44 protein-coding genes (2 of these 44 cut by a window edge) are annotated in these 57,671 nt (G+C 45.5%); 19 read left to right on the top strand and 25 right to left on the bottom strand.

Annotation, left to right across the window (positions count from 1 at the left end; translation table 11 throughout):
* A protein-coding gene (locus GA520_RS06400) for a response regulator (RefSeq protein ID WP_163339029.1) crosses the window boundary here: on the top strand, positions 1-3,250 show its 3' portion. It extends 458 nt beyond the left edge of the window; only the last 3,250 of its 3,708 coding nucleotides appear in the window; its start codon lies off the left edge, out of view; it ends in the stop codon at positions 3,248-3,250.
* Positions 3,251-3,330: 80 nt separating this feature from the next.
* Here the strand turns inward: GA520_RS06400 and GA520_RS06395 are convergent, their stop codons facing one another.
* From GA520_RS06395 to GA520_RS06385, 3 genes are all read right to left on the bottom strand, one after another.
* A complete protein-coding gene (locus GA520_RS06395; protein WP_163339030.1) occupies positions 3,331-3,744 on the bottom strand; it encodes a MarR family winged helix-turn-helix transcriptional regulator in 414 nt (137 codons plus the stop codon).
* Between the two features lie 25 nt (positions 3,745-3,769).
* Positions 3,770-4,537 carry a sulfite exporter TauE/SafE family protein gene (locus GA520_RS06390; protein ID WP_163339031.1) on the bottom strand — a complete coding sequence of 256 codons (768 nt, stop codon included), beginning with the start codon at positions 4,535-4,537 and terminating at the stop codon, positions 3,770-3,772.
* Positions 4,538-4,813: 276 nt separating this feature from the next.
* On the bottom strand, positions 4,814-6,931 hold the full coding sequence (locus GA520_RS06385) for a methyl-accepting chemotaxis protein (RefSeq protein WP_240910193.1): 2,118 nt from the start codon (positions 6,929-6,931) through the stop codon (positions 4,814-4,816).
* A gap of 588 nt (positions 6,932-7,519) precedes the next feature.
* Between GA520_RS06385 and GA520_RS06380 the strand changes: the two genes are divergently transcribed.
* Genes GA520_RS06380 through GA520_RS06370 form a run of 3 tightly spaced genes read left to right on the top strand, consistent with a single transcriptional unit; the run spans position 7,520 to position 11,258 of the window.
* Complete coding sequence (locus tag GA520_RS06380; RefSeq protein WP_163339032.1) at positions 7,520-8,524, top strand: extracellular solute-binding protein; 1,005 nt, start codon at positions 7,520-7,522, stop codon at positions 8,522-8,524.
* 10 nt (positions 8,525-8,534) lie between these two features.
* A complete protein-coding gene (locus tag GA520_RS06375; RefSeq protein ID WP_163339033.1) occupies positions 8,535-10,163 on the top strand; it encodes an iron ABC transporter permease in 1,629 nt (542 codons plus the stop codon).
* A gap of 3 nt (positions 10,164-10,166) precedes the next feature.
* The gene (locus GA520_RS06370) at positions 10,167-11,258 is read left to right on the top strand and encodes an ABC transporter ATP-binding protein (RefSeq protein ID WP_163339034.1); all 1,092 of its coding nucleotides are present in this window, start codon (positions 10,167-10,169) and stop codon (positions 11,256-11,258) included.
* A 271-nt stretch (positions 11,259-11,529) separates the two neighbouring features.
* On the opposite strand, the gene GA520_RS06365 is transcribed toward GA520_RS06370, so the two are convergent.
* Positions 11,530-11,664 (bottom strand): hypothetical protein, encoded by a 135-nt coding sequence (locus tag GA520_RS06365; protein ID WP_255494367.1) that lies wholly within the window; start codon positions 11,662-11,664, stop codon positions 11,530-11,532.
* A 470-nt stretch (positions 11,665-12,134) separates the two neighbouring features.
* Between GA520_RS06365 and GA520_RS06360 the strand changes: the two genes are divergently transcribed.
* Positions 12,135-13,502 carry a diguanylate cyclase gene (locus tag GA520_RS06360; protein WP_163339035.1) on the top strand — a complete coding sequence of 456 codons (1,368 nt, stop codon included), beginning with the start codon at positions 12,135-12,137 and terminating at the stop codon, positions 13,500-13,502.
* Positions 13,503-13,579: 77 nt separating this feature from the next.
* Here GA520_RS06360 and GA520_RS06355 read toward each other — a convergent pair whose 3' ends face one another.
* Positions 13,580-15,139, bottom strand: coding sequence for a sigma-54-dependent Fis family transcriptional regulator (locus GA520_RS06355; RefSeq protein WP_163339036.1), 1,560 nt, complete (start codon positions 15,137-15,139; stop codon positions 13,580-13,582).
* 506 nt (positions 15,140-15,645) lie between these two features.
* Here GA520_RS06355 and GA520_RS06350 point away from each other — a divergent pair.
* The 5 genes from GA520_RS06350 (at position 15,646) to GA520_RS06330 (ending at position 22,817) form a co-directional block, all read left to right on the top strand.
* Positions 15,646-17,379, top strand: coding sequence for an acyl-CoA dehydrogenase family protein (locus tag GA520_RS06350; protein WP_163339037.1), 1,734 nt, complete (start codon positions 15,646-15,648; stop codon positions 17,377-17,379).
* A 26-nt stretch (positions 17,380-17,405) separates the two neighbouring features.
* Complete coding sequence (locus GA520_RS06345; RefSeq protein WP_163339038.1) at positions 17,406-18,656, top strand: acetyl-CoA C-acyltransferase; 1,251 nt, start codon at positions 17,406-17,408, stop codon at positions 18,654-18,656.
* 46 nt (positions 18,657-18,702) lie between these two features.
* Complete coding sequence (locus GA520_RS06340) at positions 18,703-20,421, top strand: long-chain fatty acid--CoA ligase (protein WP_240910194.1); 1,719 nt, start codon at positions 18,703-18,705, stop codon at positions 20,419-20,421.
* Between the two features lie 248 nt (positions 20,422-20,669).
* Positions 20,670-21,761, top strand: coding sequence for an App1 family protein (locus GA520_RS06335; protein ID WP_163339039.1), 1,092 nt, complete (start codon positions 20,670-20,672; stop codon positions 21,759-21,761).
* 474 nt (positions 21,762-22,235) lie between these two features.
* The gene (locus GA520_RS06330; RefSeq protein ID WP_163339040.1) at positions 22,236-22,817 is read left to right on the top strand and encodes an HD domain-containing protein; all 582 of its coding nucleotides are present in this window, start codon (positions 22,236-22,238) and stop codon (positions 22,815-22,817) included.
* 25 nt (positions 22,818-22,842) lie between these two features.
* On the opposite strand, the gene GA520_RS06325 is transcribed toward GA520_RS06330, so the two are convergent.
* The 3 genes from GA520_RS06325 to GA520_RS06315 form a co-directional block, all read right to left on the bottom strand.
* Positions 22,843-23,208: a cupin domain-containing protein gene (locus GA520_RS06325; protein ID WP_163339041.1), complete on the bottom strand. Its 366-nt coding sequence runs from the start codon at positions 23,206-23,208 to the stop codon at positions 22,843-22,845.
* 112 nt (positions 23,209-23,320) lie between these two features.
* Positions 23,321-24,319, bottom strand: a complete 999-nt coding sequence (locus GA520_RS06320) for a GGGtGRT protein (protein ID WP_163339042.1) — start codon at positions 24,317-24,319, stop codon at positions 23,321-23,323.
* An 8-nt stretch (positions 24,320-24,327) separates the two neighbouring features.
* Positions 24,328-25,020, bottom strand: a complete 693-nt coding sequence (locus GA520_RS06315) for an iron-sulfur cluster assembly scaffold protein (RefSeq protein ID WP_163339043.1) — start codon at positions 25,018-25,020, stop codon at positions 24,328-24,330.
* A gap of 1,088 nt (positions 25,021-26,108) precedes the next feature.
* Between GA520_RS06315 and GA520_RS06310 the strand changes: the two genes are divergently transcribed.
* From GA520_RS06310 to GA520_RS06305, 3 genes are all read left to right on the top strand, one after another.
* The gene (locus GA520_RS06310; RefSeq protein ID WP_163339044.1) at positions 26,109-27,656 is read left to right on the top strand and encodes a mechanosensitive ion channel family protein; all 1,548 of its coding nucleotides are present in this window, start codon (positions 26,109-26,111) and stop codon (positions 27,654-27,656) included.
* Positions 27,657-28,069: 413 nt separating this feature from the next.
* The gene (locus GA520_RS27105; RefSeq protein WP_205749318.1) at positions 28,070-28,471 is read left to right on the top strand and encodes a DUF1566 domain-containing protein; all 402 of its coding nucleotides are present in this window, start codon (positions 28,070-28,072) and stop codon (positions 28,469-28,471) included.
* Positions 28,396-28,800 carry a DUF1566 domain-containing protein gene (locus tag GA520_RS06305; protein WP_205749319.1) on the top strand — a complete coding sequence of 135 codons (405 nt, stop codon included), beginning with the start codon at positions 28,396-28,398 and terminating at the stop codon, positions 28,798-28,800. Before GA520_RS27105 ends, GA520_RS06305 begins: the two co-directional genes overlap by 76 nt.
* Before the next feature lie 15 nt (positions 28,801-28,815).
* Here the strand turns inward: GA520_RS06305 and GA520_RS06300 are convergent, their stop codons facing one another.
* From GA520_RS06300 to GA520_RS06265, 8 genes are all read right to left on the bottom strand, one after another.
* Positions 28,816-29,103: a hypothetical protein gene (locus tag GA520_RS06300; protein ID WP_163339045.1), complete on the bottom strand. Its 288-nt coding sequence runs from the start codon at positions 29,101-29,103 to the stop codon at positions 28,816-28,818.
* 30 nt (positions 29,104-29,133) lie between these two features.
* A complete protein-coding gene (locus GA520_RS06295; RefSeq protein ID WP_163339046.1) occupies positions 29,134-30,786 on the bottom strand; it encodes an AarF/ABC1/UbiB kinase family protein in 1,653 nt (550 codons plus the stop codon).
* Positions 30,787-30,941: 155 nt separating this feature from the next.
* A complete protein-coding gene (locus GA520_RS06290) occupies positions 30,942-32,123 on the bottom strand; it encodes a cation:proton antiporter (RefSeq protein ID WP_240910195.1) in 1,182 nt (393 codons plus the stop codon).
* Between the two features lie 226 nt (positions 32,124-32,349).
* Positions 32,350-33,243: a DNA integrity scanning protein DisA nucleotide-binding domain protein gene (locus GA520_RS06285; RefSeq protein WP_163339048.1), complete on the bottom strand. Its 894-nt coding sequence runs from the start codon at positions 33,241-33,243 to the stop codon at positions 32,350-32,352.
* Between the two features lie 157 nt (positions 33,244-33,400).
* On the bottom strand, positions 33,401-33,802 hold the full coding sequence (locus tag GA520_RS06280) for a DUF2391 family protein (protein ID WP_163339049.1): 402 nt from the start codon (positions 33,800-33,802) through the stop codon (positions 33,401-33,403).
* A gap of 331 nt (positions 33,803-34,133) precedes the next feature.
* Complete coding sequence (locus tag GA520_RS06275) at positions 34,134-35,264, bottom strand: osmoprotectant NAGGN system M42 family peptidase (protein ID WP_163339050.1); 1,131 nt, start codon at positions 35,262-35,264, stop codon at positions 34,134-34,136.
* Between the two features lie 3 nt (positions 35,265-35,267).
* Positions 35,268-37,034, bottom strand: coding sequence for an N-acetylglutaminylglutamine synthetase (gene ngg / locus GA520_RS06270; protein ID WP_163339051.1), 1,767 nt, complete (start codon positions 37,032-37,034; stop codon positions 35,268-35,270).
* Positions 37,034-38,809 carry an N-acetylglutaminylglutamine amidotransferase gene (locus GA520_RS06265; protein WP_163339052.1) on the bottom strand — a complete coding sequence of 592 codons (1,776 nt, stop codon included), beginning with the start codon at positions 38,807-38,809 and terminating at the stop codon, positions 37,034-37,036. The genes ngg and GA520_RS06265 overlap by 1 nt, the downstream gene beginning before the upstream one ends.
* 468 nt (positions 38,810-39,277) lie before the next feature.
* On the opposite strand from GA520_RS06265, the gene GA520_RS06260 reads away from it, so the two are divergent.
* The 5 genes from GA520_RS06260 (at position 39,278) to GA520_RS06240 (ending at position 46,365) form a co-directional block, all read left to right on the top strand.
* On the top strand, positions 39,278-39,769 hold the full coding sequence (locus tag GA520_RS06260; RefSeq protein WP_163339053.1) for a MarR family winged helix-turn-helix transcriptional regulator: 492 nt from the start codon (positions 39,278-39,280) through the stop codon (positions 39,767-39,769).
* A gap of 157 nt (positions 39,770-39,926) precedes the next feature.
* Entirely contained in the window at positions 39,927-42,107 is a 2,181-nt protein-coding gene (locus tag GA520_RS06255) for an HAD family hydrolase (RefSeq protein ID WP_163339054.1), read from the top strand.
* 229 nt (positions 42,108-42,336) lie between these two features.
* On the top strand, positions 42,337-44,289 hold the full coding sequence (locus GA520_RS06250; RefSeq protein ID WP_163339055.1) for an alpha-amylase family glycosyl hydrolase: 1,953 nt from the start codon (positions 42,337-42,339) through the stop codon (positions 44,287-44,289).
* Between the two features lie 630 nt (positions 44,290-44,919).
* The gene (locus GA520_RS06245; RefSeq protein ID WP_163339056.1) at positions 44,920-45,219 is read left to right on the top strand and encodes a helix-turn-helix transcriptional regulator; all 300 of its coding nucleotides are present in this window, start codon (positions 44,920-44,922) and stop codon (positions 45,217-45,219) included.
* A gap of 117 nt (positions 45,220-45,336) precedes the next feature.
* Complete coding sequence (locus GA520_RS06240; RefSeq protein ID WP_163339057.1) at positions 45,337-46,365, top strand: permease; 1,029 nt, start codon at positions 45,337-45,339, stop codon at positions 46,363-46,365.
* A 698-nt stretch (positions 46,366-47,063) separates the two neighbouring features.
* Here the strand turns inward: GA520_RS06240 and GA520_RS27100 are convergent.
* The 9 genes from GA520_RS27100 to GA520_RS06200 all read right to left on the bottom strand — a co-directional run bounded on the left by GA520_RS27100 (position 47,064) and on the right by GA520_RS06200 (position 56,750).
* Positions 47,064-47,294 carry a GFA family protein gene (locus GA520_RS27100; protein ID WP_205749320.1) on the bottom strand — a complete coding sequence of 77 codons (231 nt, stop codon included), beginning with the start codon at positions 47,292-47,294 and terminating at the stop codon, positions 47,064-47,066.
* Positions 47,295-47,539: 245 nt separating this feature from the next.
* Entirely contained in the window at positions 47,540-48,055 is a 516-nt protein-coding gene (locus GA520_RS06235; RefSeq protein ID WP_163339058.1) for a gamma carbonic anhydrase family protein, read from the bottom strand.
* Positions 48,056-48,143: 88 nt separating this feature from the next.
* Positions 48,144-50,114 carry a pyruvate carboxylase subunit B gene (locus tag GA520_RS06230; RefSeq protein WP_163339059.1) on the bottom strand — a complete coding sequence of 657 codons (1,971 nt, stop codon included), beginning with the start codon at positions 50,112-50,114 and terminating at the stop codon, positions 48,144-48,146.
* Between the two features lie 37 nt (positions 50,115-50,151).
* Positions 50,152-50,367: a hypothetical protein gene (locus GA520_RS06225; protein ID WP_163339060.1), complete on the bottom strand. Its 216-nt coding sequence runs from the start codon at positions 50,365-50,367 to the stop codon at positions 50,152-50,154.
* A 57-nt stretch (positions 50,368-50,424) separates the two neighbouring features.
* Positions 50,425-50,703, bottom strand: a complete 279-nt coding sequence (locus GA520_RS06220) for an antibiotic biosynthesis monooxygenase (protein ID WP_163339061.1) — start codon at positions 50,701-50,703, stop codon at positions 50,425-50,427.
* 93 nt (positions 50,704-50,796) lie between these two features.
* Positions 50,797-52,347, bottom strand: a complete 1,551-nt coding sequence (locus GA520_RS06215; protein ID WP_163339062.1) for an acyl-CoA carboxylase subunit beta — start codon at positions 52,345-52,347, stop codon at positions 50,797-50,799.
* Between the two features lie 255 nt (positions 52,348-52,602).
* Complete coding sequence (gene sucD, locus GA520_RS06210) at positions 52,603-53,478, bottom strand: succinate--CoA ligase subunit alpha (protein ID WP_163339063.1); 876 nt, start codon at positions 53,476-53,478, stop codon at positions 52,603-52,605.
* A gap of 110 nt (positions 53,479-53,588) precedes the next feature.
* Positions 53,589-54,746, bottom strand: a complete 1,158-nt coding sequence (gene sucC / locus GA520_RS06205) for an ADP-forming succinate--CoA ligase subunit beta (RefSeq protein ID WP_163339064.1) — start codon at positions 54,744-54,746, stop codon at positions 53,589-53,591.
* Positions 54,747-54,857: 111 nt separating this feature from the next.
* Complete coding sequence (locus GA520_RS06200; protein WP_163339065.1) at positions 54,858-56,750, bottom strand: propionyl-CoA synthetase; 1,893 nt, start codon at positions 56,748-56,750, stop codon at positions 54,858-54,860.
* A 582-nt stretch (positions 56,751-57,332) separates the two neighbouring features.
* Between GA520_RS06200 and GA520_RS06195 the strand changes: the two genes are divergently transcribed.
* Positions 57,333-57,671: the beginning of a cache domain-containing protein gene (locus GA520_RS06195; RefSeq protein WP_163339066.1), read on the top strand. It continues 1,617 nt past the right edge of the window; only the first 339 of its 1,956 coding nucleotides appear in the window; the start codon lies at positions 57,333-57,335; its stop codon lies off the right edge, out of view.

The raw sequence follows: 57,671 nt of genomic DNA, 5'->3' as shown, positions 1-57,671 counted from the left end.
TGCTATTACAGCCACTAATAAAGATAACAGCAAGGATTTTCATTATCGAGCCCCTGATCGTGACAGCATACTGCAAAATCGACCACTCTACCTGGAAATGACCTTTATTGACCTTTCCGGCAACGAGATCATAAAGGCAGGTACCTCTGCAACACTTCCATCTGCCAAACAAAATGTGGCGGATCCAGCCAATACATATTGTCGGTCAGAAACATATTTTGAGGCCCTGCAGAAACTATCCCCCGGAGAAATCTACGTATCAGAAGTGATCGGGCCCTATATTGAAGGGCATATGATAGGCACTTACAGTAAAATACGAGCAAAAGAAAAGGGAATTGAATTTAAGCCGGAGTTATCCGGGTATGCAGGAAAGGAAAATCCGGTTGGTAGACGATTTCAGGGGCTGGTGCGATGGGGGACCCCGGTTGTAGAAGGAGACCGTATAGTCGGATACGTTACCCTGGCTCTTGACCACACCCATATCATGGAGTTTACGGACCATCTTGTACCGACCGCAGAGCGATATTCAGCAATTTCCGACGCAGGAAGCGGAAACTACGGTTTTATGTGGGACAACAAGGGGCGAAATATTTCGCACCCAAGAGACTATTTCATTGTTGGCTATGACCCTGCCACAGGAGGGCAGGCGGTGCCCTGGTTAGATGAAGAAATGTACGACTTATGGCAGGAAACCGGCATGTCCATGACTGAATTCGAAACACAGGCCCCCACATTCAAGGAGCAGAGTCTTGACAAAAAACCGGCTTCGTCTCTGACTCAAGCCGGCATGCTGGGACTTGATTGCCGTTATCTGAACTTTGCGCCTCAATGCACCGGGTGGCTCAATCTTACCCAAAAAGGCGGGTCGGGCTCTTTCCTCATCTTTTGGAGCGGGCTTTGGAAACTAACCACTGCCGCTGCTATCCCATATCACACAGGTCTGTATCGGCATTCTCCAGTCGGATTCGGCTTTGTCACTATCGGGGCCAATGTCGATGAATTTCATCACAGCGCCATGGAAACTGCTGAAATAATACGCGATATCGAATCCGATTTTGCCCATAAACTTGAACAGGAAAAGACAGACCACATAACACAGTTGCATCAAACATTACAGAAAACCTTTCACAATCTGTCCATCTATACCTTGATGATGATCGCCGCTGTCATCTTCATAGCAGTTATTATGGCAGGCGTTCTCACCTCCCGTATCATTTCAATCGTTTCAGGTATTCGCCGCTTTCAGCAGGGAGAAAGGAGCCACCGGCTGGAAATGCAATCAAATGACGAGATGGGACAGCTGGCTCGCGCGTACAATGAAATGGCTGATACCGTCCAGGCGTATATCAGCGATGTGGAGAAATCCAAAACGGAGTTGGAAAATGTTAACAAGGACCTGGAAGGGGAAATCGGGCGGAGACAGAAAATCCAGGAGGAACTTTCACAACACCGTGACAACCTGGAAGAAACAGTTAAGAACCGCACTCAGGATCTTGAAAAGGAAATAGTTGAGCGAAAAAGGATTCAGACACTCCAGCAGGAAATCGAGGAACGTTTGCGAAATCAGAACAATTCCTTGCTTCATCTCGCTGGCAATCAATCCCTATATAGCGGAAACCTGGAAACATCATTTGATACAATTGTGTCTTTGGCTTCAAAAACCCTCCATGCCGATCGGTGTGGCGTCTGGTTGTTGAACGAGGAAGGTTTATCCTGTACGTGCAGGATGTTGGTCATCGACGGTAAAAGCGTTGCACCTGATAAACAGCCTTTCCTGATGGCTGATTACCCGCGTTTCATGACAACCCTGATCAACAGCAAAACAATTGTAGCCCGGGACGTCAACAGTGATGAGTGGTTGACGGAACTCGTTTCTCAGAATTATCTCTCCTCCCGCAATATTCAATCGCTCCTGATAGCAGGCATCAAGGAACATGGGGAGTTTGCCGGCTGGGTGAGTTTCTCCCAGATAAGCAGTGAGAGAAAGTGGCATCTGGACGAAATCAATTTTGCTGCCTCTATCGCAGATATCATTGGGTTGGCAATCGGTACAGCCAATCAAAAGAAAGCTGTTGAGGAAAAAGAAGAGTTGACCTCCCGGTTGCGTCGTGCAGAAAAAATGGAAGCCCTGGGAACCCTGGCCGGTGGTGTTGCACATGACTTAAACAACATCCTGTCAGGTATCGTAACCTACCCGGAACTCCTGCTGATGCAACTTCCGAAAGAGAGCAAACTTCGTGAGCCTATTCATACCATCCTTTCTTCAGGAAAACGTGCTGCTGCGGTTGTTCAGGATTTGTTGACTATGGCTCGCCGGGGAGTTGCCACCATGAACGTGGTTAACCTGAACCATGTAGTGGAAGATTATTTTAACAGTCCGGAGTACCATGAACTGGCTTCCCATCATACACATGTCACCATCGACCGCCGGCTGGAACCGGGCCTGTTGAATATTTTAGGTTCGCCGGTACATCTCTCCAAAACATTGATGAACCTTGTTGCCAACGGCTTGGAGGCAATTCCGTCAGCCGGCCGCGTGACCATATCAACAGAAAACTGCTATATTGATCGTCCTGTTAAAGGATACGATGTCGTGAATGAAGGCGACTATGTCTCCCTAACCGTCAAGGACACAGGGCTGGGGATATCTCCTGATGATTTCAATAGAATTTTCGAGCCATTCTATACCAAAAAGAAAATGGGCCGTAGTGGGACCGGGTTGGGCATGGCCGTTGTCTGGGGAACAGTCAAAGACCATCAGGGGTATATCGATTTTGAGAGTCATGAAAACAAAGGAAGCCGCTTCACCCTCTATTTCCCGGTGACCCGCAAGATATCTGATGATAGCAAAGCTCAAAAACTGGAGACCTACCTAGGAAATGGTGAATCGATCCTTGTCGTGGATGATGTTGAAGAACAACGTGAAATTGCCTCAGCTATCCTGACTGCATTGGGGTATAGAGTCGATAGCGTTGAATCAGGTGAAGCAGCTATCAAATATCTCCACAATAATAAGGTCGATTTGATGATCCTGGACATGATCATGGACCCAGGCATAGATGGGCTGGACACCTATAAAGAGGTCATCAACCACTGGCCGGATCAAAAAGTGATCATAACCAGCGGTTTTTCTGAAACAGACCGAACCCGTGAGGTATTGCACCTTGGAGCGTCTGTATATTTGAAAAAACCCTACACAATAGAGAAGTTCGGCACTTCTGTTGATGCTGTACTCCACTCGAAAGAATAGGGCTGCCAGTTCAACCTGAAAAGATGCGGATGTAATACGATTGGTAAAAAGTTGTTATGAAAACTGTTGAAACCTCAGGGCTATAATCTCTTGAGAATAATACTGAGGTGTTCTGTAAGATCATTAATCTGCTCCATGGTAAGGTCACGCGAAATCTCGTTTGTGAACTCCAGGTGATATTTATGATGTTGCTCATACATTTCTTTACCCACATCGGTTAAAACGATAAGCCAGGACCGGCGATCTCTTTCATGGGGTTTGCGTTCCACAAGTCCAAGCTTTTCCAGCTTATCTACCCCTACAGTCAGGGTTCCTGTCGTTACTCCCAACCGTTCAGCCAATTCCTTCATCCTCATATTCTGGTTATGACCAATAATCTCTACAGTATGCATCTGAGCTGGAGACAACCCACTCTCTTTAACAATAGAGTGCTCCCAGGATGCCATTTTGTCATAAAACTCAGCAAGTTGATGCGAAAGAATCTCTAAGCTCATCTCATTCATGCCTCTGGAAAATTGTTCAAACTGATATTTGATACATTCCATATACAGAAAAGAATACAATAATTACGCCCGATAATCTCATAACGACTGGTTCTACCCATTCCTTCTGCAGCGAATTTGCCATACTGGTAGCTTTAAATATTACATATATCACTCCCCCGACAGCTATTGCAGTGGAGAATGCATACGTCCCAAACACTAACGTTGCTGAAAAAGCACTGCCAGCATTGAGTGCATAACCATACATAATCGCTGCTGTCGGACACGGTATTATCATATTTACAAAACCGATACCAAAGAGTGCAAAGGGTAACAGGTGGGTCTTTTTCGTTAACCTGTGAAGGTTGGCCACAATATTCTGATTACTGTGATCATCATGGCTATGTGCGTGATGGGTACAACCATGATTATCATGCTCTTCACCGTGTCCATGGCAATGGTCATGGTGATCATCGTGATGGTGATTGTGCAACAGGTGCGGATTGTAAACCAGTAATATGCCCAGAATAACCAGGATAACGGATGTTCCAATTTCTACCCAGATACCCATATGGAGAGGTACAAAGCGGGAAATTGCCCCGATACTGGCCCCCAGGGCTAAACACGCCAAAGCGGTACCACTCAGGAAAGCACCCGTAAGAAGTGCTACTCTGCCACCATTCTTTTCTCCGGTTACAAACGGAGCCAGTACAAGCCATGAGTGCCCACATGGATTTATTCCATGAAGAAGACCCAGTAAAAAACTCGACTGAATTGCTGCAAAAAGTATTGTTTCGAATTCCATGTAATATTCCTCCTGTAAAAAACAGGAGGAATATTACAAACAATAATTGCACTGTCAAGTATTTTGAAGACAAAGATATTTGACTATCAAGATTTACTACTTACGTCACCTGCCAAAGCACAAGTAAGCAGTACTACTCCATAGACACAGCACCAGATAGTACCTGTTGTAACTCACCACAGCTTGTCGCAACCCGAATACTTTTGATGCAATTAATAAGTCGGATTCCTCTCAGGGAATCCGACTTATATTGATTCGAGTCCAAGCTCTTTGCTTTTATACTTTAAACCTCATTACCAGGGCGGAAAGATTCTCAGCCAATTTGGATAACTCGTCCGCTGCGGTTTGAACATGTTCGCTATTTTTTTTAACATCGACCGAGCGTTCTTTCACCTGTCCTACTCCCTCAGAAACATCACTGGTCATCTGACTGCTGCTTGCGATATTCTCGTTCACTTCAGCGATACCAGAGGAGGCCTGACTGACATTCTGAACAATCTCATTGGTCGTGATGGATTGTTCTTCAACAGCAGTAACGATACCCTGGACGATTTCATTGACACTTGAAATAACCTCTGAGATACCGCCAATGTCAGTAATAGTAGCACCTGTTTGCGCCTGAATCTGATCGATTGCTTCACGGATGCTTCCTGTGGCATTTGCGGTCTCCCTGGCAAGTTCCTTGATTTCATTTGCCACCACCGCAAAGCCTTTACCGGCGTCCCCAGCCCGCGCTGCTTCAATTGTTGCATTAAGCGCCAGCAGGTTGGTTTGTTCTGATATCTCGGTAATAGTCTCTGTGACTTTGCCGATTGAATCAGCGGCAGTCCCCAAAGATTCAACAGCCTGTTGTGATTTCTTCGTAGTTTCAACAGCTTCTGTAGTCGTTGAACTTGCCCTTGCACTGTTTTCGGCAATTTCTCTGATAGTATTACCCATCTCCTCAGTTGCAGCTGCGATCATATTGAGGTTTGTAGCGGATTGCTCGGATGCAGCGGCCACAGAATCCATATTGGCAGATACTTCAGTGGCATTACCTGCAGATTGCTCGGCAACCAATGATGTTTCATCGGCATTGGTGACCAACTGCTCAGCAATAGCAGCCAGTTCTGTCGCTGCTGAGGCCAATGATTCGGATGATGCATTGATTTCACTCAAAACATTATTTGAGCTCGAAACCATTTCGTTCAATGAATTGGAAAGATCACCCAGGGCGTCCTTTGAACTGATGTTAAACCTTACCCTATAGTCTCCCTCACCGACTTTTGCAGCAGTATCAGCTATAGACTGAACACGTCCGTTCACCACTTTTACTAAAATAAAATTTAAGAATATTCCTATAGCCAGGACAAAGGCACCAATTAAAGCAGCTTGCTTAATGAGCTGCTTATCAAGACCTCCTATTATGTCGACATGATTCATGCCAATACCTACCCAAACATCCCATTCGTCAAATTTCTCTATATACGCAATTTTTTCGAGATCTTGCCATACATATTCAATAAACCCACCCTGGTGTTCCTTGAACTGTGGCAGAAAGTCGAATATACTTTTATCCGGCCCGAGTGTAGGATGAACAAGATACTCCCCTTTCAGGCCGTAGACAAAAAAGTAACCCGGACCCATTTTTGTACTACTGATCAGATCCCGCACCTGTTTGTTGAGCATATAATCACCAACAAACAAAGCCCCGATGATGTTTTTATCCATATCATAAAGGGGCGAGTAGGCTGTAAGATACCATTCATCTACGACAAAGGCTTTTCCCAGAAAGGTTTCACCACGCATAATAGCTTGAAACACTGGACTGTCTGGAGAAATAAATGTTCCAACAGCACGTTTGCCATCTTTCTTGATGACAGAAGTTGATATCCTTAACAATTTATTATCAACCAGTTGAAATATTGTGGCTTTGGCACCAGTTTCTTCTGTTATTGCGTCAACAAAATGATTGTCTAAATAGATCTCTTGGGTGCCCTTCATCATTATCGGAACATCAAAATCAGCTATTTGGGCTGAACTGTTATCGAGATATAATGCCTCTCCTTTCGTCATCTCATATTCAAAAAAACGCAGGTTGCTTTCAAGCTTTCTCTTTATTTCATAGTTCAAGGCTTTTAACGAATTCATCATGGACTTATGGATGGTGCTTAATGCTTCTTCGCCGAGCCCATACATGCCTGTTGCTGAAGACTTGATAGACGTATAAGACAAAATTGAGATAGTGAATAGTGAGATGAAAAGTATGACTACAAACATCATTGTGGTAAATCTCATTTCCTTTAGCTTTGAAAACATACACACCTCTCGATTGATTGCGATTCTTTCAAATTTCAAGTTACCTTTATCCTCACTGGCTGCAATGACGTAGATTTCAGCAACTCTTACTTCCACTTCCTTATAGCCTATCACTTTCAAAAGTTATTGTGAAGCAAGCGATATTACATGTAGTTCATGCGCCACACTTTTCGGATACTATTACTGGCTAGGGATTCTGAGACGTACCTGGAATGGATTGGGACGGGATTGTGCTCTGGCAACACTGACAGCTTTGTTTATTGTTGGTCAAGCTGTATTCGGCGGAACTTTTTCCTCGTAAGTTTTCCACTTGGAAATGTTTTCCTCCGCTATCTTTTTTGCATTTATAATGAATTTTCATCACATTATATGCTTGCTTGTATTATCATTGCGCGCGAACATTCCTCTCAAGGCAACCTGATAAAAGGCTGGACTGGATTACTGTAAAGAGTGTCGCTTCATCTTCCCACTTGCACTATCAAGTCTTTTGACAGTTACGATATGTAATTCTTGAGACATATCCCAAGACGCATTGACAATGCCATAAAACAATACGACATTGTGGTAGTATTTAATTGACAGTTGCCACTCAATAGATTAGGTTCCCCAAAATTTTAAATGGTGCCCTAATAAAGGACGTTGTCTTGAATATTGTAGAGTAACATCAACTAAAGGAGTAAAGAAATGTTTTCACGCGCTATTTTATTTGTCTTATCCGTACTCTTCGTTTTTCCCGCCTATGCTTCATCGGGAACCGATAAAATCGTAGTCTATTCAGCTCGTAAGGAACACCTTATCAAACCTCTTTTTGACTTATATACAGCCAACACCGGGGTGAAAATTGAATACATAACAGGCAAGGAAGGTGTACTGCTCGAACGTTTGAAAGCGGAAGGGAAGAATACACCGGCAGATATGCTCATCACTGTAGATGCGGGAAATCTTTGGCATGCAGCCCAGGAAGGTGTGCTGCAACCTACGAAATCAGAAGTACTTGATGCTGCTGTTCCTGCGAACCTGCGTGACCCCGCTGGTAACTGGTTTGGCTTGTCAGTACGTGCGCGAACAATTGTGTACAACACAGAAAAGGTACAACCATCTCAACTGAGCGGTTATGAAGCGCTTGCCGGTGAAGAATGGAAAAAGAAGCTTGTGTTGCGAACATCTAAAAAAGTGTACAACCAATCCCTGGTTGCTTCACTCCTGGCAGAGCATGGTGAAGAACAAACATCGAAGATTGTTCAAGGATGGGTTAGTAATCTCGCTGCGGCACCTTTCAGCAACGACACCAAAGCGCTCGAAGCTGTTGCAGCAGGCATCGGCCACGTAACCATAGTCAATACCTACTATTTCGGAAGACTCCTGAAGAAAAAACCTGAAATCCCCCTGGCTATTTTCTGGCCGACTCAGGAATCGGGAGGAGTTCACATGAATGTTTCCGGCGCAGGTATAACAAAACATGCAGACAACAGGGACGGTGCAGTTAAACTCCTCGAATGGCTTGCTGGAGAAGAAGCCCAGGCCCAGTTTGCAGCCTTGAATATGGAATTCCCCGTTAATAGCGCTGTCAAGCCCGACCCGGTTGTTGCATCTTGGGGAACCTTTCATGGGAGCCCTTTAAATGTATCTGTCTACGGTACGTTTCAAACTGATGCAATCAAATTGATGGACAAAGCTGGCTACAAGTAATTTCCAGTACATGAAAAGCACTATACATCAACATAAGTCAAAGGACCCATGGCGATATGTCGTCTGGGTCCTTGCTGCGTTCGTCGTCATTCCAATTGCAATTATCTTCAGTTCTCTCCTGACTCCGGAAAAAGAAATATGGGAACATCTCTCGAGTACCCTTCTTCCTGAACTTATCACCAATACTCTCATTCTTGTCATTGGTGTTGCATGTTTTACCGCTCTAATCGGTGTTTCACTTGGGTGGTTTACGGGCGCCTGCGATTTCCCTGGTCGTAAACTGTTTTCGTGGTCACTGGCATTACCCATGGCACTACCGGCTTACGTCATGGCCTTCATTTTTCTTGGCCTAATGGATTTTTCAGGCCCGGTACAAAAACTGCTGAGGACTCTCCCGGGATTTGAAGGAAGAATGATTGAAGTCAGAACGCCCCTGTTTGTAATCCTCGTCATAGGTCTGACACTTTATCCATATGTTTATCTCCTGAGTCGTGCTTCTTTTATGAATCAGGGGAGATCAATCATCGAAGCCTCCCGAACCTTAGGTTATACTCCTGTACGTGCTTTTTTTAAGGTTGCATTACCAATATCAAGACCGTGGATTGTCAGTGGACTTGCCCTGGTACTGATGGAGACGCTGGCTGATTTTGGTGCAGTGTCTATTTTCAATTTCAATACTTTTACTACAGCAATTTACAAATCCTGGTTTGGATTTTTTTCGTTAAACGCTGCAAAACAACTGTCCTCTCTCCTGGTCTTCTTTGCCCTGGCCCTGGTAATGGTTGAGGGTCTTTATAGATCACGTATGAGGTATTTTGATTCGTCCCGTGGAGGGTCAGTTCATTCCCGTTTGAAATTAACAGGTTGGAAAGGTTGGTCGGTTACCGCGTACTGTACGACAATATTGATTATCGCTTTTATTGCTCCGATCATTCAGCTTGTAGTATGGACCCTGGAAGTCTTGGTGTCAGGTGAAGGGGCTAATTACTCTTCGTATGTAATAAATACCCTCATCCTCGGTGCGCTGGCAGCACTGCTTATCTGTTCAGTCTCTTTATTGCTTGCTTATGCCAGAAGAAGGGACTCTTCCGGAATGAATCGTTTTCTTTGTCGGATTGCAACAATAGGGTATGCCCTCCCAGGTACGGTTCTCGCAGTTGGTATAGTAGTGCCGGTTGTCTGGACTGATAATCTTCTCCAGGATGTGCTCTCGGCACTCTTCAGCATTGCGCCGGGCCCTATTATTCAAGGCACGGTTCTGGTTATGCTGGTCGCCTATTTAGTGAGGTTTCTGGCTGTCGGGTTTGGGTCGGTTGACAGTGCGATGCAGAACATAAAACCAAGCTTGGATGAAGCAGCTGCAATTCTAGGGAAAAAAAGTAGAGAAACCTTGATCAGGATTCACTTTCCCCTATTACAGAAAGGGTTACTCACGGCCATGGTTCTCTCCTTGGTCGATGTTATAAAAGAGATGCCCATCACGCTCATGACCCGGCCTTTCGGCTGGGATACTCTTGCCGTAAAAATTTACGAACTCACCAGCGAAGGGGAATGGGTACGAGCAGCGTTGCCGGGTCTCTACCTGGTGATTGCCGGAATGATACCTGTTTTTATTTTGATTCGGAAGATGGAGAAGTAAGAAATGAAAAATGAAAACCCGTTACTCGTTATCAAAGAGGTACATAAAGCTTATGACAAAGTAGATGTCGTAAATGGTGTCTCGCTTGAACTTCAGGAGGGGGAAATCGGCTGCCTCCTTGGCCCTAGCGGTTGCGGTAAAACGAGCCTGTTAAGGGTCATTGCCGGTTTTGAGGATATTCATCATGGAGAAGTGATTATTGCCGGTCAGCAGGTGTCCTCAAGTTCCATCATGGTTCCACCGGAAAAAAGGAATATCGGCATGGTCTTCCAGGACTACGCGCTTTTTCCACACCTTTCTGTATATGAAAATATCGCCTTTGGCATCAGTAAAGGCAATCGACATGAAAAACGTAAAACTGTTGAGCATCTTCTGGATCTTGTAGGACTGCAAGATACCGGGAAAGCCTATCCTCACGAACTGTCGGGGGGCCAACAGCAACGGGTTGCCCTCGCCAGGGCATTAGCCCCGGCGCCAGCTCTGTTACTACTTGATGAGCCATTTTCAAATCTTGATGTCACTTTGCGGGAAAAACTTACCGTTGAAGTACGAGATATATTAAAGGAGTCAGGAACAACCGCCCTGATGGTAACACATAATCAATTTGAGGCCTTCTCGGTTTCAGATTCAGTAGGAGTTATCTTTGATGGTTCAATCTGTCAATGGGACAGCGCCTATAACATCTACCATAGCCCTGAAACACTTGATGTAGCAACATTTGTGGGGGATGGAGCTATAATACGGGGCAAAGTTACAGGCAGCGATAGTGTTGCCTGCGGCTTAGGCGAATTGACAGGTAACCTTTCCCTTCCATGTGAATCAGGCTGCAATGTGGATCTTCTGGTAAGACCTGAAGATATTCTGCATGATGACCACGCCCAGGTAAAAGCAAAGATCATTCATAAATCCTTCAGGGGACCCAATATACTGTATAAGCTTGAACTCTCCACCCGGGAACCTTGTTTGGCACTGGTATCAAGCCATCATAACCATATGATTGGCGAAATGATTGGTATTGTTCCGGAGGTAGAAAATCTTGTGGTATTCCCATCTGCTCCAACATTATTCAATAAAGGTAATGGATTCGAGGTGTAAAGACGTATATCCAACCCTGCTCTTTAATTCATTGTATTGCCAATGGAGTTGCAGCAAGGCAGAAAGTACTTTGCAGCAGAGGTCTCCTCCGCAACATGGTTTTTTCTAAAAAAATGATGCAGGATGCTAAACAGCAATGGACGATTCCAAAGCAGATAACCCCGACACAGAGAAGTTTAATAAGAGAATTTTTTCTAATCAGCTACGAATTTGATCAACTGGCCTCCCTTTTCAGATCAGTTTTGTCCGCCATGTTATACTTGTCGATAAGCTATTGATACTCGGCTGCAGCCTTGAATGTTTGGACTGTCTGAGCATACTTTTCCGCCAGGTCGGCATTATTCACCTTTCTGATAAAACCGATATAAAGTGCTTCTTTCGTAATGGGCGGATCGAGAAACTTCAATGTATCCTGAATACCAGTCAGGTGAGCATAATATAATAGTTCACCACAGACCTCTTCCCCACACCGATACGAAATGAAGAAATGTTATCCGGTGTGCCGCCATATAATGCTTAAGAATCCTTGGAAATGCACAGATGGTTTGTTTCATCGGTCAGAACACCACTTTTCTTGAAGAAAAAGGATATCCATTGCTAATTCCTACAACCAAAACAGAGGCCATTGCCGGTACATAAAAGGTAAACACGCAGAAGAACACGGGTAAAACGCGAAGGAAAGATTTCATAATAGATCTTCCATAGTGTACCATTGAATTAATACCGTAAGATCAGCAGGTATGATAGTACAGGAAAGGAAAACCACCTGGTACAGACATATCTCTTCAAAGATCATCGTTTGGGGAGAGAGATTAGATCAGGAGCTGAAACCATATTGAACTGGTTTCTTTAACAAAAAAGGATAGGATAATTGCCTTGAATACAATCGACAACCTCTGTTCCCTGCCTCAGGATGAACAACTTTTTTACATTGCGTTTCACTATGCCGCTATTGGCATGGCTTTGGTGGCACCCGACGGAAAATGGTTGATGGTAAATAGTTCTCTCTGCAATATCGTTGGCTACCAGGAAAAAGAACTGCTTTCCCTGACCTTTCAGGATATTACTCATCCGGACGACTTAAACCAAGACCTGCAATATGTAGAAAGAGTGCTCTCCGGTGACCTGGATACCTACCAAATGGAGAAACGCTATTTACACAAAGATGGGAGTCTTATTTACATTCTCCTCAGTGTCTCCCTGGCCAGAAATGAAGACGGCACACCCCGATTCTTAATTTCTCAAATAATTGATATCACAGAAAGAAAACTCCTTGAACTTGAACTTGTCAAACAAGCAACGGAGGATATGTTAACAGGAGTCAACAACCGTAGACGTTTCTATGACCTGGCAGGCAGAGAGATATTACGTGGTGGTCGATATGGAGATCCCATGATCTTGCTAATGATTGATATAGATCATTTTAAAGCAATCAATGACACGTATGGCCATGCCATTGGCGATGAAGCATTGAAAAGACTGGCTACTGCCTGTAAAAGTGTTTTAAGGGAAGTTGACATTTTCGGCAGGGTCGGTGGAGAAGAGTTTTGCGTTCTGCTCTTCAGGACTGACGCCGCCATAGGCAGACAAGTCGCGGAAAGACTACGAAAAACTGTTGAAAAGATTATTCAACCAACAGATCAAGGCATTGTACGTTTTACCATAAGCCTGGGGGGGGTAGCATTCTCGGGGAATGAGCAGTCTCTCGAATACCGCATAAAACAAGCCGATAATTGTCTCTATAAAGCCAAATCGCGTGGTCGAAACAGAGTTGAACTCATTGATGAGATAACCGACCAGTCGATGACTATGGAAAACTTGCAGGCCGGTTTTGTTCGGCTGCAATGGAGCAAGGCGTATGAATGCGGAAATCAGGTCATCGATAGTCAACACCGCAATTTATTCAGTCAGGCCAATGCACTACTGTCCGCCTTGATTGCTCAGCAAGACACATCCTTGTGTCAGGAGTTAATTGATAATCTCATTGCAGAGGTGACAACCCATTTCGCTGTTGAGGAAAGAATTATCAAGTCGGCAGGATATCAACTCGTTACGGAACACCAGAAATTGCATAAAGAACTGTTGGCCAAGTCAAAACTGCTTGCCCGTAGATACCAGAAAGGAACGGTTGAACCTGCTGAAGTTTTTCATTTTATGGCAATTGAAGTCATCAGCCGGCATCTGTTACGGGAAGATAGGAAATTTTTCACCTGCCTCCATGATACCGACAGCGATATGGATTAAAAGATTCACAGCTCAGAAAGAAAACATTCATATCTCTGCGACACTTTTTCGTGGTAGCCGTAACATTTTCCCCTCATTCATTGGTAATATATCATTGCCTTCCTGCCAAATGGCACTCCTAACTTTCGCATACGATTCCTCAAGGTGCGAGGATTTATGCCAAGCAACTCCGCAGCGCCGTCTTTGCCTTCAACTTTTCCTTGAGCCTGTAACATTGCCTTTTTGATATGTCGAGCCATTGCCAGGCCCAGGTCAAGGGACTCAGGTTGAGAGCTGTCGGCCAAATGGTTCTTTACCGAATGAATCTGAGTCTCCGGACTGAGACGAGTGAATTCTGCAAACGACAGTGGTTGGTTGTTGGCTAGAATAAGGGCTCGTTCAACAGCATTTTCAAGTTCCCTGACATTTCCCGGCCAATCATAAACAACCAGTCGATCCATCCCCTCGGCGGTGATTTTGGGAGTGTTGAGAAGCTTCATCTGCATCGCCTTCTTCTCGACAAAATGATGTGCCAGAGATGGGATATCGGATTTCCGTTGACTGAGAGTCGGAATATGTATCGGAAAAACCTTTAAACGATAGTAGAGGTCTTCCCTGAAGAGTCCCTGTTGCATCATCTGTTCAAGATTTCTGTGAGTTGCCGCAATAACTCGTATATCAAGATCTATTGTTTCAGTCCCTCCTACTCTGCTAATGGTCTTTTCCTGCAAGACCCTGAGAAGCCGGACTTGCGCTTCCGGCGTTAATTCGCCAATTTCATCAAGGAAAATTGTTCCCCCATGGGCACGTTCAAAACGGCCTCTCCTGAGGGCTGCCGCACCGGTAAACGAACCTTTCTCGTGCCCGAATAATTCACTATCCATCAGTGAATTGGGTATTGCACCACAGTTCACATCAATAAACGGCCCACTGAATCGAGAAGATAGATTATGGATGGTGCTGGCTAATAACTCCTTCCCTACCCCGGTTGGCCCCAATAGCAGAACAGGGCTTTCTGTCGGCGCGACCTGACGCACCAGGGACATAACATCTTTCAGGCCGCCTTCTGCGCCTATCACCTTGCCCCCCCATACACGTCGCAGCTCTCCCTGAAGGAACTGGTTGTCATCTTCCAGCAGTTCCTTGTAGCGCTGGACCTCGCGGAACTGGAGGCTGTTGGAGACAGCGATTGCAAAGGGTTCGTTGAGTTGGGCAATGAGCTTTTCATGTTCGAGAGTAAATTCCTCACCCGATTGTCCGAAAAATGCTACCACGCCCAGGAAATTATGCTCAATAACAAGGTCAAGGATCATACAGGATCGTTCTAAACAACCAAAATCCTTGCAAAATGGTTCCGCAATGGGGTCGAGGCTGGTGTTTTTTATCCGCCGCACCCGTAAGAATCGCTGATCCTCAACCTGCTTTCGTCCTCTAAGTGGGATCTGAATTTTTATAGAGGCAGCCCGGTAATAGTCAGATGTAGCATGGGCGACCGTCTCGACGACCCCGGCATCCCTGTCGTAATGCGCGATAAACATCTGCCATACCGGAATAACATCCTGCACGTAAAGCAGAAATTGCCAGAGGGCCTTTTCAATCTCAAGGCTGCCACTGATCCTCAACGTCGATTCTCGAAAAAATTCGTTATTATCAACCACGGTTTTCCTCAAACATATTGAACTCCCTCAAGGCCGCTCGTTTGCACAAATATACAGAAATATAGAGGATACCCCTGCCTATCTACCATATATGGTAGAAATGAGATATGCACCTTCGCCTCAATATCTTTTTCTGAAATATCCACTCCCATTATCTGATTACAAGATTACTACATATTATCTATTAGATACACTAATTCTAACAACTATCAGCTTTGCTCTTGTATGTAACAGCCTCCCCCTTCCTCTCATCTATCCCTGCAAATCTTGGTCATATTAACCAACTTCTATCGCTATAGATAGATATATCTATCATATTAGCTAGATTAGCATATGTCCAGCCACTCGTTTCCTGCTATCCTTCCCCAATCCACCTGTCTTCTTTACATTCCCCTGTAACCTTCTTCCTGGCATAAATATTGCCATATCTCATACATGGATCATTACAAAAAACGAAACAGAACCGGAACAAAAAGCAGAAAGTCTACCCCGAAAGGACCTGAATCATGCCAAAGAGAATTTTTAACAGCGGTGAATTCCTGATAAAAAGCATTGCCTGTGATGATGTTTTTATCCCGGAAGACTTCACAGACGAACAGAAGCAAATAGCCGAAACATCCATGCAGTTTATTGTGAATGAAATCTGGCCGATCAACGATCAAATCGAGGCCAAGAATTTTGAGCTTGTTCGTTTAAATCTGAGAAAATGTGGCGAACTTGGACTGATGATGATTGATACGCCGGAGGAACTCGGTGGGCTTGAGCTCGACAAGGTCACCAGCATGCTGGTAAGTGAGACATTTGCCTTCGCCAAGAGTTTTGGCCTGACATACATGTGCCACACCGGTATCGGCATGTTGCCGCTGCTCTATTACGGAACCCGTGAGCAAAAAGAGAGGTATTTGGGGGATCTCATGTCTGGTGCGTGGGTTGCTGCTTATTGTCTCACAGAACCGGGATCCGGCTCCGATGCACTTGGGGCGAAATCAACTGCGGTGCTCTCTGACGACGGTTCTCACTATATCCTGAACGGCACCAAACAATTCATCACCAACAGCGGTTTTTCCGATTTATACACCGTCTTTGCCCAAGTGGATAAAAAATATTTTACAGGGTTCCTGGTCGAACGCAGCTTTGAAGGCCTGGAAATTGGACCTGAAGAGAAAAAAATGGGAAACCACGGTACATCAACCTGCCAGGTCATCATGAATAATGTGAAGGTGCCGGTCGAGAACCTTCTGGGTGAGGTGGGAAAAGGTCACAAGATTGCTTTTAATGTATTAAATATCGGTCGCTTCAAACTCGGGGCGACCTGTACCGGGCAGATAAAATACGCCCTCGCGGAAGGTGCCCGGTACGCTAATGAACGTAAGCAGTTCAATACTTATATCTCGAACTTTGGCGCAATCAGGGAAAAACTTGCCGATGTGACAGCCATGGCCTTTGCCAGTGAGGCCGTTGTCTACCGGTTAGCCGGGATGATTGATGACCGACATGCCATAATTTCCAACAACACCGATGACTATTATGCCGAATATCAGCGAGGTATAGAAGAATACGCAGCGGAATGCGCTATTGTAAAGGTACTCTGCACCGAATATGGGGCAAAATCAATCGATACAATGCTCCAGGTCCACGGCGGCTATGGTTATATCGCCGAGTATGCAATCGAGCAATTGTATCGGGACGAACGGGTCCAGCGCATATGGGAAGGAACCAACGAGGTCAATCGACTATTGATCCCGGGAACGTATCTCAGAAAAGGATTGAACAACAACCTGTTATCTCTCGACCCTGAAGCGGATAGTGAAGGCTATTTTATAGCTGAGAAGAAACTCTTAAACGGACTGAAAACCATCTATTCAGAACTCATTGATAGTGCCCTGACAACATTTGGTACTAAAATATCGGTTGAACAGGAAGTGTTGCTCACCCTGGCGGATATGATGATTCAGGTATTTGCACTTGAGAGTGTACTTCTCCGTGCTGGAAAAGCCCTGAAAACAACAAGCGATACCAAGGCCACGTTGTACCTGGCTGTCGCCAAGGTGTGTACTTTTAAAATGAGGCAGGATTTCATGGGTGCTGCAGAGCAATGTGCTGCCTTTATAAGCCGGGATGCTACTGAATTGTTCAGCATCCATACACGCTACCCATCATCTGGATTGTTACAGGCCAAGCAACAGCTGGCCGAAGCGACCAGCCTCGCAGAAAAATATATCTTCCCAACTGCACAGTAACCGTATACACGTAAAAGGAGACATCCATGAGAGAAGTTGTCATTGCCTCTGCCTGCCGAACGGCTATCGGGACTTTTGGAGGCACCCTGCGGAATATGAATACCGCAAATCTGGCGAGTATCACCATGAAAGAAGCCATTGTACGTGCCGGCATCTCACCGGAGATGATTGACGATGTCCGTTATGGCTGCTGCATGGAACCGGCAGATACCTTAAATGTTGCACGGGTTGCCTCATTAATGGCTGGAATCCCCCACTCTTCTACCGCGACGACAATCAACAGGGTCTGCATCTCGGGGATGGAGGCGGTTATCTCAGGCATGGCGATGATTCAGGCTGAGATGGCAGATATCATCCTGGCCGGCGGAGCCGAACATATGTCCGGTGTTCCCTACATAGTCCCAGCTGCCAGATGGGGCTGCCGCCTGCAGGACCAAACCTTTGTCGACGCCCTGACCAGAGCCTTGCATTGTGGTTCATATGTTATGCCCGATGCAGCAGAAGGGCCCGTTGACCCTGAGCAGGCACCCCTTTGCTATTTTAAAGGAAAACCATACATAATGGGCCACACAGCCGAATTCGTTGCTCAACACCTCAAGATCAGCAGGGAGGAAATGGATGAGGTAGCACTCCGGAGCCACAATGCAACCGAACGTGCAACAGAGGACGGCTCATTTGTCGAAGAAATTGTCCCGATCAAGGTACCAAGACGAAAAAAAGAGCCCCTTCTATTTGACAAAGACGAGCATTTTAAACCAGGATTAACACGAGAGGACCTCACTAAACTTCCCCCGGCATTTGTCCCGGAAACCGGGAAAGTCACCGCCGGTAATTCAAGTGGATTAAACGACGGGTCCACCGGTTTACTAATCATGTCCGCAGAAAAAGCCAAGGAACTCAATATTTCACCTTTGGCAAAAATAAAAGGTATCGGTCGAGGTGGCTGTCACCCATCCGTGATGGGCCTATCCCCTGTCCCAGCAGTCCATGACCTGGAAAAAAGAAGTGGTTATAAGGTAAACGATTTCGAATTGGTAGAGTTAAACGAGGCGTTTGCGGCCCAATACATAGGTTGCGAACGGGAACTTGGATTAAACAGGGAAATCACCAATGTAAATGGCTCGGGAATCGGTCTCGGCCATCCGGTCGGCTCAACCGGAGCGCGACTCATTGTGACCCTTATTCACGCCCTTAAAAACAGGAACAAATCACTCGGTTTGGCCACACTCTGCGGCGGAGGTGGCGTTTCAATGGCGTGCGCAATTGAGATGATATGACTGATAATCAACCTACAAGACAGTTCAACGAATACAGGAGGCCCTTGTGACAAAACCGGTGACATTTCAGGAAAAACCTTGGTTACAGCATTATCAGAAAGGTGTGCCGGAAGAGGTCCCCTTTCGGGACATCTCCCTGCCGGATATGCTGAAACAATCAGCCACCCGCTTCCCCGACAAAATGGCCTTAAATTTCCAGGGGTATGAAACGACTTTTGGACAACTGATGGAGATGGTAGACCACTTCGCCTCCCATTTACAGCGCTTCGGTATTGGCAAGGGAGATACTGTTGCTATCCTGTTGCCGAATGTCATCCCCTGTGTCGTTGCCTATTATGCCAGCCTGAAGCTGGGCGCCATTGTGGTGATGAATAACCCGCTGTATTCCGACCGGGAGCTGCTCCATCAGTTCAACGACTCTGAGGCAACACTTCTCATCACCCTTGACCTGTTAACCAACAGGATGGTTGACCTGCGCCCCCGAACAAAGATCAGGCAAATAATCTATACCAGTATCGGGGACTATCTTCCCTTCCCCAAGAGCCTGCTTTTTCGTCTGTTTGCCAAGAAAAAGGGATTAAAAGCGGAAGTCTCTCCCGCCGAGGACCTGTACCCCTGGAAAGAGCTCCTTTCAGGAGGTTCTTCCCCTCTACTAAAGGCCGACATTCATTTTGACGATATCGCCCAATATCAGTATACGGGAGGGACAACCGGGACCAGCAAGGGCGTTATCCTTACCCATGGCAACCTGAGCAAGCAGGTACAACAGTTGGCTGCTTGGTTCCCCGGCTGGGATGAGAACAATGTAATGCTGGGCGCCTTGCCATTTTTCCATGTCTTCGGGCTCACAACTTCAATGAACCTGGCCATCTATTTTGGCGTGGGCAACGTGTTGGTCCCCAAACCCCAACCTGCACAGCTGCTTCAGGCCATTAAAAAATATAAGGTAACATTTGCCCCCCTTGTGCCAACGATGTTTATCGGCATGTTGCAACACCCGAACATCGACAAGGTAAATCTCACCTCGATCCGGGGATGTTTTTCCGGCAGTGCACCTCTGCCGGTAGAAGTAATCAGGGAATTTGAATCCCGAACCGGGGCGATAATTGTAGAAGGCTACGGTCTGACAGAAACAAGCCCGGTAACCCACATCAACCCATTTGGGGAAGGAAGCAAGAGAAAAGTTGGCAGCATAGGGGTACCCATCAGTGGCACATTGTGTAAAGTTGTTGACATTACAGATAGATCCATTGAAATGCCGACTGGTGAACCCGGTGAACTGCTCATTAAGGGGCCGCAGGTTATGAAAGGATACCTGAAAAGGCCTGATGAAACGGCGAATACACTATCTGAGGGCTGGGTTCAGACCGGTGACATCGCAATAATGGACGAAGAAGGCTATTTCCAGATCGTTGACAGGAAAAAAGATATGATTATTTCCGGCGGCTACAATATTTATCCGCGGGATATTGAAGAAATCTATTTCGAGCACCCGGATATCCAGGAAGCTGCGGCAGTAGGTATTCCGCACGAAAAACGTGGAGAGGCCGTCAAGGTTTTCATCGTCATGAAAGAGGGCACAAGTGCGACGGAAGAAGAGATGATTCTGTTCTGCAAAGACAAGATTGCAAAATACAAATGGCCGACAGAAATCGAATTCCGTGAAGAGTTACCCAAGAGCAATGTGGGGAAAGTGCTGAAAAAAATACTGAAGGAGGAACTGCTTCATGAACCGCCTTCCTGCTCCGCCTCTATTGCAAACTGACAGGGATAAACCAAAGCATGAAGTAAGGTTGGCACCGAAAAGGAATCACTTCTGAAAGTGGTTCCTTTTTTTCTCTGATTACCCCTGAATTTCAGCTCCCAACCCAATCACGCACAACGAAAAAAATACTACCATTTATACTTGTTTTCTCACAGCTAAAGCGGCTACATTTGACATAACTGATATTTTGACATTTTTATACATTTTTTCAATTAGTTCTATTGATCGAAATCAGGCAGGTACAGGTCATGGCCATTGCTAAGGAGCTCCTTCTCTTCCTGGAAAGTATATTTGACGGGGTCAAAAGAACGATCCAAACCCGACGGGGGTTGGCCCGCCCTGTGCAGGTCCTTGCCTTTCACGGGTATGGTACCCTTGATCGCCTGGAAGTTCACGGCCGGATAGTAAAAAACAAGGGTATCCGGAAGGCTGGAACAAACGACTCCTTTTGGGCTAACATTGTCAACATTTATAAGCGTATGGAGAGTGACGAACTCCCCGGTATCAAGGTTACGGCAAGATATCGAGGGTCGGAATACACTACGATCTCTGATGAAGAAGGATATTTCAGTATCGCATTACCTTCGGTTGCCTCTCATGATAAACTACAACCGTGGCATGAGATTGCACTCAGCGTTTCAGAGCCCACTATGGAAATGGTGCAGGCTTCAGGGCGTGTTCTGGTACCGCCTGCAGAAAGTTCGTTTGGTGTAATAAGCGATATTGACGATACTATTATCCAGACGGGTATCACAAACCTGTTTGACACCCTCGGCAATACATTGTTGAAAAACGCCAAAACCCGCATTCCGTTTGCAGGAGTCAGGGAATTCTATACAGCCCTGCAAAAAGGTTCTACTGATACAACATTCAATCCGATATTTTATATATCCAACGGCCCATGGAATCTTTTCGATTTTCTGGATGAATTCATGAAAGTGAATGAGATACCGCCTGGCCCCATCCTACTCAGGGACTTTGGTCTGGATAGAGATAAAATAATCGCTGACGGTCATCACAAAATAAAAAAGATCTCCGACATTCTAAACAAGTATCCTGAAATTCCTTTCGTTTTACTGGGTGATAGTGGAGAAAAAGATCCCGAAATTTACCAGCAGATATGCCAATTATTTCCCAATAGGATTAAAGCAGTCTACATCCGGGATGTTACCTCGGAACCACGAGACTCCAGGGTTAGAAAAATCGCCGCGGACATGGCTGCCCAGGGAGTAGACATGCTCATTATAGAACACACTTGTGAGGCTGCTGAACATGCAGCAGGCATCGGTCTCATCGACAACGATTCTCTGACCATGGTACAAACAGCAAATTATCGATAATTAGGAATTGCTTCAAATGTCATCACAAGCCCCCCTTGCCGAACAAAAACAAAAGAAAACTCATTTCAGTAATCCATCCCTGAAGGATCTTGGCTCGTTTTATTCTTTACAAGCATTCCGGAATCTTGCATGCTTCGCCAAAAGGCTGTCTGAGAATGCCCTTTCTCCCAAGCTCTTCGTTATTTTTGAAAAACAATGCTCGCAATATCAGTCACATGCCTGCGTATATATTTCTAAAACGCCTCGATCTGAGATAAAGATGACTCTTCTCGAACAACCTCCAGTGGAGTTTTCAGCCTGAAACTCAGCAATCGGTCACAATTCGAGGTGCAACTCAAATTTTGTACCTAAAGTAACAAATTGATGTTCTGAGGATCAAAATCTGAATCGCAACGGTGAGGCTGGACTGAAGAGTTGTTTTAGGACGGGAACCAGTGTAGTCAGCACTTTTAATTTCTACCAGAGGACACGACAATGTCGCAAACACCTACAAGAGATGAGGCTTTTGCCCTTTTGACAAAGTATAACAAGTCAGAAAGTCTAATAAAACATGCCCTTGCTGTAGAAGGGGTGATGCGGTTTTGTGCAAGAAAAAGAGGAGGTAACGAGGAGAAGTGGGGCATTATCGGTTTAATCCACGACCTGGATTACGAACAGTTCCCCGACCAGCACTGCATTAAAACTGAAGCCATCTTAAGGGAAAACGACTGGCCGGAGGAATATATACGGGCAGTGGTGAGTCATGGGTGGGGCATCTGCACAGATATTGAACCTGAAAGCGAAATGGAAAAGGTTCTTTTCGCCATTGATGAACTGACCGGCCTGGTGGCGACGACAGCGCTCGTGCGGCCCTCAAAAAGTGTATTGGACCTCAAACCCAAGTCGGTAAAGAAAAAGTGGAAAGATAAACGTTTTGCAGCAGGAGTGGATCGTTCAATCATCGAGAAGGGAGCGGCTAAACTCGACGTACAGGTAGCCGACTTAATCCTCGACACTATTATGGGCATGCAGGAAGTGGCAGAAGAGATCGGCCTGAAAGGGAACATCTCTGAGTAGATCTCGCCCGTTTTGATAGGTAACGTTATATCCAGATGTCGTTTTCTGCCTTGAGTGCACTTTCCGATTCCCCGGTATTTACAACACCCCGGGGTTCGATAATAAGGATTTCACATTCCTGTTTTGCGTAGGGTTTGTGTTCAAGGCCCTTTTTGACTACGAACATCTCACCTTCTGTAAGTTGCACTGACCCGTCCCTGAACTCAATTTCCATACTGCCTGATAAAACCATAAAGACCTCATCTGTACCCTTATGATCGTGCCAGGTAAAATCACCCTCAATTTTAACCAGTTTGAACTGGTAGTCATTCATTTCAGCTATAACCCTTGGTGACCAATGCTCGGAGAATTTTCCTAATTTATCCTCAAAGTTGATTGACTGATATTTCATCTGATATCTACGGTAGAGTCTTTGTGTTTGCCAGGCAGCAACTGTGTTTTGTGCCATCCGGCTCAAACGATACCCAGTCAGCAGGAGTTGACTGGGTATCAGCCCAATATGCTCAGCTCATGCTCTTCTCGACAGCCACGGCCACGGCAACAGAAGCACCGACCATCGGGTTATTTCCCATGCCGACCAGCCCCATCATCTCAACGTGAGCAGGCACGGAAGACGATCCGGCAAACTGCGCGTCGCAATGCATGCGTCCCATAGTATCGGTCATCCCGTAGGAAGCTGGCCCGGCAGCCATGTTATCCGGATGGAGTGTCCGTCCTGTACCTCCTCCTGAAGCTACAGAAAAATAGGGGCGACCTGCTTGAACACACTCTTTTTTATAGGTACCCGCAACCGGATGCTGAAACCTGGTTGGGTTCGTTGAATTACCTGTGATCGAGATATCCACAGCCTCGTGTGCCAGTATCGCAACACCCTCCCGGACATCGTCGGCCCCATACGAGCGGACCCTCGCTCGTTCGCCACTGGAGAAGGCTGTTTCTTTGACAATATACAGAGTATCCGTGGCATAATCGAATTGGGTCTGTACGTGGGTGAAACCGTTAATTCGGGCAATCAGGTAGGAGGCATCCTTACCAAGTCCGTTCAGGATAACCTTTAACGCCACCTCTCGCGCCTTGTTCGCTGACGTGGCAAGACCAATAGCACCTTCTGCGGCGGCAAAAGATTCATGCCCGGCCAGAAAGGCAAAACATTTGGTTTCATCCTTTAAAAGCCTGGAGGCGAGATTCCCGTGCCCAAGGCCTACTTTCCTGCTATCGGCGACAGATCCCGGAATGCAAAAAGCCTGCAATCCCTCACCCAGGGTCACCGCGATATCAGAGGCTTTTGATTGCTCTTTCCTCATGGCGATTGCAGCCCCGAGAATATATGCCCAGCAGGCATTCTCAAAAACAATGGGCTGGATCTCCTTGACGATGCTATAGACATCAACCCCTTTTTGTTCGCAAAATACCCGTGCCTCTTCAATGTTTTTAAAATCATATGCTGAGCAAAGGGCATTAACCTGTTTGATTCTTCTATCATATCCTTCAAAAAGTGCCATTTGCCTTGTTACTCCTCTCTTGGATTGATGTATGTTTCTGCATCATGATATCGGCCGTATGTGCCACTTGCCTCAGCCAGTGCGTCGTCTGCAGAGTAGCCCTTATGAATCAGATCCATCATTTTTCCAAGATGGACAAAAGAGTATCCGATTATCTCACTGTTTGCATCCAGGGCCAGTTTGGTAATATATCCTTCTGTTGTTTCGAGGTACCTGGCACCCTTCTGTCGTGTACCGTAGACAGTACCTGTAACCGACCGAAGCCCTTTCCCCAAATCCTCCAGGCCGGCACCAATCGGTAAACCACCCTCACTAAAAGCAGACTGACTCCTGCCATAGACAATTTGCAGGAACAGCTCACGCATCGCTGTGTTGATGGCGTCGCAGACCAGATCTGTATTCATCGCTTCAAGAAGTGTTTTGCCGGGCAGAATCTCGCCAGCCATGGCACCTGAGTGTGTCATACCTGTGCAGCCCAGTGTCTCTATCAGGGCTTCCTCGATGATTCCCCCCTTGATATTGAGCGTGAGTTTACAGGCCCCCTGTTGCGGGGCACACCAGCCGACACCATGAGTAAACCCTGAGATATCCTTTATCTCCCTTGCCTTCACCCATTTTCCTTCCTCCGGGATTGGCGCAGGACCGTTATCACAACCCTTTTTCACACAAACCATGTTTTCTACTTCCTGCGTACATTTCATCGTGTAGACTCCTTGTGCATCAACCCCGCACTGACATACCACTGCTGAATGAAATTTTGCTATTCTATATAACTCATATACAGGTGTTTTTCCTTACTCTCACCTTTTCAATGAACGCTCTCACTATTGCCGGTTTATCGACAAATGTAAATGCAATTGAAGGTGAGAACAAACTTAGAGAATCTACCGAAATGTCACGTTTTCTTTTTACTTCCACCTCCAACACTGCTCGGTGAAGTGACATTTCAATGGGAATTTTATACGAAAGGCCATCCTGGCAGTGTAGTATAGTGGACGATATACACTGTCAAAACACTGAAGAAAACGGTACCAACAGAGTGGACCGCTTGTGAATATTGCGTATACTATTGTAATAAAACAAAACTGGTGAATGGTATGCGACAAGCTGGATCAGAACAAAATCGACAGATTGCTCATGAGAAGTTCGGGCTAACGGGAAACATCCACAGTTGCCCCTCTGATTAGATAGTTCCCACCCTAAAACTGCCCTTTGGGGCAATATCTTCGTTATGCTCAAAACTTTATCATCCGGTAAGTGAGAAACGAGACTCCGAGATATCAATTATATGCCTGTGGTAACATTTTTCACATGCCTCGATCTGGACCAGATAAGCGTAGACTTCGAAATTCCTGATTTCAGGAAGGACACTAAATAGACAAAATTGTTATTGATAATGTTCTCCTCAACAACATTTTTTGTTTATCTGAAAAATAGCCTGCAGCTTTTCCATTGTCTGCCACATTAGTGAGATAGGATTCAGTTCATATAAGAGCTGACTTGCCATTTTTATTTTCCTTCCTTACGAAAACATTAAGGAATAGACTTTTGATGGGCTCTCATGCATCATGAAAAATGGACAATGAGCTTTAACAACCGGCCTTCGAACCTTTTTTCAATTGCCCTGATTTTTTGTCAAGAAAGAATGGATAAATGTTTTTCCAAATGGTAAGTAAAAAAGAAGTTTGCCCAGGAAAAAACGACATCTCCTGGTTTCCTGGAGCAGCGTGGAGCATCGAACAAAAACGCAGATTACATAATTCCATCCCTGTTAAAGCGATTTCGTCCCATGCTTGAAAACACCGTATTAATTCTTCTACATTTTTACGAATCTTTTCCAACTACCACAATTTTCATTATTTCCCTAACATTAGGTTGTGTTCTAATTAACCAAGTTTCACACCTGCATCCCATTAAACAGTCACTTCCTCTCCTTTTCGTTATCACCAAATCAATCTGCATACTTCTGGTTTTTATCATATTCCATACGATTTTCTTTCATTTATTGACGACGAACTATTGGATAGATCGTGATATATGGCCGTTTACATGTTTTACTTTTATCTTTTTCCTGGTTATCGGCGTACAACTCGCCAATGTTATCTATGCTTTTGCTTTAAAGAAATATATGAGCAGCCCAGAAGAAACAACGAGTACAGTCTCAGGATTGCTGCGCGGCGTCATCTACGGTACTTCGATCTTTCTTGCTCTAGGGGCCTTCTTTTGGCAACAGGGGTACTCATTCACCGGTGTTTGGATTTCTACAGGTTTGGCTACAGCCTTAGTGGGAATTGCTCTTCAACAGACCTTAGGGGATTTATTCTCCGGAATTGCATTGGGAGTTGAGGGGGCCTTTCATATAGGAGACTGGATTCAACTAAAAGATGATGGTACAGAAGGGACTGTTATTGATATTAACTGGAGAGCCACCTGGCTTCAGGATTGGGATAACACCAGGCACATCATTCCAAATTCAAAACTTGCCAAACAAGGGTTTACCAACTGTGGGAACGAATTTCAACATTACCAACCTTGGTATATTATCAAATTACCTGCGGAGCTTGACCCCCGATTTGCCAAACAACTTCTCCTCGAAGGGATTTATCGCTGTAAACATGTGTTAAAGCATCCGACTCCCGTCGTGCGACTCACGGACGCTTCAACTGTTCCTTATACCTACATCTGTTGGGTGGCGTTTCCTAACTACCCGGCTATGTTCCGGGGACGAGAAGAACTGTACAGGGAAATTCATTATGTCCTCCAACAGGCAGGAATTTCTCCCGCAGCAGTTACCAGCGAATGGAGGATCAGAAAATCTGTCATTCCGGTTGCTGAGCCTCCAACTATCCAGCTAGCTCTAAAAAGTCAGCCGATTTTCTCTCACCTTGCAGATGAGGAAATAGAGCAATTAGCAATGTTGAGCCAGCAAAAACACTATGATACTAAATCGGTTATACAATATGAGGATGGCGAGATCGATGCCTTAGATGTTCTTATAAGTGGTGTTGTTGAAGTCTCCACCAAACTGGCAAACGGCAAAAAAGTAGTGATAGGTGAATTGGGTCCAGGGGACAGTTACGGTCTGGTATCTATGTTCACAGATCAGCCAATTCCGACCCACTGGATTGCGGAGACTGATGTTACCCTTATACGTATCGACTTCGGTATCATGAAAGAAATAATGCAGAAGTACCCGGAAGTTGCCGATCGCATAGCTGTCGAGGTTAAGCAACGGCAAGATGAAGCAGAATACCTCCGCATACAGAACAGTGCGGAACCACCTCAATCAAGCCTGCGCGAGATAAAAAAATATATTCGACAAATCATTAAAAGATGAAAATTGTCGCTGGAATAGTGTCCCAATGATTTGAAATCGGGCAGATTTGACTTGTTGTTTCAGTCCGACAGACTCCTAACCGAAACAAGTAAATGACCCGGCAGTAATAACAATAGGATTATATAACCATAAGGAAAAAGTGATTTGACACATTCTTTGGACAGGGATTTCAGAATGTTTTGGCAGTAGCGGCAACTCCCGACCTTGCAAAAACAGCGGTCAGGATGGAGAGTTCACTCCGGGCCGTCGCTGGACTCAATCGCGGTTTGTTCGTAATGGTCAAAACATAGTTTATGACACCGTAACTAATCTATACTGGACACTTGATGCAGACTTCCTTTCCTATCCGTTGACTTGGAAGGAAGGATTGAAAGCGATAGCTGAGATGAACGAGGAAAAGGTTTTCGCCAGAGATGACTAGGCGGCTACCTAATCGGCATGAACTGCGCAGTTTGATAAGCCACGGTGCCAGTAAACCGGCACTTCCGGCGCATTATCCTTTCAAGAATGTCTTTCTCGGCTGGTACTGGACCTCAACCACTGCGGCATTAGCCAAAAGTTACGCATGGTATATCCATATGGAGGGTGGCAGAATGTTTTATGGCCGTAAAGTTGTTGCTATCTTATCTGGCCCGTCTGCGGAAAGAGCGATTTCTTACCGTGTACCGGTCAGTTCAACTGCTATGATGAACAAGGTAATGACATCCCATGCGACAACAATGGCCAGGATGGTGACTTATTGCAAAGTGTTTCTTGGCCTAAACCTCGTTTTCAAGTTACTACTGACGGGTTTTGCGACAATCTTACCAACCTGATATGGCACTCTCAGGCTAGCATCAACAACACCCCTTTATCCTGGGACGATGCGCTGACTTCTGTTGAGCTTTTGGCTCGAAAATCGGGGAATCCCTGGCGGCTCCCCACCATTAATGAGCTGGAGAGTATTGTTGATGCTTCATGTCATACACCGGCATTACCTGACAATCATCCCTTCACGGCTGTAAAAGAAGCATACTGGTCATCTACCACCAGTTACTTTGAGGCCGACTGGGCCTATGTACTCTATTTACACAAAGGCGCTGTTGGCGTCGGCCACAAACCCGGTAAAGCCTTCTCTGCCTGGCCGGTTATGAAAAAAAGCTAATCCTTGAAATGTCTATTATTTAAACCGCGAAGCTGCAGAGCGTAGTGCTTCATTCATAGATTCAAGGGCCAGATCAATCCCTGATTTTAGATCTTCCCAGGCATTTTCGCCCGATTGCCGCACTTTTTCCAGTTTTTCATTGATTTGAGAACGCTTTGCTTTCATTTCAGCAATCTGTTGATAGTAATCTTCCCTTGATTCTGCTTCTACCATAGCTGCCTTTGCTGAGAGTCTGTCAATCTCAGTATCCCATTCATCAATCTTGGCATGTAGCATCTGGATAAATTCTTCTTTACTCTTCATTATCGCCTCCGTTAATAAGTCATTGCTTGACTATTTAGTTTTACTTGTAAATATTGTGTAAATTAACCATAGTCCTAGAATCACTGAGACCAGATAACCAATTACACCCAGGGCCGGAAATCCAAAAATAAATGGGCCTACACCCGTTGTTATGATCATGGAAGATCCCATAATTATTGCACCTGTTATTATTCCCGCGGTTAGGCGGTTCGATGCATTCTCAAGTGTATTGACCAGCTCCTCTATTTTCTGCAGGCGAAAGGTAAACCCCAGCTTACCTTTTTCCAACTTGTTAATGACCTCTCCAATCTGCTCTGGTATTTGACGTTGAGAAAACCATAAACTTGCTAGAGAATTACGCATGCTACGCCACAAAACATCCGGCTTGTAGCGTTTTTTTGCCAACTTGTGGACATATTCGCCAATCTCCGAAACTATATCAAGCTCCGGATAGACCTGTCTTGCTGAACCTTCTGCGGTGACCAGGGCCTTAATCATCACGCTGTATTCTGTCGGCAACATGAGGGAATGCTGTCTCAGAAGAACAGTTATATTCAGCAGAAACTGGCCGATATTCACATTTCTTAACGGAACAGCATGGTAATTATCGAGAATCTCCAGAAGTTCGCGCTCGATACTGCTGGAGTCGATATCCTTCCCCCTGGCATTACACAGGTTAAGAAAAGTACGTGCCAAGGAATCACTATCTTTTTCCACGACAGCTCGGAGTAATTCTATGAGTTGAAAACGATCTTTCTCTGTGAGCCGACCGACCATGCCCCAATCAATAAAACACAACGACATGTCTTCAGTTACCATAAGGTTACCGGGATGCGGATCTGCGTGGAAAAATCCGTCGTCGAGTATCTGCTTAACCCCGGCCCTGAGCCCCATTGTTGCTATTATTTCACGATCATAGCCGGATGCTGAAGACAATTCAGTAAACTTCGCCCCATGAATCAGCTCCATCACCAGAATTTTATCATTTGAGTATTTTCCATAAGTTAGCGGTACATGGAAAGAGCCTTCTGATGCATATGATCTGGCTATCTCCATGTTGTGAAGCTCTTGGGAAAAATCAAGCTCCTTAATCAGATTTCTTCTGGTCACTCTTACTAGCTCGGGAAAGTTATATGTTTGCAGATCCTCAAACTGGTGATGGAGAAAATTAGCTATGCCTTCGAGAATATCAAGATCAAGTTTTATATTCTTTTCGATCCCAGGACGCTGCACTTTTACTGCGACAAAAGTACTCTCTTCGCGTAACACTGCTTTGTGAACTTGAGAGAGAGATGCTGCAGCTATTGGGGCTACATCAAAAATGGAAAACACTTCTTTTATTGGTTCGCCGAGATTCTTCTCAATTACAGGTTCTATATCTTCATATTCAGCTGCAGGAACTTCATCCTGCAACTTTTCAAGTTCACCCAAAATCCCTTCCGGAAGGAGATCGGGGCGCAAACTCATAAGCTGGCCGAATTTAATAAAAGTAGGACCTAAATCTTCGATAGCGCATCGTAAACGCTGATAACTGTTTTCATCAGTCTCCACTTGATGGATTTTCCGGAGCAGGTCGGATCCGGGAATGTCAAGGCGCTGGACAATGTCATCAAATCCATATTTTCCTAAAATGGTGATTATTTCCCTGAAACGGCCAAGTTTTCTTAAATCATTAATTTGCATCAAATATCCTCAAAGATGTAAAATCAGAATACGTGTATCACATGGTTAGGAAAAACTCAGTTCTGATTGGTCGTATAGGTAATAAGGAGTGGTTAGTCCCCCTCCACATCGACCATTCTATCTATTTCGATAAGCTAAGACACTAAAGAGATAACTCAATCTATATGTTGAGCCCGGTTGTGCCCTGGGTTGCCAATGCTAAACCTCATTAATACAGGGGTAACGAGAGTCGTTACAAGTGCCATTATAACTATCGCTGAAAAGAGAAATGAAACTTCCGGCGGTGCTGGATCGGGGTGATTAAATAAGCCGGCCTCTAATGCGATGGTTGCAATAATCAATTCTACAGCACCACGAGCACTCATGGCAGAACCAATGCCTATTGACTCTGCCGGAGTGAAACCTACGGCCAGCGCCGGCAGGCCAGCACCAACAAGCTTTCCCAGAAAAGCCGCTAGCAATAACATGGATAAAAACAGGGGGATCTCACTAATTGCTGCCAGATCAAGATGCAGACCGATAGAGGCAAAAAAGATGGGTGCAAAAAATCCCATAGTCCAACTGGTTAGACTCGCCTTGATAGTATCGTACACCTCATCTGACATTATCCTCTTTACAAAAAACAGACCGGCTAAAAATGCACCGAGGATAAAATGCATGCCAAGCTCTTCAGCCAGCAAGGCGAATAAAAAGGAAACCATCAGCAGTGCGCTGAACTCGAATTCATCTGATTTAAACCTGGCTGCTAATTTATGCAGAGCAGGAAGAACATAAAGCCCGAGAACTGAGGTTGTTATAAAAAACAGTATAACCTTACCAACAAGCAGGAGTAGCCTATCCACTCCTGGAATCTCACCGTTGGCAAGTATTGCCGTCAACACAGCCAGTAACACCAGGCTGAGAATATCATCAAATAAGGCTGCAGAAACAATTGTCTTTCCAATTTTTGTATCAAGAAGTTTTAAATCCATCAAAATTTTTACGGAGACTGGCACAGCGGTGATAGCAAGAGCAGTGCCCAGAAAAAGAGCCTGTGCCATCTTTAACGATGACTCCGGCAAAAACACTATTCCTAAGCCCATGCCTGCCATAAGTGGTACTATCATTCCACCAACCGCTATTGCAAAGGCCGGACCCGACGCCTTGACAATATCTTTAGGGCGCAGTTCTACTCCCGCAAGAAGCATCAGAAAAAAAATTGCTAGATCGGTAAGCCCTTTGAAAACTTCATTTTCTGGAAGATTGGATAATACAGGAAATGTGCTTGAGTAGTGATGAAATATCACCCCAAGGGTAATGCCAGCCACCAATTCTCCCACTAACGCAGGAAATTTCATTCGTTCAGCAAATTCTCCGCATAATCTTGTCGCAACCAATAACACAAGCAGTATATAAATGAGGTCCATAATTAACTCTTTAGAAATGAATTTGGAGTTCTATTTAATGACCTGACCATTATAACCGGTACAATCATCCGACCTGAGTTCCACCTGTTGAGCACCCTGTAGCTCGACGGTAAGGGTGCTTTTCGGTATGTGGTGGAGACAGTAAGGGTTTCTAAGGCTAATCCTGATTAAACTGAAGTATTGCACCACCTTTAAAGAAAACTGTAACCTGAGACGATGACTCGGAAATCGTAATCGTGAGGCTGTCGGTAGCAGCACTGAAGAGGGCTGCTACAGTATGCCGAGCACCATATCCTTTTAATAGTTTAACCTGTTTATTATTTGGTGGACTGAGGTAAACGCCAGCGTTTTGGATCGCACCTTTGTTGTCGACGACAAATGCGCCATCCAGGGTTGCAAACTCCCGTATGGTTTCAAAAAGATCGCTATTATGGATATTACGTTTTTTAAGTGGATGCCCGTAGAAAGGATTAAGAATCATCGGCTTCATATATTTTTCAAAAGACTTCTGATCCCCAAGCACGAAGATCGTGCCTATTTTCTTTCCCTCCCTGCCCTGTTTTGCCAGCTTAAGGGAAATATCAAGTAGACGGACAAACTCACGAGAACGCAGGATATCAACCGGCACTGTCTCGTACGCATGATTTTGAAACCATTTATTATCTCGCTGCAGGTTTGTGATCAAAAGGTTGTCTAGCCTGAGCGAACCAACTAAGCCGGTAAGGCAGAGTACAGTTTCGTCATGTTCCACTAAATTATTGATGACTGCTATCAATAGTCCAAGCTGGAATTGTTCGGATCGTGATAATTGCTGGTCAGGAAGATAAATCACCGAACATTCTGAATAGAACTCATCTTTAATTTTTGACTTTCTGGGCAATAGAAAGACTATTTTCTCTGTCTCTTTTTTCTGCAGAATATACCTTTGATCCTGAATTGATTCTGCAAAAACAAGAAATTTTGAAATTCCCAGATCTCTCCCCAGGTCAAGTGAATAGTTAACGAGTAGTCTCGACTCTCGATTTTCCGATACTTTTATTTTCGTTTCCACTAACAATCCATATTATTAATATTCAAGGTGCATTTTATGACACGTTATCAACAGATTAAAAATTATTATATTGAAGAACAAAATCAAACCAAGGTAATAGAAATTTCCAAAATGGTCTGGTATAACTTTTGATTGCAAAGGGCAGCAATGATGTACTCTATTCCTTGTCTAAACCATCAACAACAATGGCTCCCATTGATGCAGGCATTGTAATAACAATCAATCGTTTAAATGCGATAAGAGGCTCTGAACCAATGGGAAACTTATCAATTGAAAACAAGACAAGGGCAACGATGCAGCCTGTGATAAAATACGCAATTACTATTCGTATAACAAAGACAGCTATCCTATTTTCTACTTCTCCTTGAAAAATGCTTTGATAAGCAAAAAAAGACAGAAAAATTATTGATAAAATAAAAATAAATAAAAGATTAGCATTAGGAAGTGACTCACCTAATTTCCATGCCTCTTCTGAAAAAGAGATAGGAACTGCAATTGCAAAGGCGCCTATGGATATCTGGCTAATATCTTCTAAGTTTAAATTTAAGTTTAAGATCATTGGTGAACCTCAAATCAGATATCATGCTATTTATATAGAAATCCTGGGCACAATAATTGCTATATCCTTTCTGCCATATTTACATCAAATACCTCGCGCACATATAAGCCATATTCAATATATTTCCTGCTATTTGCTATAGTTTCGATATATTCCTAGGTAAAGATAGTATCTTCAATCTGGCGATCACAACCTTGCTTGTTATTCATATCCTTATGTCTGGTGCCTGATGCTACCACTATATGAGATTAAACCATTTGGAAGTGGTTACCATTTACCTTACAACTCATTCTGCATTATCTTTAACTATAAGGATTCATCCGGTAGACTCCTAGGAGAGATTGAGTTCCGGTGAGGTTCGAATCAACGGATATTCATTTTCACGCCCGATCACATTCCTGCCTCTTGCAAAGAGTGGGGGGGAAGCAAGATAACTGATCAGGAGATTTGCCACACTGGTCAGGGACGCTATGTGAACCCGTTCATATCCGTGTGAGGCATCTAAACCAAAACATATGAGAGCAGTTCTGATATCATTACCGGCTTCCAGGGCAGCAGCTGCATCACTCCGATAATGTAAAAAAACATCACGGCTAAACTCAATATTTTCCTCTATGCAGATATCAATGAGATGTTTGGTCAGGTGAATGTCAAAAGGACCAGTGGAGTCCATCATCGCGATAGTAGCCCCAAATTCGCATGTGTTTTGACCTGGAGCGATGGTGCCATTGTCAATTGAAACCATTTCTGCAACATTGCCCCTTAATACATGCGAGGCGCCTATACCTACTTCTTCTGATATAGTGAATAATAGTGAGCTGTTCAAAGCGGGAACAATATCATTTTCCCTCATGGCCTGAACAGCTGCAAGCATCGAGGCTACACCAGCTTTGTCATCGAGGAACCGGGAATTGATGAAGCCACTTTTACTAACCTCAAATAGGTGGTTAAAAGAGATAAAATCCCCCACGCGAAGGCCACTCTCCCAAAGAGAACACATTGATGAGCCCCGTTCATCAATGCGCACCTCTAGATTCTCCCAGCAAGAAGGCTGCATATCAACTTCTGTATTATAGGTGTGACCTGACGCTTTAAGAGGAAGGACCGTCCCGGATATTATCCTATCTCCATCAGAGTGGATTGTTACACGTGCTCCTTCAGCAAATCTGGGAGACCAGTTTCCTATTGGTACGATGCTGAGTCTCCCATTTTGTTTAAGACTTTTCACCATTGCTCCCAGGGTGTCCAAATGGCTGACAATAGCTCTTCGTGGCTTTACGGCCTGACCTTTTAACGCAGCCCTAATTGCGCCGCGCCTTGTAAGCTCATACTCAACTTGGAGAGAGTCAAGTTCATCGCATACGAGCCTGACAATATCGTCAGTCATTCCACTCGGGCTCGGAACCTCCATGAGCCGCATCAATACATCAAGCAAATATTTTTCGTTAACCGGATTTTTCATCAATTATTGCGTAACCTGTCGCGTTTGTGGAAAGAGAAGATTAATGAATTTTTCAGCAGTAGGTTGGGGCTCGTGGTTTGCCAAGCCCGGTCTCTCGTTTGCCTCTATAATTACATAGTCTTCTCCTTGAACAGTTGGTACGAGAAAGTCAAAACCTACTACTGGAATATCAAGAGCTCTGGCTCCCGTAATTGCAGCTCTGATTAATTTTGTATTTAGCTCAGCAGTCACATCATGGATGGTACCACCAGTATGGAGATTTGCGGTTTTTCTTACGGGAAGAGTTCTGTCTTTTGGTAAAATTTGATCTAAGCTATACCCTTCACCCTCAACACAACGGACTGTTTCCTCGTCAAGAGGAATTGTGCTCTCACCTCGGGTCGCTTTTGCTCGACGTCTGCTCTGTTTTTCTATAAGCTGCTGAATTGTATGTTGACCGGTTCCGCACACAGTGGCTGGCCGTCTCACTGCCGCTGCAACGACCTCATCGTCAATAACTATAATTCGAAGATCCTCACCCCTGACATATTCCTCAATAATGACTTTTTCACAAAGAGAAGACGCTTTGTTTATTGCCTCAGCAACTGCTTCCTTTGTGCGAAGATCGACAAATACTCCTTGCCCCTGTTCACCTTGTGCTGGTTTTACAACAACACTGCCATGGGAATCCAGAAACGACTCAAAGTCTGCCGCTTCGGTCACTACTATCTGGCCAGGGGTATTCAACCTTGCTTTTTGTAAAATCCGCATAGTAACAGCTTTGTCATCGCAGCGACTCATCGCCACTGCAGTTGTCAGCTCACTTAAAGATTCTCTACAGACAATCGAGCGCCCCCCCAACGTCAATTTGAAATATCCATTTTTTCCATCAAGGATTTCTACGTTAATCCCTCTTCGCCGAGCTTCTTCAATAAGTATTCCTGCGTATATATTCACCTGCTCTTGAGGTTCAGGACCCGTGAAGAGTGGCTCGTTTATCGAGTTTTTGTTTTTAATGCAGTACACCGGAACCTGTTTAAAGCCCAAATTATCGTAGAGAGCTTTTGCCTCCTTATTCGTATGCATAACGGAAAGGTCCAGAAACCTTCGCCCCTGCTCAATAAAGTGAAGGATGAGCTCGCGAACCAGTGTTTCGCCGACACCCGGAATTCTGCATTGATTATCGACGGCTAAAGCCCACAGGCTGGAACCATTATCCGGATCATTGAATGCCTTAACATGATCAACACCAGTTACTGCACCGACAATAGATTTTCTGTTCAAATCTTCAGCAACAAGAACATGTACGGGGCTCTTTTTTTGCGCCTCAGTGTAAAAACCCTTGTGGTTAGGGACCATTCCCCAAGCCTGGTAAATAGCATTTATTGCTGTTTCATTATCATCAGGTCGTACAGGACGAATCGACACCCCTTCAACTCTGAGCCGATTGTCTCGATAATCTTGAAAGTCCAGTCTATAAGTTAGGGACGGATCCATAAAAAGTTCTTGCGGCGCATATGAAATCACCACATGCGGTTCACGCATATACATGGCAATATCCCGATATCCCGGTTTCTCTTTACAGATTTCCTTTGCCAGTCGATTGTGGCTTGAGAATGTCTGTCCAAAGATCAAACGTCCCCAGCCGCAGTCAACAACTGCTTCTTTTGTTGTTTCTGTTTTGTCTTTAAGGGGAAGTGGCTCCCCCCAGTGTTTAAGCGATGACATACAGTGAGGGTCATATGGGTTTTGGCATCGTTCTTTCGGTAATTCCTTTCTATCTTCAGGCATTATAAAACCCCCTGTGTTTGCAGCCACATCTCAAGTAGAGCTATTTGCCAGAGTTTTGATCCACGCAAAGGAGTTATGTGCTCTTTCGGGGCATCTAGTAATAAATTTATGTAGTCCTCTTTAAAAAGATTACGGCGCTTGGCAACACTGCTTGTGAGAGTTTCTCGGACAAGTTCAAGGTATGGCCCCTCGATGTGTTTCAACGCCGGTACTGGGAAATACCCTTTAGGCCGATCTATGATACTGTCTGGAATTACCTGTCGAGCGGCTTCTTTGAGTATCCATTTACCTTCCCCTCGAACCTTAAGCTCAGCTGGTATGGTCCCAGCAAACTCAACAAATTCGTGATCCAGAAAGGGAACTCTCGCTTCAAGGCTCCATGCCATGGTCATATTGTCGACCCGTTTGACTGGATCGTCTGTCAACATAATTGTTGTATCGAGACGCAGTGCTTTATCAACAGGATTGTCTGCACCTTGTTTTTGAAAATGGTTCTCAATGAATTTTCTACTGAAATTCTCTTGGACATAATCATCATGAACCACTTGGTTATACTCTTCCTGGTCTCGGTCGAAAAATGCGGTGCAGTAGTCCTGGAGCGGATCTTTGCTCGAAGTCATAGGGTGATACCAATGGTACCCGCCGAAGACTTCATCAGCACCTTGTCCACTCTGAACTACCTTGACATGCTTGGCCACTTCCTGGGAGAGCAGAAAAAAACCGACATTATCGTAACTAACCATCGGTTCGGACATGGCTGAAATTGTACCTGGTATGGTTTGCAAAAGATCGTCAGACGGTACGAAAATTTTATGATGTTTTGTATTGAAATGATCAGCGATGATGTCTGAATATACAAACTCGTCTCCCTTTTCCCCACCAGCTGCTTCAAAACCCACAGAAAAGGTATTCAAACCACCTTGCCCCTCCTCTGATAAGAGCCCGACAAGTAGACTTGAGTCTACCCCGCCTGAGAGAAGAACTCCGACAGGAACATCTGCAACCATGCGCCGCTTGACTGCTTTCCTTAGTTCATCAAGCAAAAGATCGGCCCATTCTTTTTCAGAGAACACCTCAGGGTGCTTTGGGTGATTCATGTTGAGCTGCCAATACAGTATGTCTTTGAAGCTCCCATCTGGTTTGTATTCCCGCAGGGTAGCTGGCGGTAACTTACTTATTCCTTTAAGGATTGTGTGGGGTGCCGGGACAACCGCATGCCAGTGAAGATAGTGGTGCAAAGCCACTGGATTAATATTAGTGTCTACTCCTTCGTTTTTCAGCAGTGCAGGGAGGGAGGACGCGAAACGTAATACTTTTCCACGTTCGTCGAGATACATTGGTTTGATGCCTAATCGATCGCGTGCAAGAATGATCTTCCCCGAATCTCTCTCATGAATTACCACAGCAAACATGCCGTTCAAACGGTTAACAAAATCCTTTCCCCAAGCATGATAGGCTTTAAGGATAACCTCCGTATCGCCTTGTGAGAAAAAGCGATACCCCTTGTTTTGCAATTCAAGTTTCAATTCTTTATAGTTGTATATGCAACCGTTAAAAACAACGTCAAGGCCCAGGAAAGGATCGCTCAGCGGTTGCCTCGATTGGTCGCTCAGATCAATTATTTTTAAGCGACGATGCCCCAGGCAGACCCTCCCCTGCATGAGTATACCCATTGCATCAGGGCCTCGCTGTGCCATATTTTTTGTCATTTGCTCAACTGTTGATAGAGAAGCTGGTGAGTTGTCAAAACGAATCTCACCGCATATTCCGCACATTTTATTTCTCCTTTTTTTCTTGTTAACTGATGACCTGTCCTTTGTTCCCGGCAATCTGTCCCTGGGTTGCATTCACCAGTCGAGAAGCGCTAATTGACATCTATCCTTGCATACTATTTCACATGTCAACAGAAAAGTCAATTGACGTCAAACTATCATTGGCCACTCCGTAGCCCAAAAAGCAAAGCTCCCGCCAACACTAAACACTTAAATTATTGTTTTTGCTTGCTATTATCTACCAAAGAATATCAACATGTCCCACATTAATACTTTGTAGTCAAAGTATATAAACATTGTACACAATGTTTATTTGTGTTTAAATATACTCATAAACAATGCCAATATTGGGCAGAGAAGCAAGGACTCCAAAAGGTTAGTTTTCGAATGGGAACTAACTTAGATATTGTCGGACAAAGAGCAGCAGAATTAATCCAGGCCATGTAACAATCATATTGAAGGAGGTGCCTGTTGGAGAACAAAAACAAACTTCGGAGCAAGGAGTTGTTGATAGGGTTGAGGAAAATTACACAGGCTATTGATTTACACTCAAAGCGCCTGTTGAAAACAGCTGGCATAACGAGCCCCCAGCTCGTGATTCTACAAGAACTCGCTGATTGCCCTTCACTGAGCACATCGGAGCTTGCCAAAGCAGTATCTTTGACCCAGGGAACCGTTACGGCAATTATTGTGAGGCTTGAGAAAAATAATCTCGTGAGCAGAAGAAGGTCAGGTGAAGATAAACGTCGAATCCATATATCCATTACAGAAGAAGGAAAGCATTTACTGAAAAATGCGCCGTCTCCGCTTCAGGAAAAATTTACTAACTCTTACTATGCTTTAGAGGAATGGGAACAACTCATGATACTTAGCTCGATCAATCGTATTGTGAGTATGATGTCGGCTGAAAAGATAGAGGCTTCACCATTTCTCGTGGCAGGACCATTGGATAATGATTCCTAAACTCTTGCTGGATCTTAAAAATTCAGCGCAGGGGCCACAGTGGCTGAGAGGGCGGGTAAGGAGTGATCAGGCAATAATCAGGTTGATCCTCGCTCCTGCAAAGTGGTTTCGCGGTTGAAATATTATATGGTAAGGCATTTTTAAATAAGGGATAATTGTGAGCAAACCAAATAATGGACTTTATATTGCGCTACTGAGCATACATGGATTGATCCGTTGGCACAACCTGGAGCTAGGGCGTGATGCTGACACTGGCGGACAGACACTTTATGTCGTGGAGTTAGCCCAGGCTCTCTCAAAGCAAGATGGCGTCAGTAAGGTTGATCTCATTACGCAGCGCGTGGTCGGTGACAATGTCTCAAATGACTACGCGAAGCCAATAGAGATATTTAGTAACAATCTTCAAATTGTGCGTATTGATGCCGGGCCCGAGGGGTACCTTGCAAAGGAGGAATTATGGGATCATCTCGATTTTTTCACAGACAATTTGGTTAATTTTTTTCGTGATTCTGAATGCTTCCCAGACATTATTCATAGCCACTACGCCGATGCAGGCCATGTTGGTTCATATCTTGCCAGCCTGCTCGGCATACCGCTCATCCACACAGGTCACTCTCTAGGCCGGGTCAAGCGGAGCCGACTCTTGGCAAGCGGTTTAAAGGCGCAGGAAATTGAAAACCGCTTTAGAATGAGTAGGCGTATTGAGGCTGAAGAACAGACGCTTGCCACTGCTCAACGGGTTATCACCTCCACCCATCAGGAAATTACAGAGCAATATGAGCTTTATGATCACTATCAGCCAGATCAAATGCGAGTTGTGCCGCCGGGTACAGACCTCAATCAGTTCACACTTCCGACTGGCATAGAATTATCAACATCACTTTTCAAAGAACTGACCAAACATCTTAAGTCACCGAACAAGCCTATTATCCTGGCCCTATCGCGCCCGGACAAACGTAAAAACATCGCCGCCCTTATTGAAGCCTATGGACTCTCCACCCATCTGCAGAAATTAGCCAACCTTTTAATAATTGCTGGCAACCGTGATGATATAGATGACCTGGAAGATGGGGCACAGGAGGTTTTTCATGAAATGCTGATCACCATTGACCGGTACGATCTTTATGGAAGGGTCGCCCTACCCAAGCACCATCAACGTGATCAGGTTCCGATGATTTACCAAATTGCGGCAGCCTCCGGCGGTGTTTTTGTCAATCCAGCGCTAACTGAACCTTTTGGGTTGACCCAGATTGAAGCCGCTGCTTGTGGATTACCAATTGTCGCCACCGAAGATGGCGGCCCTCAAGATATTATCTCCAACTGCAACAATGGACTTCTCATTGACCCGTTGGAACCAGAATCAATTACAGGAGCACTGTTAAAACTTCTTGAAGATCGAGAGTTATGGCAGAAATATGCAAGTCAGGGGGCTTACGGGGTTAAAAAGAACTACTCCTGGGATGCCCATGCCAAGCGCTACCTTGCCATTGTAAAGCCAATTGCGGATCGCTCCGAACAGCTACTTCGCATTCCGGTGAAACAGCGGGCTGGCCTCTACCGCGACAGGGCAATAGTGAGTGATCTCGACCAAAACCTGATTGGCAAAGATCAGTCGCTTCGAAAGCTAGTCGAACTTCTCAGGAAAAATCGCACCAGTAGCCACTTCATTATCGCCACAGGAAGACGCCTTGATTCTGCCCTGAAACTCATGAAAAAGCACAAAATACCAGAGCCGGATGTACTTATTGCAAGTAGCGGTGGCGAAATTTATCACGCCCCAAAGCTTGCAACAGATACCGCCTGGACAAAACATATCGATTACCAATGGTCACCACGAAAAATCAAGTCGCTTCTCGTCAATATCCCAGGCTTGAAAAGTCAACCCAATAGTAAGCAAAGTCGTTTTAAGCTCAGTTATTATATTGATCCAGAGGTCGTTGATATAGAGGAAATCAAACAGTTGCTGCACAGAGAGGAGTTGTCCTTTTTTATCCAGACTGCTTTTGGACAATTTCTGGATATTCTTCCGCTGAGAGCCTCAAAAGGCATGGCATTACGTTATGTGGTTGAACAACTGGGCATTCCCCTGGAAACCGTCTTTGTTGCCGGTGGGTCTGGAGCTGACGAAGACATGATGCGTGGTAATACCCTGGCTGCTGTGGTTGCTAATCGTCACCATGAAGAGCTGTCACTGCTAGATGATATAGAACGAGTATATTTTTCAAGCCGTCCACATGCCGCAGGCATTCTTGAGGCACTTGAATATTACGATTTTTTTGGGGCTTGCAGGGATCCGCAACAGACAAAACAGGGCGATGATGACTGGCAAGACAGATAGTTATGGTGCAGCCGATGCCTTCAATGCCTTTTATATTCACATAATTCGTGCAAATTGACCCATTGACCAGAGTCTCCGCAATGCTCAATATTGTGCAGGAAGCACCATTGAGCTACGTGGGGCGACAACGATTGACTATAATTTTTAAAGAGTTTATATCCTCGCTTTAATATGAGTAACAGTTACGTTACCCAAGGTAAACCTCATCGATCATCTTTCTAGGTAGATTATGTACGAACAGGTCTCCCACACGCTTTTAAACGATATTCTTAACCGTATCAAACCTGAAATATCCGAACAGGACTTACGACACTTCTATACTCGACTCGGGGCAAACTTTTACGGTATCCACTCTCTGTTTCAAAATCTTTACGGCGATCGAGATGATTTTGAGGAGCTGGCTCAAAAGCTTGTGGAAGCAATGGCCCTACAGTATATCAAACGCCCGAAAAAACTCCGGCAGCTCGATCTGGCCCGAGAAAAAGATTACAACTGGTTTCTCAGCCAACGTTTAGTTGGAATGGCTCTATACTGCAAAGGATTTGCAGGAAGCCTGAACAATTTAAAGCAACGGTTGCACTATTTTCAGGAGTTAGGGATTAACCTCCTCCATGTGATGCCAATAATGCAATGTCCGGAAGGAAGCAGTGATGGTGGGTATGCAGTTAGCGATTTTCGGGAAATCAACCCTGAGGTTGGCAACCTGGAGGATCTTCAATCCCTGTCAACCGAAATGAAAAAGCGTGATATCCTGCTGGTGCTTGATGTTGTGGTAAATCACACTTCTAACAAGCATTACTGGGCAACCAGGGCCAAAGCCGGAGAAAAGAAATATCAGGACTATTATTATTGTTTCGCTTCAAGGAATGTTCCGGATATGTTCGAACAAAGTATGCCCGAAATATTTCCTCAAACTGCCCCTGGGAATTTCACCTGGGATGAAGAAATGAATCGCTGGGTGATGACTGTCTTCAACGATTTTCAATGGGACCTCAATTATAGCAACCCAGAGGTTTTTATTGAGATGCTCAATATTATCCTGTTTTGGGCAAACCAGGGAGCCGATATCCTTCGGCTTGATGCTGTTGCTTTTCTATGGAAGAAAATCGGCAGCACTTGTCAAAATGAGCGTGAAGCGCATCTGATTCTGCAACTTCTCAAAGACTGCTGTCAAGTCTCCGCGCCAGGGGTAGTTTTTATTGCCGAAGCCATAGTCGCCCCTATTGAAGTGATAAAATATTTTGGAGAAGATGCGGTCATAGCGAAGGAATGTGAGATCGCCTACAATGCAACCTTTATGGCCCTGCTCTGGGACGCCGTGGCAACAAAAAATACTTGTCTGCTTAATCAGGGGATAAAGAGTTTGCCTGTTAAACTGGACGGGGCTACCTGGCTGAATTATGTACGTTGCCACGACGACATAGGGCTTGGATTTGACGACCGGGACATTCAACTCTGCGACTATAACCCCAGTCAGCATAGAAAATTTCTGATTGACTATTTCACCGGCAACTTTGACGATTCTCATGCCCGAGGTTTGCCTTTCGGGCAGAACCCCAAGACTCGTGACAGCCGCATTTCCGGCTCCCTCGCCTCTTTAGCAGGACTTGAACATGCCTTGGAAACTGGAGACAACAAGGCCACTACTGATTCAATCAAATTGATTCTTTTATTGCACGGCATGATTCTTTCGTTCGGCGGTATCCCTCTTCTCTACTACGGCGATGAAATTGGAACCTTAAACGATGATTCTTACCGCAATGATCCTCATAAAAAAGGGGACAGTCGCTGGGTACATCGACCAACGATTGACTGGGAAAAAGCAGAGCGGAGAAACACACCTGGAACCGTTGAGTTTGAAATTTATATCGCACTAAAACGGATGATTGCCGTTCGGAAAGAAATCAATGTTTTCGCTGATTTCAATAATCGAGACCTGATCGAAGTGGACAACCCACACTTGTTCGTATTTGGACGTTACCATCTACAACAATCGCTCGAAAAGGTTTTGGTGGTTGCAAATTTCAGCGACAAACCGCAGCACCTCAACCTCGAAGACCTGGCAGGCTGGCAAATTCAATACCGCTCGTTGATAGATTTGTACCGAGGAGAACGTCCCGATATTTTCAAAAATAGTCTGGTCATTCCTGGTTACAGTTTTTACTGGTTATCTGAAAGGTAACAGTTTTGTAGAAAACCTGAAATTCCAATGAGTTTCAATACGCAGTTTACAGTACCACACAATTACCAACTGCAAGTTCTCATTATTTATTCCTTCTAGCTTATGTGTCTATTGTAAACTTTTCCAAGAAGAGAGATAGAATGGTTGCCGCCCTTCTGGTTTTATTGTATTGACCATAACCCTTCTGGTTTCTAACAAATTAACGGTATCGTTGACGACTATTTCGACAGTATGATGTATTTATTCGCTTGCAAGCTGGTTAAGAATGAAGATGACTTCTGCAAAACCAAGCTTACTGTTATCGACTGCATCACATAGACTGCCAGGCCCGCCCTTCCTGTCTGTTCACAATCAGGGGTCTCCGCCGGCCAGAAATGATAGTGCATTACCGAAAATCCTTATCATATGGCGTGATCTAACCAGCGGAAACAGGCTGATAATCATCGTGTTCTGCCAGCACACACGAAACATTTTCACCTACCCGGACATGACCGAATTTGATGAAAAGAAAGTTTTCCATTGTTATTCAAACCAACCTTGTTGTTTCGATATATCTAGAAATATAGTTGACAAGAACCTCTTTTTTTTCTAACGTATACACCAGAGAAGGTTGAATATCAGGAGAGCCCGATGGAATTGGAAAATGCTGCCAACCGATGCGCAGAACTTGGAAACACAACACGATTGTCGATCTTTCGTTTACTTGTAAAAGCCGGAAACGAAGGTTTGCCGGTTGGTAAGATCCAGGAGAATCTTGGGATACCCGGCTCTACTTTGACGCATCATATTAAACGCCTTGTCCAGGTTGGCTTGATTAAACAACGCCGGGAAAGTCGTATTTTACACTGCGAACCACAGCTTGACGCAGTGAGGGAACTTACCGATTACCTTATATCCGAATGTTGTACTCTGCAGAGTAAAACTAAATAGCAGCCAATAGAGTGTTGCCCAAAGACTGATACCATTATCTGTCAGTTTACACGCATTTAATTTCTATATTTCTAGTTATATGGGTACAGAGAAATGATATACCAGGAATACCTCCCTTTGATAAAAGAAACAGCAAACTTCTTCGTCTACACCATGACCGAACTGGCAGTCCTGTTTATCGGTATCAGCTTTATGGTTGGCGTTATCAATGAGTTTTTACCAAAAGAGAAAGTGCAACGATTACTTTCAGGGAAGTACGGCGGAGGCTATCTTATTGGCTCTATCCTGGGTGGTATTACCCCTTTCTGCAGTTGTTCAACCATACCGGTTATGGTTGGGTTGTTGCGGGCAAAAGCGGGGTTCGGCCCTACAATGGCATTTCTATTCACATCTCCTCTCGTCAATCCGATAATCATACCATTATTTTTCACCCTGCTCGGTTTTGAAATTACTTTTATTTATGCAACTGTTGCAATCGGTATGACAATCGTTATCAGTTTCTGCCTGGAGAGAGCCGGTTTTGCCCGCTATGTAAGACAGGATGTACTTTTTAAAAATTCTGAAGACGCTGAATCATCCACAACTATCACCCCTCTTGCAACAACTGCTTGTTGCGAGAACGAAGTGCCCATGCAACCTGTTCAACTTCATCAGGTAATGCAGTGTTGCGCGACTACCGGTCCCACATCCGATACTCATTTCCCCCCGGTTCTTCCCGTAATCACTCCGCAACCGAGTCGCTGGATGAGAATTTTCAGCGACGCTCTCTTACAATTCAGGACGCTCCTTCCCTTTGTTTTTTTAGGTGTGGCAACTGGTTCTTTCATTCACGGATTTTTACCTGCCGATCTGGTTGCCGGAATTGCCGGTGCTGATAATCCTTTAGCCGTGCCGTTATCAGCCATAGTAGGCATCCCCCTCTACCTCAGGGCAGCGACCATGGTTCCAATCGCTGCCAGCCTTCTTGCCAAAGGGATGAGTATGGGGGCAATAATAGCGCTGATCATTGGTGGCGCCGGGGCAAGTCTGCCGGAAGTTGCCATGCTAAGAGGGCTATTCAGGCTTCCCCTGCTCGCAGCCTTCCTCGCCTCAGCTATGCTCATGGCCATTTCCGCTGGTTTTCTGGTAAACCTGACAACCGTCTAACCTGAATTCCCTGGGTACATTGATACGTCTTTATCCAATATGATATAAACAAATAAGTATCGGCACATTCGACATGGATTTCAATCAGCTCACCTGTCCCTGAAATGGTATGATTCCCTGCCAATCATCAATAAACATGGCAGAGCCCACAGACAAAGAGACGAAGCTGCCCTGCAACTGATATTACGGGGGTAACGTTTGTGCCGCAACGATGAGGCTGGGTAGGAACACGACCGGGTACCGTGTATTATTATGAAATGACGAAGAACTGGGGAAAAGGGTATTCTCAGACAGCCTCCTGGGCTGAGCGTCAATACGAAGTACCTCGCGTCATGATGCAGTATATCGGAAATGTTCCAGTTGCTCTTTCATACAGTATGCGTGGAAAGGAGTATATATTTTGATTACCCCTCCTGAAACCCAGCAGGTATGACCGAAGACAAGTCATCTTTTTTACGAAATGTTATACAAGTAGCCATGGTGCTTTCGCAGCAGCTGGCACGGATATAACAGCACGTTCTACTCAATCTGACTACAAGTATTATTTAAGATAGTCCCGATTTGATCTGACACTTCACTTGAAAAAGTCAGCGGGTCGAGGGCTACTCTATTAAGTTCCCATTCAAAAACTACCCATCTGTCCAATCTCAGCGTTGCGACTCTCATTATGACTAGAATGCTGAAATTCAGGATGGAAACTATTTTGCAGACCCGCGTATAGAGGCAGGTTGCAATCCATAAGGGTCCACCCCCTCCAGACATCCTGCATTAACAGCATACTTATCTGGCGCCTTTCGCATCTTATGAAATGTATAAATGCCGCATTTTTGGCAGAAATAGTGTTCTGCCACCATGGTATTGAAACGATATAGAGTTAATTCGTCACGTCCTGAGATAATTCGCAAATCCTGCTCATTACATCGCAACATGACCGTATTTCGCCTTTTACAGATTGAACAGTTACAAATAACACTGTGATTAGTGTCGGTAACGACTTCAAACCGCACAGTTCCACAATGACAACTGCCGTTATAACTTTTCATCATTGTCGTGGGTACTCCAACCTCAAAAAATGACAAAAGTGGACCTTTTATTATCCGGCACCGCAGAATTCCGACACCAGAAGTATGAACAAATGGACTCTGGCCGGAATCAGTACCCTGTTCCGCAACTTTTACTCTTCTTTATACCAACTGGCATATTTGATATAACTGTCCGCTATCCGCTGTATCTCACCAGAGATATGTTCTTGACTGATATCTTTCACCTTTTTTGCCGGCACACCCGCATAAATAGATCCCGGCTCTACATGCGTTCCACGGGTTATAACCGCCCCTGCTGCAATTATACTATTACTCTCGACAACTGCATCATCCATAACGATTGCTCCCATCCCGATAAGGACGTTGTCCTTCACCGTACAACCATGCACAATTGCATTATGGGCAATAGAAACATTATTACCGATATTAGTAGGCGATTTTTTATAGGTTCCGTGAATCACTGCTCCATCCTGAACATTCACCTTGTCACCCATACGTATATAATGAACGTCTCCACGGACAACAGCATTGTACCAGATTGAACAATTGTCACCCATAATCACATCACCGATCACTGTTGCGTTTTCAGCGAGAAAACAGTCCTGCCCGAATTGAGGTGTAGTACCGTTTAGTTCACGAATAATCATTTCACCCTCCTGTACTGGAAATAAAAAAGGCATGAAGGTCGTTTACAAACGACCTTCATGCCCGGAGTGGTTTTATGTAAGCACCATATTAGCCAATAACAGCCAGTGTCGCTCCCTTGACGACAGAATCACCGACCGCAAAGTTAACTGCATTGATGGTTCCATCACACGGTGCCACGAGTGCATTTTCCATCTTCATCGCTTCCAGGATAAGAATAGTATCACCCTGCTTCACCGTATCACCTACTTTTTTCTCAAATCTTACAACCATACCCGGCATCGGTGCAGCAAGGACCGTCCCGTCTGCGGACGCGGCAGGTGCTGGGGCAGATGCAGCAGCTGGTGCGGCTTTGGCAACCGGGGCAGCAGCTTTAGGTGCTACCGGGGCAGCAGGGGCAACAGCAACCTGGGGTGTGGCAATTACAGGGGCACCACCAACTGGGTCGACATCTACCTGGAAGAACTCTTCATCCACATAGACGTTAAAACTGCGTACCGCTTCGGTCTTCTCCGGAGCATCCGGCTTCTCGATAAGCTCTCCGGCCAGTGCTTTCTTGACCAGTGCATCACGCGCAGCAACCTGCTCAAGGGAGATCGGCTTAACACTGTCCGGTGCCTCTGTTTTGCCATACTTCCATTCCAGAAACTTCTTACCGGTGACCGGAAAAATTGCATAGAGGATCTGATCGTCGATATCGACAGCCAAATCTCCTATCTCTTCCTTGGCCTTTTCGAGCTCTGGCTCAAGGACCTCTGCAGGTCGTGACGTAATCGGCTCTTCTCCACGCGGGTATCCCTTCAATGCCTTCTTCTGCAGCTCTTTATCGATAGGCACTGCTGTCTTTCCATAGAGACCGTAACAGAGGTCCTTCACCTGGCCTGTGATCATCTTGTATCGCTCATCCGGTGTATCGTGCAGGACGTTGTTGACAGTCTGGACACCGACAATCTGGCTGGTTGGAGTCACCAGCGGAATCTGGCCGAGCTCTTTTCGGACACGCGGTAACTCTTTGTAGACCTCGTCGATCTTATCAAGCGCATCCATTTCACGCAGCTGGTTCACCAGGTTGGAGAGCATACCACCCGGAGTCTGATGCAGCAGTACATTAATATCGATGATGGATACTTTTGAGGTATCAAGCAGATGTTTGTACTTTGGCAATATCTGTTTTTCGAAGATCTCGTTAATCTCTGCCAGTTTCTTGATATCAAAGCCGGTGTCCCGGTTGGTGCCAAGTAGTGCCATTACCAGTGGTTCAACTGCTGCATGAGAGGTTCGATATGCATACGGAGTCATACAGGTATCAATGATATCAACACCCGCCTCAATAGCCTTGAGGTGAGTCATTGGTGACATCCCGGAGGTGAAATGACTATGCAGATGAATAGGTATTTTTACTGCTTTCTTCAAGGCCTTGATGAGCGGATATGCATCGTAAGGCGCCATAAGCCCAGCCATATCCTTCACACAGACAGAGTCAGCACCCATACTTTCAAGATCTTTGGCCTTGTTGACGAAATAATCAAGATTGTATACCTCACCACCAAGACGCGGTTCCGTCAGAGTGTAACAGATACAGCCCTGAAAATGCTTACCGCTCTTCTTGATTTGCTTGACGACAGTCTCAAAATTCCGGTAATCGTTCAGGGCATCAAATGTCCTGAAGACATCCATACCGTTCTCGGCTGCCCTGTCGACAAAAGCATAAGCCAGATCATCAGCATAGTTCCGGTAACCAACCAGGTTCTGCGCCCGAAGCAGCATGGAAAAGGGAGTCTTCTTTATATACCGCTTGAGGGTTCTCAGCCTCTCCCAAGGATCCTCATTCAAGAAACGGTGCATGGTATCAAAGGTTGCACCACCCCAGGTCTCAATCGCCCAGAAGCCTACCTCGTCCATCATTTCAGCTACCGGTATCATGTCTTCAGTCCGACCGCGGGTCGCAAACAGGGACTGATGTCCGTCCCGCAGTGAAAGGTCCATAATCTTGATAGGGTTACTCGCCTTTCGACGGTTTGCCTCGTAATTCATTGCGGTCATTTTTACTTTGTCGCTCATGGTTCCTGTCTCCTATACATGGCACATACGTTGTGTTCTATCGAAAACGATCAAAAGCTCTCAGCTGGATCAGCCGCCGCATGGACATCATCTCCTGGCGGCCGCTATGACTCCACTGGCTGAGCCCGTACTCACAGGGTGCGGACGTCAGTTCCGCAGCTTGTGCCTGCAGGGCTGCAGCTTCTTCCTCCTGCTGCAGATACGTGCTAACCGCTGACAATGCCGCTGCCATTTTCTTTTTATTGTCTGCCATCTCTACATCCACCTGTTTAAGAAGGTTAAACTCCTTCACGTTTGCCAGGGTAGCCGTTTACCCATAAACCTCATACTGGGTCTCGGTCCCCAAGAAGCGGTCTATCTCCGCCTGTACGGCAGCACGCTCCTCGTTCTTCAGCCAGTTGTCCCAGTCTTCTTTCGAAGTCCATATAGAAATCACAACACAGGAACCGGGCTGATCCAGTCGTTTAAGTGTTTCACCTGATATGTATCCAGGTTGATTGAGTGTTAATGAACGCAGTTTTTTCAACAACTCCATCAACTCGGGAATATCCTGATCCAGTACTCTTCTTCTGATAAATACTTTAACCATGTTTCATCTCCCTTATTCAGGCCATCATTTCACGAAACAAATCGTTATATGATTCATTTTGTTGTTTTTATTACACAACCTTAAAGGTGGCGATCAAAGCGGTATGTTCCCGTGCTTTTTCATCGGGTTGGTGTCACGCTTATTCTCCAGCACCTTCAATGCCTTGATGATCCTGAGCCTGGTGTTGGCAGGTTCGATGATATCGTCGATATATCCACGCTGGGCGGCGACATACGGATTCGCGACTGTATCCTGGTAGTCTTTCTCTTTTTCTGCCAGGTATTTGGCCGGGTCTTCTTCAGCCCGAGCCTGCCTGCCATACAGAACTCCAACGGCGCCTTTCGCTCCCATAACCGCTATTTCAGCAGTGGGCCAGGCGTAATTAATATCTCCGCGGAGATGCTTTGAACTCATGACGCAGTAGGCGCCACCATACGCCTTTCTGGTAATGACAGTTACTTTCGGGATAGTTGCCTCTGCAAACGCATAAAGAATCTTGGCACCATTCCTGATGACACCACCATACTCCTGAACCGTTCCCGGAAGGAATCCCGGAACATCGACGAATGTCACTATGGGAATATTGAAACAATCACAGAAACGAACAAACCGTGCGCCTTTCACCGATGAGTCAATATCGAGAACACCTGACAGATGAGCAGGCTGGTTTGCCACCACGCCAACGCTCATGCCGTTATAACGTGCAAAGCCGACAATGATGTTAGGGGCAAAGTCCGCTTTCACCTCAACGAATTCACCGTTATCCACCGTCTGCAAGATGACATCTTTCATGTCATAGGCGGCGTTAGGATTATCCGGAATGATGTCATTAAGAGGTGGTGCAATGCGTTCCGGCAGATCGTTTGTGGAAATCATGGGAGGTGATTCCATATTGTTCTGCGGCATAAACGAAAGCAGTTGCTTGATATACTCAATAGCTTCGATTTCAGAAGGTGCGGCGAAGTCTGACACGCCACTTCGTGAGGCATGCATTGCAGCACCACCAAGTTCTTCGACCGTTACATCTTCATGAGTAACAGATTTGACGACCTTGGGACCTGTGAGGAACATATATGACTGTCCCTGGACCATGGTTACGAAATCTGTCAGAGCCGGTGAATACACAGCCCCTCCGGCACAAGGACCGAAAATAGCAGAGATCTGGGGAACAACTCCCGAGGCCATGACATTTCGTAAGAAAATATCTGTATAGCCCGCAAGACTTTCGATTCCTTCCTGAATTCGTGCACCGCCAGAGTCATTCAACCCTACTACCGGTGCCCCGTTTTTCATGGCCAGATCCATGATCTTACAGATCTTTTCGGCAAACGTCTCTGACAGGGACCCACCCAACACCGTGAAATCCTGTGCAAAAACATACACAATCTTGCCATTCACTGTACCATACCCGGTGACGACACCGTCACCGGGAAAAACCTGTTTATCCATGCCGAAATCCCGGCAACGATGGGTCTTGAACATATCGAATTCTTCAAAAGAACCCGGATCAAGCAGCATATTGATGCGCTCACGCGCCGTCATTGCACCTTTGGCGTGCTGCTTGTCTATTCGCTCCTGACCACCACCCAGACTGGCTTCCGCTCGTAACTTCATCAAGTGGTTAAGTCGATCACTTGTATCCATGCTGTCTCCTTGCAATGAAATTCCGCAAAACCACGCTATCCTGAACAGTCAAAAGGCTACTACCTGACATTAAAGCAATCCCTGTTAATCCATGTCACATGAAAATTTTACAAGCAATTTAAATTTCCATTTCTTAGAAAAAAGTATAGATACGGCACAGAGATGAGCCAATGTAGATTTTTCGATAGCAGCCTCGATTAAAAACGACCTTCGGAGAGGTTTAAAGAGTATATCCCTCTCCGAAGAACCGTATTATCACGCAAAAGCCTCTTTACATAACCGTCCTAAATGACCGAGATCCTTGCATACGTATATTCCGGACTCTTCCATGGCCTCTATTTTCGCCTCTGCCGTGCCTTTACCGCCACTGACGATGGCACCTGCATGCCCCATCCTGCGCCCTGGAGGAGCAGTTAAGCCTGCAATAAAACCAACCACAGGCTTACTCATATTCTCCTTAATCCAGGCTGCTGCGTCTTCTTCTGCACTGCCGCCAATCTCACCGACCATTACAACCGCTTCGGTATTGGGGTCTTCATTGAATTTCTCCAGGCAGTCGATAAAGCCGGTACCATTTACTGGGTCACCGCCGATACCGACACATGTTGTCTGGCCAAGCCCCACTTCACTTAATTGGTGAACAACTTCATACGTAAGGGTTCCTGAGCGTGAAACAACACCTACCGGGCCACCCGGGGTATGTATCGGACCTGGCATAATTCCGATTTTGCATTCACCGGGGGTGATTATACCAGGGCAGTTCGGTCCGATAAGACGACTCGTACCTTTCTGTGCCAGGTAATTTTTAACCTTCATCATATCCATGACCGGTACACCTTCCGTGATGCACACGATCATTTCCATTCCCGCGTCCACCGCTTCCAGGATTGCATCCGCTGCAAACGGCGGGGGCACAAAAATCATCGAGGCATTTGCCCCGGTCTGTTTGCGGCCATCTGCCACGGTATTGAATACCGGAACATCGTCCATTTTCTGGCCGCCCTTGCCCGGAGTGACACCCGCGACAACCTTGGTGCCGTATTCGATGCACTGCCGGGTATGGAACTGGCCTTCCTTACCTGTTATTCCCTGAACGAGAACTTTTGTTTCGTTGTTAATAAATATGGCCATTTCGCACCTATATTATGTTATGCACCAGTGACAGTATCGAATATCAAGACTGCCACCGGTAATCCTATTCTTTCAACCAACCACATTCCGTTAACCCAATCCAGAACCTATTACGCTACAATCTCGGCAACCTTGCTTGCTGCATCGGCAAGATCTGCTGCGTTGATAAGGTTCAGACCCGACTCAGCCAGGATTCTCCGGCCTTCCTCCACATTGGTTCCTTCCATCCGGACCACCACCGGAACGGAAAGTTCCACTTTCTTGGCCGCCTGAACAACGCCGGAGGCAAGAACGTCACACCGCAGGATACCGCCGAAGATATTAATTAAAATACCTTTCACATTGGGATCACTGAGGATAATGCGGAATCCGTTTTCAACCTGATCTGCACTGGCACCACCACCGACATCAAGGAAGTTGGCAGGGTTTGCGCCTGCCTGCTTGATAATATCCATGGTTGCCATGGCAAGGCCTGCACCGTTGACCATGTTGCCGACATTACCGTCGAGTTTAATGTAGTTGAGGTTAAACTTGGCTGCTTCTGCTTCCGAAGGATCATCCTCGAAAGGATCGTGCATTTCCTGCACGTCAGGGTGACGATAGACCGCGTTGGAGTCAATATCCATCTTCGCATCGAGGGCGATGATTTCATTGTCTTCCGTAATAATGAGGGGGTTAATCTCGACCATGGAACAGTCGTAGTCGACAAACAGTTTATAGAGGCCGCCGAGAACCTTGCCGAAAGGTTTCATCAGCTCTTTCTCCAGCTCCAGACCGAACATCGCCTGGCGAAGATGAAAACCCTGGATGCCGGTCAGGGGATTCACATAAACCTTGATAATTCGCTCGGGAGTCGAAGCCGCAACTTCCTCGATATCCATGCCACCATCCTGACTGAGGACGATAGCGATTGTCGCCGTCTCACGATCAGGAATAATTGAGAGATACAATTCCTTTTTAATGGCGACACCTTTTTCCACCAGCACCTTGCGTACCAGTCGCCCTTCCGGACCGGTCTGCTTGGTTACCAGTGTCATTCCCAGAATTTCGCCAGCTACCTGGGTTACCTCTTCTGCTGTTTTGGCCAGCTTAACACCTCCGCCTTTGCCCCTGCCCCCGGCGTGAATCTGGGCCTTGACAGCTACAGGAAGTCCAAGATCCGCTGCGATCTTATCGACTTGTTCCACGCTGTCTGCGACCCCACCGGATAGGGTAGGTACATTGTATTTAGAGAACAGTTCTTTGGCCTGATATTCATGAATTTTCATAAATACCCCCTTGAGAGGCAGCCGGCCCCTTTCAGGACCGGCTGCTGCTAATGTAATGAATGGATTTCAGCGATAACGCTACTTACTGTAATGATTCAAGACATCAGATAATTACTTCGGATATCCAATTGTCTTGAGTGTTTCGGTGATCTCATCCAGGATGGCAGGATCATCGATAGTGGAAGGCATGTTGTACTCTTTGGCGTTGGCGATTGAGCGCATGGTACCGCGCAGGATCTTACCGGAACGAGTCTTCGGCAGACGGGCAACCTGAGCCGAATCACGGAAACAGGCGATCGGACCAATCTGGTCCCTGACCATCTGTATCAATTCCTTCTTAATATCCTCAGCATCGCGGTCAACACCTGCCTTCAGTACAAACAGACCTACAGGCAGCTGGCCTTTCATCTTGTCATCGGTACCGAATACGGCACATTCGGCGATGTCAGGATGACCAGCAATAACCTCTTCCATGGCACCGGTAGAGAGACGATGACCAGCAATGTTGATAACATCGTCCATACGTCCCATGACGTAAACATACCTGTCTTCATCCATGAAGCCACCGTCACTGGTCTCATAATAACCAGGGAAGGTAGTCATGTACGATTTGATAAAACGTTCGTCATTCCGCCACAGTGTCGTGAGTGTTCCCGGAGGAAGCGGCAGTTTGACAACGATATTTCCTTCTGTATTCGGCGGAACTTCCTGCCCATCGTTATCAACGATGCGAACATCCCAGCCAGGCATCGGCAGAGTCGGTGAACCGACCTTAACCGGTTTTTCTTCGATACCGCGACAGTTACCGACAATGGCCCAACCGGTCTCAGTCTGCCACCAGTGATCAATGACAGGAACTTTCAACAGGTCAGTAGCCCAATCCAATGTATCAGGATCGGTTCTCTCACCTGCCAGATAGAGACACTCAAATTTGGACACGTCGTATTTCTTATACAGTTCACCATTCGGATCTTCTTTCTTGATCGCCCTGAAAGCGGTCGGTGCGGTAAACAGGCACTTTACATTATGCTCAGAAATAACACGCCAGAACGCTCCTGCATCCGGAGTCCCAATCGGTTTACCTTCGTAGAAGACCGTGGTTGACCCCTGGAGTAACGGCGCATATACGATGTAAGAGTGACCAACAACCCAACCGACATCTGATGCAGACCACCATACTTCACCAGGATTGATGTCGTAGAGTGCCTTCATAGTCCAGTGCAGGGCCACGGCATGACCACCGTTGTCACGAAGAACACCTTTCGGCATTCCAGTGGTGCCGGAGGTATAAAGGATATAGAGAGGATCGGTGGCGTCAAGCTCAACACACCCTACCGGGCTGGCCTTGGCAACCACTTCGTTCCAATCGAAATCACGTCCCTCGATCATATCGGAAGTTACGAAATCCCGTTGATAGAGGATGACTTTTTCCACAGAGTGTGTGGACTGCTCAATGGCAGCATCAATCAGGGGTTTATACGACAGTGTCTTAGCACCTTCGAGGGCGCCAGATGCGGTGACAATCAATTTTGGTTGAGCATGGTCGATACGGATTGCGAGTTCATGAGCAGCAAACCCACCGAACACAACCGAATGGACAGCACCAATACGGGCACAGGCCAACATGGCGACAGCCGCCTGCGGAATCATCGGCATATAGATGATTACGGTATCGCCCTTGGTTACTCCCTGATCGGTGAGAGCACCGGCAAAGGTAGATACCTGGTCCAGAAGTTCGTTGTAGGTAATTTTCTGGATGGTGTTTGTTACAGGACTATCGTAAATAATTGCCGTCTGGTCGCCGCGACCATCGTCAACATGTCTGTCGATAGCATTAAAACAGGTGTTCATCTTCCCGCCCTTAAACCATCGGTAAAACGGCGGGTTTGAATCATCGAGGACTTTGTCGCACCACTTGTACCACGTGATCCCTTTGGCGGCTTCCCCCCAAAATTCTTCCGGGTTGTTGATACTACTTTGAAATACGGCATCAAAACTAGTCATATTACTCCCCTTTTGGTCTGAGATTGGTCCATCTGTCCACCCTAACCACTCCCACTTGTATACAGTAATGATATGAATACTTCAAGCGTTTTATTTAACAATGTTACTTCAATGTCGCATCAATCCGTGATTGAAAAACTGTCTTGATTTTTTAATTCATTTATTATCAACAACTTATAGAATATTAAAATATCAAACAACTATGATATTTTTCTCATTAAGAAATTATGTTATTTGCAACTTTTTTACCATATCTCTCTATTATACGGTAGATTTATTGACAGGATGAAGAAAAACAGTAATAGTTACTGTAACATTGTTACTCGTAGCTCTGTATATCAAATTAAGTTTATAAAATATGCAATAATTACTTATTGTTCTGAATCATTAAACTATTAATGTTATGATGGAAAAACGCAATCACAACCCATACTTTTCTCATTCAATACAAACCGTTAAACCCCTATTCACTTTTCCTGTATGTATAGATCAGATTTTTTGTATCTCCTGACTGCCGGAAAGGATATATAAAGCTGTATCAACATAGTTAAATAGCGTTTTCGTCTGCAGGTGAAATAAAAAATGATATCTCAGGCCAAAAAGGAACAGGTAACAAAACCGAACATGGAGCATGCCTCACCATCCAGGTTTCCACGAGTTCATTTCCCGCAAACCCCACCGGTGAAGATATTACTGCCCGTTTTGCTCTCCATGTTCCTTTTCATCATTACCTTTTTCGGTTTTATTCTTCCTAAAGTAGAAGATCACCTGATGGACCGAAAGCGTGAAATGATCCACGCCCTCAGTGAATCTGCTATTAGTTCAGTCACCTACTACGCCCATCTTGCCGACCAGGGGTCAATCAGTACTGACAATGCCAAGAAACAGGCCGCTGACCACCTCAGAAGTTTACGTTACGGT

Origin of the sequence: Desulfopila sp. IMCC35008 (assembly GCF_010646885.2) — a bacterium.
Lineage (GTDB): Bacteria > Desulfobacterota > Desulfobulbia > Desulfobulbales > Desulfocapsaceae > Desulfopila.
The sequence above is the reverse complement of the archived record's forward strand: the minus strand, read 5'-3'. Positions and strand labels throughout refer to the sequence as shown.

Bases quoted from the DNA above. Each gene is read 5' to 3' on its own strand.
- GA520_RS06230 (WP_163339059.1), bottom strand. From the start codon at position 50,114: ATGAGCGACAAAGTAAAAATGACCGCAATGAATTACGAGGCAAACCGT.
- GA520_RS06375 (WP_163339033.1), top strand. From the start codon at position 8,535: ATGAAAAGCACTATACATCAACATAAGTCAAAGGACCCATGGCGATAT.
- GA520_RS06245 (WP_163339056.1), top strand. From the start codon at position 44,920: ATGGAATTGGAAAATGCTGCCAACCGATGCGCAGAACTTGGAAACACA.
- GA520_RS06310 (WP_163339044.1), top strand. From the start codon at position 26,109: ATGCTTGAAAACACCGTATTAATTCTTCTACATTTTTACGAATCTTTT.
- GA520_RS06395 (WP_163339030.1), bottom strand. From the start codon at position 3,744: ATGAGCTTAGAGATTCTTTCGCATCAACTTGCTGAGTTTTATGACAAA.
- GA520_RS06215 (WP_163339062.1), bottom strand. From the start codon at position 52,347: ATGGATACAAGTGATCGACTTAACCACTTGATGAAGTTACGAGCGGAA.
- GA520_RS06235 (WP_163339058.1), bottom strand. From the start codon at position 48,055: ATGATTATTCGTGAACTAAACGGTACTACACCTCAATTCGGGCAGGAC.
- GA520_RS06290 (WP_240910195.1), bottom strand. From the start codon at position 32,123: ATGAAATTTCCTGCGTTAGTGGGAGAATTGGTGGCTGGCATTACCCTT.
- GA520_RS06265 (WP_163339052.1), bottom strand. From the start codon at position 38,809: ATGTGCGGAATATGCGGTGAGATTCGTTTTGACAACTCACCAGCTTCT.
- GA520_RS06390 (WP_163339031.1), bottom strand. From the start codon at position 4,537: ATGGAATTCGAAACAATACTTTTTGCAGCAATTCAGTCGAGTTTTTTA.
- GA520_RS06380 (WP_163339032.1), top strand. From the start codon at position 7,520: ATGTTTTCACGCGCTATTTTATTTGTCTTATCCGTACTCTTCGTTTTT.
- GA520_RS06295 (WP_163339046.1), bottom strand. From the start codon at position 30,786: ATGCAAATTAATGATTTAAGAAAACTTGGCCGTTTCAGGGAAATAATC.
- sucC (WP_163339064.1), bottom strand. From the start codon at position 54,746: ATGAAAATTCATGAATATCAGGCCAAAGAACTGTTCTCTAAATACAAT.
- GA520_RS27100 (WP_205749320.1), bottom strand. From the start codon at position 47,294: ATGTTGCGATGTAATGAGCAGGATTTGCGAATTATCTCAGGACGTGAC.
- sucD (WP_163339063.1), bottom strand. From the start codon at position 53,478: ATGGCCATATTTATTAACAACGAAACAAAAGTTCTCGTTCAGGGAATA.
- ngg (WP_163339051.1), bottom strand. From the start codon at position 37,034: ATGCCTGAAGATAGAAAGGAATTACCGAAAGAACGATGCCAAAACCCA.
- GA520_RS06200 (WP_163339065.1), bottom strand. From the start codon at position 56,750: ATGACTAGTTTTGATGCCGTATTTCAAAGTAGTATCAACAACCCGGAA.
- GA520_RS06315 (WP_163339043.1), bottom strand. From the start codon at position 25,020: ATGAAATGTACGCAGGAAGTAGAAAACATGGTTTGTGTGAAAAAGGGT.
- GA520_RS06350 (WP_163339037.1), top strand. From the start codon at position 15,646: ATGCCAAAGAGAATTTTTAACAGCGGTGAATTCCTGATAAAAAGCATT.
- GA520_RS06220 (WP_163339061.1), bottom strand. From the start codon at position 50,703: ATGGTTAAAGTATTTATCAGAAGAAGAGTACTGGATCAGGATATTCCC.
- GA520_RS06330 (WP_163339040.1), top strand. From the start codon at position 22,236: ATGTCGCAAACACCTACAAGAGATGAGGCTTTTGCCCTTTTGACAAAG.
- GA520_RS27105 (WP_205749318.1), top strand. From the start codon at position 28,070: ATGACTAGGCGGCTACCTAATCGGCATGAACTGCGCAGTTTGATAAGC.
- GA520_RS06280 (WP_163339049.1), bottom strand. From the start codon at position 33,802: ATGATCTTAAACTTAAATTTAAACTTAGAAGATATTAGCCAGATATCC.
- GA520_RS06225 (WP_163339060.1), bottom strand. From the start codon at position 50,367: ATGGCAGACAATAAAAAGAAAATGGCAGCGGCATTGTCAGCGGTTAGC.
- GA520_RS06370 (WP_163339034.1), top strand. From the start codon at position 10,167: ATGAAAAATGAAAACCCGTTACTCGTTATCAAAGAGGTACATAAAGCT.
- GA520_RS06320 (WP_163339042.1), bottom strand. From the start codon at position 24,319: ATGGCACTTTTTGAAGGATATGATAGAAGAATCAAACAGGTTAATGCC.
- GA520_RS06275 (WP_163339050.1), bottom strand. From the start codon at position 35,264: ATGAAAAATCCGGTTAACGAAAAATATTTGCTTGATGTATTGATGCGG.
- GA520_RS06300 (WP_163339045.1), bottom strand. From the start codon at position 29,103: ATGAAGAGTAAAGAAGAATTTATCCAGATGCTACATGCCAAGATTGAT.
- GA520_RS06325 (WP_163339041.1), bottom strand. From the start codon at position 23,208: ATGAAATATCAGTCAATCAACTTTGAGGATAAATTAGGAAAATTCTCC.
- GA520_RS06250 (WP_163339055.1), top strand. From the start codon at position 42,337: ATGTACGAACAGGTCTCCCACACGCTTTTAAACGATATTCTTAACCGT.
- GA520_RS06345 (WP_163339038.1), top strand. From the start codon at position 17,406: ATGAGAGAAGTTGTCATTGCCTCTGCCTGCCGAACGGCTATCGGGACT.
- GA520_RS06335 (WP_163339039.1), top strand. From the start codon at position 20,670: ATGGCCATTGCTAAGGAGCTCCTTCTCTTCCTGGAAAGTATATTTGAC.